The organism is Psychrobacter vallis, from assembly GCF_904846715.1.
Classification (GTDB): Bacteria; Pseudomonadota; Gammaproteobacteria; order Pseudomonadales; family Moraxellaceae; genus Psychrobacter; species Psychrobacter vallis.
This window is the reverse complement of the sequence record NZ_CAJHBU010000023.1, coordinates 1-56,563: the sequence shown is the minus strand read 5'-3', so window position 1 is coordinate 56,563 and position 56,563 is coordinate 1. Positions and strand designations below refer to the sequence as shown.

The window sequence follows — 56,563 nt, the reverse complement described above, 5'->3', positions numbered from 1 at the left end:
GCTGATATGTTAGAGAAAGAAGCGGATGGTATCAGTGCTCAGTGCGACAAAAGCACTTAGTCTCGCCGCCAAGCAATGCTAGATCTATAATTTCTCATAAATGAATAACCTCTCTACTGGTTAGCGTAAAAGGAAAATCATTAAAATATCGATTTCATAAAGTATAAATACTATACTTATTTATCTTGAAATAAGTATAGTATTTATACTTATCAGGTGACCAAAATAAGGGTATTGATTAGCGTAAACTGTATTAAATTATGCTAAACGTCTTAACAAAATAATCTCTATAGCCCTTACTACATAAGTCTTTACAGGTTGACATAGATTAAAGTAATTTAATGAAATATGGTGGGTCTAGCCTGTCACGTCGCGGGTTCGAGTCCCGTCCGCTGCGCCATATTTAGTAAAAAGTTAGAACGAATTTAGACCTTTGAGTTTAAGCAAGTTTCGCCTCAAACATTAGATTGTTTGAGGTTTTTTTGTGTCTGTAGATTTATATCAGGCTTGTCAAATAGTAGCCATATCCATCAAACATTTAAAACCCCTAATCTCACCCTCGTCTTTATACTTTCTTTATATCCCACCTCGTGATCTTGACAACACCTTTATACCCCTCTTGGCATACTGTCTCAATCAATAAACGATCAGTGAATGAACATCTGGTAAGCGATATAGACATATATAAAACCAAGCGAAAGCGACTCGTCAAAGATCAGCGAGCATCATGCTAAGCCTTGCATCATTGTGCCCTATTATCACTGCTAATTAATCATTCATCACAGATCTTCATTATTATTTGGGAGAATGTCATGGAAATTTTTGCAGGGTTTCTCGCCCTCGGTTTATTCATGTATTTGTTGTATGTACTGATTAAACCGGAGGCATTCTGATGACAATGTATGCACTATCACAGCTGGTTATATACCTGCTTATATTGTTTGTTTTAGGATATTTTTTATCAGGCTACATGCTCCAAAGGATGCAAGCGCCTGTCTCTCATCTTGAGTCACGCATCTTTAATGTATTTGGCATGATTGGACGAGATAACAAGGGCAATCGTGCTTTTGGTATGAATTGGAAGCAGTATGCGCTAGCCATCGTTTTATTTAATGTGATTGGATTTGTGGCGTTATTTATTTTGCAGTTGTCTCAAGGGCGCTTACCTCTAAACCCTGCAAACATGACTGGCATTACTTGGGATTTGGCCATGAATACGGCCATTAGTTTCATGACTAATACCAATTGGCAGGCTTATGGCGGTGAAAGTAGCATGAGCTACCTTACGCAAATGATGGGCATGTCTTTGCAAAACTTTTTATCCGCGGCAACGGGTATCGTGGTGGCTTTTGCGTTAATGCGGGGCTTAGTATTCAAAAAAAGCGCTCACTTGGGCAATGCTTGGATAGACTTATGGCGTTGTAATATTTATATCCTACTGCCAATAGCGGTAATTATAGCAGTGATGCTAATGAGTCAAGGTGTTATACAAACGCTATCAACGTATATGGATGTACAAACGCTACAAGGCGACACCCAAACGATTGCATTGGGTCCTGTTGCTTCACAAGAAGCCATCAAGATGCTAGGCACCAACGGTGGTGGGTTTTTTAATACCAACTCCGCTCACCCATTTGAGAACCCTACCCCCTTTTCTAACTTCATCCAGATGTTGGCGATTTTTTTGATTCCAACTGCTCTTTGTTTTTGTCTTGGCAAGATAAGTGGCAATCTAAAACAAGGTTTGGCGATTTTAGGGGCAATGACGGTGCTGTTCGTGGGAATGTATTCCTTAACCGTTAGTAGTGAGCTTGCTGGTAATCCTTGGTTAGCAGCGCAAGTTCAAGGGCTTACTGATGCGAGCGTGAGCGGTAATATGGAAGGTAAAGAAGTGCGTTTCGGTATTGTAGCCTCTTCGTTGTTTGCCACGATTACTACTGCGGCGTCGTGTGGCGCGGTAAATGCGATGCATGATTCATTCACTCCACTTGGCGGTCTCAGCACCATGCTACAGATGCAATTGGGTGAGGTCGTATTTGGCGGTGTTGGCGCAGGTCTTTATGGCATGTTGCTCTTTGCCATATTAGCAGTATTTATATCAGGTCTCATGATTGGCCGTACACCTGAATATCTTGGCAAAAAAATTGAACCTTTTGAGATGAAAATGGTAGTGCTTGGCTTATTAGCAGCGCCCCTTATGGTATTGCTGGGCACCGCAATCAGTGTGATGACGCCTTCTGGTCAAGCTGGTATTTTCAATCCTGGAGCACATGGTTTTAGTGAAGTGCTCTACGCCTTTAGCTCAGCTGCCAATAATAATGGTTCTGCTTTTGCAGGCTTAGGCGCTAACTCTATCTTTTATAACCTCATGCTTGGCCTCTCTATGTTGGTTGGACGTTTTGGCGTGATTATTCCTGTACTGGCTTTGGCTGGGTCGTTGGCCAAAAAACCTAGACTAGAAGTTAATAGTGGGACGTTACCCACCACGACACCTTTGTTTGTAGGACTTCTAGTCGGTACTGTACTCATGATTGGCGCATTGACCTTTGTACCTGCTTTAGCGCTCGGCCCTATCATAGAGCAGATTTGGATGTTGGGAGGCTAACCGCTTTATTGTTGGTTAACACCATGCGAGTCATCTACTTACTTATAGATTAACTCTATCCCTAGCAATGAATCGACCCATTTTATGATTATGTGAGGAACACAAACATGAGCGTGATATCAGATCCTAATATGCAGGCTACAAGCTTACAACCACAGCAAGACCCTGATAATGCAGGCACCCCTAAAAAACCCACTCAAGGAATTTTTGATCCTGCCTTGATTAAACCTGCTTTAAAAGATGCCTTGTTCAAGCTTGATCCGAGAGTTCAATGGCGCAATCCAGTGATGTTCGTCGTTTATGTCGGCGCACTGCTTACCAGTATTTTGGCCATCACTATGTTGGTTCAGTCACAAGCGGGCGTTGGTTTTACCTTAGCGATTACATTTTGGTTGTGGTTTACGCTTTTATTTGCAAACTTTGCTGAAGCCTTGGCGGAAGGTCGCAGCAAAGCCCAAGCTGCAAGTCTAAAACAAGCCCGCCAAGACGTTCAAGCTCGCAGACTTACTAGCGCTGATAGACAGTCAGACCCTACTATGATTCAGGCAACTGACCTTAACCAAGATGACATTGTTCTAGTCAATGCAGGCGAAATAATTCCTGCTGATGGTGAAGTAATAGAAGGTCTGGCCTCCGTTGATGAGTCAGCGATTACAGGTGAATCGGCACCCGTCATTCGCGAAAGCGGTGGCGATTTTAATGCGGTGACTGGCGGTACCAAAGTGTTGTCCGACTGGTTGATGATTCGTATCACTCAAGCTCCAGGGCAAGGGTTTTTGGATCGCATGATTGCCTTGGTAGAAGGCGCAAAACGTACTAAAACACCAAACGAGATAGCGTTGACCATTTTATTAGTGGCACTGACCCTAATATTTTTGATGGTATGTGTCACCTTATTGCCTTTTTCACAATTTGCTGTGCTGTCTTCAGGCAATGGTGAGCCAATATCTATCGTAGTGTTGGTGGCACTATTGGTATGTTTGATACCGACAACCATCGGTGGCCTATTATCAGCCATTGGCGTTGCGGGTATGAGCCGTATGATGCAAGCCAATGTCATTGCTACCTCTGGGCGTGCAGTAGAAGCGGCAGGTGATGTCGATGTTTTGCTACTTGATAAAACTGGCACCATTACTTACGGGAATCGACAAGCGGCGCTGTTCATACCTGCTCAAGGGGTGACAGAAAGCCAGCTGGCTGAAGTGGCGCTCATCAGTTCATTAACGGATGAAACACCAGAAGGTCGCAGTATCGTAAAGCTTGCTCAAAGTCGCTTCGATATGGACGAAAATGTGTGGAAATCACGTCCGTTTGAGACGATTGAGTTTACCGCGCAGACACGTATGAGTGGGACAGATATCGACGAGCGTCGTATTCGTAAAGGGGCTTTTGATGCCATTATAAAATGGGTTGAAACCCAAGGCGGCACGCTTCCTAATAATCTGGCGCAGCAAGTAGAAGAAGTCGCTCGCCGTGGTAGTACGCCGCTGCTTGTTGCTGATAGTGCGCAGTTGCTTGGTATCATAGAACTAAAAGACGTGGTCAAATCAGGCATAAAAGAGCGATTTTCTGAACTGCGTAAGATTGGCATTACCACGGTCATGATTACTGGTGACAACCCTCTAACTGCTGCAGCTATTGCTGCTGAAGCAGGTGTGGATGACTTTATGGCAGAAGCCACGCCTGAACAAAAGCTAGAAAGAATACGCAGTTACCAACGTCAAGGCAAGCTAGTGGCCATGACCGGAGACGGTACCAATGACGCACCTGCCTTGGCACAAGCCGATGTTGCTGTCGCTATGAATAGTGGTACTCAAGCCGCCAAAGAAGCCGCTAATATGGTCGATTTGGATTCAAATCCGACCAAGCTGATCGAAGTGGTACAAACCGGTAAGCAGATGCTGATGACTCGAGGCGCACTGACGACGTTTAGCCTTGCAAATGATATTGCCAAATACTTTGCGATTATTCCAGCCGCATTTGCCAGTACGTATCCTGCCCTTGGTGTGCTCGATATCATGCAACTGGGCAGCCCAAAAAGTGCCATTTTATCAGCCATCATTTTTAATGCTTTGATTATTGTATTTCTTATTCCTTTAGCACTACGCGGTGTCACTTATAGACCTGATTCTGCCATTAATTTATTACGTCGCAACTTGATGATATATGGCTTGGGTGGACTGATTTTACCCTTTGTCGGCATCAAACTTATTGATCTGCTCATTAATGCATTGCACTTGGTATAACAACGATATGGATGATAATGACTATGCAATCTAACAACTCTATGCAACCTACGCCTTCTGTTGATCCAAAACACTCACAAGCTAATAACAAAGGGATTTCTGAATTTGATCATACGGCCACACGTATGCCTATGCTCAAACCCGCTTTGTCATTATTTATAGCGTTGGCTATCATTTTAGGTTTATGCTATCCCTTATTGATGACTGGAGTCGCCCAAGTAACAATGCCTAATAAAGCCAATGGTAGCTTGATAGAACAGGATGGCAACTTGATTGGTTCGACGCTAATCGGTCAACGCTTTGATCAGCCAGAATATCTATGGACTCGCCCATCAGCTGCTGGAGATGGCTATGACGCGGCCCAATCATCGGGCAGTAATTTAGGGCCGTTGAACCCTGAGTTGGCAAACAATGTAGAGGCGCAAATCCAAAGACTTAAAGCGGCTGATCCACAGAATACAGCCCCTATCCCTCTTGATTTGGTCACCATGTCAGGCAGTGGTTTGGATCCTCATATCTCACCAGCAGCAGCCCAGTGGCAAGTCAATAGAGTGGCTCGTATACGAGGAATCAATAGCGAACAAGTACAAAAAGTGGTCGATGATAATACTGAAGGTCGCCAGTTTGGTTGGTTCGGTGAGCCGCGAGTGAACGTATTGGCTGTAAACTTAGCGTTAGATAGGATGTCTGGCATTAAATAGTTTAAACAGTGACATAAGCAGTGAGCATGAATATGAATGATCAGCGACCAAATCCAGAAGATTTATTACAGCAAATAAAGCAGCAAGAAGACACCCTCAATAGAGGCAAACTAAAAATCTTCTTTGGATCTTCAGCAGGCGTTGGAAAGACCTATGACATGCTTTCCGCTGCTCAAAGAGATCAAGCTCATGGACTGGGTGTCTTAGTCGGCATAGTAGAGACGCATGGTCGCAGTGAGACAGCGGCATTGCTAGAGGGATTACCAATACTGCCCTTACGTCAATTTGAGTATCGAGAGCAAATATTAGCAGAGTTCGATATTGATGGTGCTTTAGCGCGTTGTCCAGATATCTTACTGGTAGATGAGCTGGCTCACAGCAATATCCCTGGGTCTCGGCACCCAAAACGTTGGCATGATGTTAATGAGCTATTGAAGGCAGGTATAAGCGTTTATACCACTGTCAATGTCCAGCATTTAGAAAGCCTAAATGATGTGGTCAATCAAATCACAGGCGTCGTTGTTCAAGAAACCATCCCTGACTGGTTCTTTGATCAGGCAAATGAAGTGGTTTTAGTCGACTTGCCCGCCGACGAGCTGCTGGCTAGGCTTCACGATGGCAAGGTATATATTCCCAGTCAAGCAAAGCACGCTATAAAAAACTTTTTTAGAAAAGGCAACCTGATTGCCCTACGAGAGCTGGCCTTGCGCCGAACGGCTGATTTGGTCGATGCGGATATGCGAGACTATCGCAACCAATCTCGTATTTCCTCCATTTGGAATACGACAGATCAGCTATTGGTGGGCATAAGCACGCGAGAACATAGCGAGCGTCTTATTCGTCATGCCGCAAGACTCGCTAGCAGTTTGCACTCTCAGTGGTATGTGATTTACGTAGAGACACCGCGAAGTCCTTATAAACTGTCTCAAAACAAGCAAAACGTGTTAGAAGCCTTACGCTTAGCGGATGAGCTGGGCGCAAAAACAGAAATAATCAGCGCCATTACGGTTGCTGAAGGCTTAGTCAGTTATGCTCATCAATTCAATATTGGACGTATTATTATCGGACAGAACCAAGGCAAATCTTATTACAATGCGTCATTGGTCAAACAAATTTCAGCGCAAGATTTGAATTTAGACTTGATACTGGTCAACCAAACTAAAAAGAAAAAAAAGCTGGCTAGCGAGCGCCAAATACCCTTTTGGAATATTTCTGATTTGTCCTCGACCGACAACCGTACTGGTTATTTGATGGCCGTATTGGGTTGTACCCTCGTCACTGTCAGCCTAGTAGCGCTGACTCGCTGGTTTGATTTGGCGAATGTGGTGATGCTGTATTTGTTGGTTATTGTTTTCATTTCAGTTCGCTTCGGACGAGCGCCCGGTATCTTTGCCGCGCTTTTGAGCGTTACCAGTTTCGATTTGTTTTTTGTAGAGCCCAAGCTGTCTTTTAGTGTGAGCGATGTACAGTATCTCGTCACTTTTGCCGTCATGCTCGTTGTCTCATTAATCATTAATAATTTAGCAGTAGGACTACGCTTTCAGGCTCAGAGTGCGCGCAAACGTGAACAACAAGCGATCTCTATGAGCCATTTGGCTCAAAACTTAAGTGCCGCCCGTAAAAATGACGAGATCATCAGTCAATCTATTGTTTGGTTGACCAAGCATATCGCTAGCAAAGCCGTTATAGCCATGCCCAATGCCGACGGCAAACTGATCATCGTCTCAGAGCCAAGTGTCCCATCAGATTTTAATTGGAATGTGACGCACTGGGTATTTAATCACAACGAAAGCGCGGGATTAGCAACTCACACCTTACCTGCTAACGCCATGCACTATCGGGCGCTTGCTACCTCCAATCACGTCCTTGCCGTATTAGCATTGAGACCCACAGACAGTAACAACTTTAATCAACCTGAACAGCAACGAACGCTCGATGTTGCCATTGCTCAAATCACCTTAGCTTTGGAGCGCGTCCATTACGCAAAAGTCGCTCAAAATGCCCTTATTAGAGTGGAATCAGAGCGTCTGCGTGGCTCATTACTATCGGCATTATCTCATGATATTCGTACACCCATTACCGTACTGTCAGGGCTGGCTACGTCCCTTGCGACACAAAACTTAAAAATCGACGAACAAAAGCAATTGGCAGTTGATATCGAACAGCAAGCCAATGTCATTCAACGGCTAGTCATCAATATTTTAGATTATGTAGCGCTACAGTCTGGCGGTATGAAACTAAACAAGCAGTGGGTAAGTTTGGAGGAAATCATTGGCAGCAACATACGTCAGCTTGAACCTTATCTACAGAATCGACAGATTAAGATAGACATTCCTCATGAGGTAGACTTTATCTATACTGATGAGCTCATCTTATCGCGCATCCTAAACAACCTATTGACCAACGCGATTAATTATACTCCAGACAACGCTACTATCGATATTCAAGCAACCCTTGATAAACAACAAAATTTTCAACGCAATCAAAAATCGCCATGCTATCAAATAACAGTAACCGACAGTGGCAAAGGCTTGCCCATAGGTATGGAAGAGCAAATATTTGAACGTTTTACACGCGGTGAGACTGAAAGTAGTACGACAGGATTGGGTCTGGGGTTGGCATTAAGCCGAGACTTGGTCAAACATTTGGGTGGTACGCTCAGTGCGAACAATGTACAGCCGCATGGTGCACAATTTGTTATAGTACTACCGTGGGAGCCTCTAACAGAAAAAGACATGTTTACTGACAAATTTATATCGAGAACCTCAGAAATAGCTACAAGCTCAGAAAAACTATAAACCAACGCTATTCAACACTTTTAGAAACTTTGGAACCTTGCTTACTGTGCCAATGTTTCGTAATTAGTAGATACCATATCTATGAAGACCATTCTAATTATCGAAGACGAAGCCCATATCACCCGCTTTATAAAATCTGCTATGGAGCAAGAAGGCTATCAAGTCTATGCAGCCGATACCTCAAAAAGAGGGCTGATTGAAGCCGCTTCTCGTCGTCCAGACTTGCTAATATTAGACCTAGGCTTACCTGATGCGGATGGTTGTGATGTCATCTCAGACATAAGAACTTGGTCTTCGCTTCCCATTTTGATATTGTCCGCGCGTAGTGATGAACAAGATAAAATTAAAGCATTGAATTTAGGCGCAGATGATTATTTGGTAAAACCCTTTAGTATGGGCGAGCTGATCGCCAGAGTGAACGCTCATATGCGCCGCTGGCAAGTAGGATATGAGACGCCAGTTGAGTTGGTGCTTGGCAATGTCAGCATTGATTTGGCCCAAAGGCAAGTCAGAAAAAATGGCGAAGATATCCATCTGACACCTATCGAATATCGGCTCCTGACCGTACTGATTAAACATGCCGAAAAAGTTATGACTCATCAGCAACTATTGACCGAGGTATGGGGTAAAGGTCACAATCATCAAGAGCACTATGTGCGCATATTTATGTCAAACTTGAGACAAAAACTAGAAGACAATCCCTCTAGACCAAACTATTTCTTAACTGAAATTGGTGTGGGTTATAAGCTTCATGTCCCTAAGCATTAGCTTGTATCTTTACGCTCTGATATCTAATATTTTATGGTTAAGACCGTAACCAACGCTTAATTCTTAATGATGACTAGAGCTGAACAGTTCAAACATTAGATGGTTTGAGGTTTTTTTGTGTCTGTTGTATCATATAAATTCTCAATCCATGCCTATTTGTTATTTTTACTTCATAAAAAAACACAATTACCTTACTCTTTTCTCACGTATTTAAGATAAATTTGAGCGATACTCTAAAAACTCACTCGTTAGATATTTATAAATCATTTTACCAAAAATAGAAAACAAGGAACAACTATGATTAATGCCTATGCAGCAACAGAAAAAGGTGGCAAGTTCGCGCCTTATCAATACGAGCCTAGCACCTTAGGCGATCACGAAGTAGAAATCGAAGTGCATAGCTGCGGTATCTGCCACAGTGATCTATCCATGTGGCAAAACGAATGGGGCATGACTCAGTACCCGTTTGTCGGTGGACATGAAGTTGCAGGAAAAGTGCTGGCCAAAGGCGAGCATGTCAAACATCTTGAGCTGGGCGATAAAGTCGGACTTGGCTGGCATAAAGGATATTGTAACGTCTGTGACCTCTGTATCGGTGGAGACCAAAACCTATGTCCTGAACAAGAAGGTACAATCATTGGTAATCATGGTGGCTTTGCGGATAAAGTACGTGCAAAGGATACCAGCGTCATAAAAATTCCTGAAGGCCTTGATTTTAATTCTGTAGGGCCGTTACTGTGTGGCGGTGTCACTGTGTTTAACCCGCTTATGCAGTATGATATCAAACCCACCTCTAAAGTGGCGGTTATTGGTATCGGCGGTTTAGGTCATCTTGCGCTGCAGTTTGCTAATGCGTGGGGATGTGAAGTCACTGCTTTTACCAGCAGCTCAAAGATGGAAGAAGCAAAAGAGTTGGGTGCTCACCACTCCTTAAACTCAAGAGAAGATAGCGAAATCGAAAAAGCAGCGGGTTCTTTTGATTTAATCATCTCAACAGTGAACGTCGATATGAACTGGGATCTGGTGATTAAGACCTTGAAGCCAAAAGGCAAACTACACTTTGTTGGTATACTAGAAGCACCACTAGAGATAGCAACGGCACCCATGATTATGTCTCAAAAAAGTCTATCAGGTTCGCCAGTTGGTTCACCGTCAACCCTGCGCAAAATGCTGGATTTTGCTGCTCGACATAATATCCAACCAGTCACTGAAACCTATAAAATGTCTGAGATAAACGAAGCATTTGAAAGATTAGAAAGTGGCAACGCTCGCTACAGAGTGGTGTTAGAAAGAGATTAGATTTGGCTGTCATTGGCTAATCTAAATCATGGTAGTGATAACTCATCTAATAGATGAATTATCACTACCTTTTTTATGCGTTGTAGACCTATAATATGCAGTTGTTTCATCATTAATATGAACTATAATCGATAAAAAATAACATATACACGATATTATCACATGGGCACTGGTACAAATTTTATCTAAGCTAATCACCTTAACATCTTCTTAACAGGCCATTTGTTACTGTAAAAAAATTACAGTTCTTACCACTCTGTTGAGACGTCTACTTATGTCAATCTCTCAAGTACTTATTACCGACACAATAAAAGCCAATGCTAATAAAACTTATATCAGCAAGCTCTATAATCGTGAGATCAATCTTAACTATCTGATCATAATCGTTGCCCTATATTTGGTCAGCACCGCCAATATTGGCTTTTTTGAGCAAGTGCTAAACATATATCCTTTTGGTACTAATATTGGCTTTATACTCTCTCTTACTGGCTTGCTCTTTGGGCTAATGTGGCTGGTATTACAGCTGCTTTGCTATCGGCCAATTGCCAAGCCAGTGCTGATTGCTCTGTTATTGATTGCGGCAATATGTGGCTATTTCACTGACGGCTATGGGACTATTTTCGATCGCAATATGCTCATCAATAGCTTGCAAACGGATCAAGCAGAAGCGATGGGGTTGATGACGACAAGCTTTTTTATTCGCCTGTTTATGCTGGGTATATTACCCGCGTTGGTTATTAGTAAGATTCGTATAAAACATACTATTTGGCGTCGAGCCATACTACAAAAAACAGTCAGTTTGATAATAGCGATTGCACTGATAGCCGTTTGTCTGCTCCCTTTTGGCGACCAATATGCCAGCTTTTTTCGGCAACATAAAATAGTCCGAAGTTATGCCAATCCAATCACACCCGTTTATTCTGTCGTTAAGCTCGGTCTCGACTATGCCGATGCACTGAACCGTCCGGATACTTTACTGCTTCACGCGACAGATGCTAAAAGAATAACGCCCGTCGCTAGCAATAGTAATGCTCAAGCCAAACCCAAGCTCATGGTATTTGTGGTAGGTGAAACGGTACGCGCCGATCATATTAACTTGAATGGTTATTCACGCGATACCATGCCACTACTGGCTAAACAGCCCAATATTTATAGTTTTAAAAATGCGACTGCTTGCGGAACATCAACGGCTTATTCGGTGCCTTGTATGTTCAGTTATGCCAACAGAGAGGATTATGATGTCAATAGTGCTGAATACCATGAAAATGTACTTGATACCTTACACAAACAAGGGGTCAACGTCGTTTGGCGAGACAATAATTCTAGCTCTAAAGGCGTCGCAGATCGAGTGACTTTTGAGGATTATAAAACGCCTGAGCTTAACTCAGTTTGTGATAGCGAATGCCGTGATATTGGTATGCTTAAGGGTTTTGACAAACTCGTTCAATTAGAGGGCACTCCTCAGGATACACTTATTTTATTACACCAAATGGGCAATCATGGCCCTGCTTACTACAAACGTTATCCCAAAGCATTCGAAAATTTCAAACCGGTATGTATGACCAATGAGCTGTCCAAATGCGACAGTCAAGCAATCATCAATGGCTATGACAATGCCATTCGCTATACCGATTATTTTTTAAATAGCGTTATCGATACGCTAAAACCTTATGAGCAAGAGTATGATGTGGTTATGGTATATATGAGCGATCATGGAGAAAGTTTAGGTGAAAACAATATTTACTTGCATGGTTTGCCTTATGGTATTGCCCCCAATGCCCAAAAACACATACCTGTGATTGTCTGGTCGCCTACTGGTAATGGCATTGATGAAAACGATCTTGCTCATCGCATTAATCAGCCAGTATCGCATGACTTTATTACACCAACTTTACTCAGCTTTTTTGGTATTACTACTGATGAGGTCGCCGCCGCGCCCACCTTTTTTAAGCGTGCTACGTAAATCTTTTTTATCATCATCTTACTGGCCTTTATGCGTGAGACATTTATGTACAAGATACTCGTCGTCGAAGACAATCCGGATATTGTCGCCAATATTTATGCTTTTTTTGAGCCTAAAGGCTTCACCCTAGATAATGCTCATAATGGCTATAGTGGTTTGACACTGGCATCGAATAATCATTACGACGTTATATTGTTAGATGTGATGCTGCCGGGTATGGACGGCACTAAGTTATGTAAAAAGCTTAGAGAAGAGCTGCATGATAAAACTCCCGTATTGATGCTGACAGCGCGTGATACTATTTTGGATAAAGTCGCAGGGTTCGATAGTGGCGCTGATGATTATCTCGTAAAACCGTTCTCATTGGTTGAATTAGAATCGCGTATAAAAGCTCTGATACGCCGACATCAAGACGATCACTTTGATCACAGTATAGAGGTTGGCAGATTGTCTTTAAATGTTGAAGAGCATACTGTTATACGTGCAGGACAATCGTTAAAACTGACACCCACTGGATTTAAGATATTGCAAATACTGATGAGTGCGTCACCGCGCATCGTTAGCAAAAATGAGCTAGAAGAAAAGGTATGGGGTGAAGATATTCCGAGTAGTGATGCGCTACGAACCCATATGCATAGTGTGCGGGCACAAGTCGATAAGCCATTTTCTAACGCCATGATAATGACGGTGGCAGGTATCGGTTACCAAATTATTGATTCCGATAGAGTCTGATAGAGTCAATCCAAAATAAAAATAGCACAACCATTGATGATGTTCTACTATATTTAAATCAGTACCATCAAACGATTGAACGCTACTCTGAGCGCTCTTATTGCTATTGACTGCTGCTCTATCTCCCGCCTTTCACCATGAAGTATTTGCTATGTTTAGTGTAGACTCAATTGTCAATAAATTTCGGATTTCATACTTCTTATTTGCCCTGTTACTTTGCACCACTTTCATCAGTATTTTTATGTATGCTGAAGTCAGAATAGAGCAAGAACTGGTCAAATCCCGCTTGCTGCAACAGTTAGAGCTCAGTCAAGGCAAAGAAGGCACGCAGCCTATTTATACGGCAGAGCCAGGTATCAAGATCTACGCTTATGATAGTGCGCCTGAGCGTTTGAAAACGATGGCAACTGAAACAGTCCAAGAAACACCTGTGACTGTGACTACTGAAGCGGGTCAAACCAAAACCAACCTTCATTTTTTTATCTATCATCAAGACAAACAAAGCTATATTTTGACTTACTTAGAAGATAAGGAAATAGTGATGGCAAACTATCCCGTGTTGACCATATTTGAGCAATTAGAAGACATATTTGCCAATGCTTTAAGAGTTGCCGTCATTTTAAGCTTACTCATTGCCGCGATATTCTCTCAGTTATCCTCCAAGCAAATTACCAAGCCTTTACTGGATTTAAAAAACGCCGTCGAAACCAATCATCAAAATTTGACCCAATTGACGCACCTGCCCTCTGAAGTTGGCGTCTTGGCACGTGCCATCGATGAGAAAAACCATAAGCTTGAACAGTACTTAAAACGGGAACAGCTCTTTACAGGAGATGTCAGCCACGAATTACGCACGCCTCTAACCATTATTATGGGCGCATCAGAAGTGTTGGCCTCACAATTACAAAACAATAGCCGTTTGAGCGAATTTACCAATCGTATCAGCAACACCGCAAAAGAGACATCTGAGATTATCACCGCTTTATTATTACTTTCTCGAGCGCCTGAAAAACTGGACGCACCGCAAACATCTATCAATAGCATCGCTTTAGCTGAAGTAGAACGTTTGCAGTATTTACTCCGTCATAAAACCTTGATTTGCACCGTATGCGCTGAAACAGAGTATGTTGCAAACGTGCGACCTGAACTACTAAAAATGGCACTAGGAAATTTAATAAAAAACGCGTTCCAATATACGGACGAGGGTGAAGTCATTGTCCGTATCGATGCCGAAAAAATCACCGTCACTGATACTGGTCTTGGTATTCCCGAAGCCATGATGCCATTGCTCTATGAGAGATTCGAGCGTCTAGATCAACAGCGTCAGCGTGCCGACTTGCCTACAAATTTAAGCTCAGGCTTAGTGTCGGACGATTATGCTGGTTATAAAGTTGAAGGAACAGGTTTGGGTCTGAGCATCGTCCAACGCATCATGGCTCATATGGATTGGCAACTGACCCATCAAGCCAATACGTCAGGCGGTAGTACTTTTAGTATCTACTATAAATGACCTATAAGCCGTGTCCTCATACTGTCTTAACGATTTCTTAATGCTCCCTGTTTTATACTCAAAGCGCGCTACTGCCATAGTTTTCAAATGATGCAAAAGCTACCACGAACTTTGATATTCAATAGACTATTGAGAATGCCATATGGACAAAATCAATCCTATTCATCTTGAAACCCAATCGCATGACCATAACAATAACAATAACAATAACCATGACGCTTTAAGCCAAACCGCCTATAAAACGCTCCTGCCAGCAAATAGTTTTGCGAATAAGGCTAAGGGCAAAACAGGTTTTTCTCGCATCATAAAAGCAGCAGGATATTCTATAGATGGGTTTCGAGCAGCTTATAAGTTCGAGGCGGCTTTTAGACAAGTCCTTTGGCTCAATCTTATATTGTTCACTAGCACTTTATTCCTGCCTTTCGCTATCAGTATAAAAATGCTCCTGATAACCACCTCCTTTTTATCCTTAATCGTTGAGCTAATCAATACTGGTATAGAAGCCAGTGTTGACCATACCTCAACGAAGCAACATCCACTGGCCAAAATAGCAAAAGATGTGGGTTCTGCGGCACAATTTTTGGCATTACTGCTTGTATTTATCTTATGGTCAATGGCGCTCTCAAGCCTTTTGCATTGAGTCATTCTTAGATGTGCGTAACCAAATACATTTTATAAGGCGTCTCAATGCATTTTGACCATTACTCAACCGATTGGCTCTGGCTTAAGCTACTATGTTTAACCGTCATTGCGACACTAACATTTGAGCATAGCCAATTAGATATGCAGATCAGCGAGCTTTTTTATGCGAACGGTCAATGGCTTTTAGAAAAAGGCGCGCAGCCTTATGCACTCATATTTTATGATGCTCCCAAGGCTCTGTTGATCTTATTTGCGATTTACTTAATAGCTGTCTTAGTTATTAAATGCAGAATGCCTTTAAATACTGGCTTTTCATTAAACCATTCAAGACTCAGCAGATATATTTTGCCTTTATCCGTTCGTGAGATCAGTTATCTATTAATCGTGATTATCATCGTACCGACTACTATCGCCATGCTCAAAACTTTCACCCACGTGAGTTGCCCAAACCATTTGATACTTTTTGGTGGTGATTTACCTTATCTCAATCTTTGGCAAAATATAGTCGCCAAAACGTCAGCCAAGTGCTTTCCAGCAGCACATGCCAGTGCAGGATTCTCATTATATGGCTTAGTATTTTTACCAACGCTAAGAAGATACCGCTACCAAATATTTGAAATAGTCACTACTTTGGGATGGACCATGGGACTATATAAAATGCTCTTTGGCGATCATTTTTTTAGTCATACCCTTATCTCAATGTTGATGTCATTGAGCATAGCGAGCGCATTGGCTCATGTTTTTTTCAAAAGAATGGTTATTAAGAGGAAATTGATAAGAAACTAATAACGGATAAAAGTCAGCCGTGATAGTGACTGATCCAAATGAGTACACGTCCTAGTTTGACGAACGCTGACTCATTCGACTCACACTAGCAATCAATGTAACCATGATGACTCCCATGATAATGAGAATGCCAGACATCAGGTGCGCCGCCTCATAATTCAACGCTTCAACTTGCTCGTATATCGCAATCGATACTACCTTCGTCTCCCCTGAAATACTGCCCCCTATCATCAGCACCACACCAAACTCACCAATCGTATGGGCAAAGCTAATCAAGCTACCCAGCACAATCCCAACACGCGCTTGCGGCAAAGCCACACTGATAAAACGCCTGAAAGAACTGGGTTCTAAGAGATGGGCAACCTCTATAACGCTTTGGGGAATGCGCAAAAACTGGGCATATACAGGCTGTATATAAAAAGGCAAAGAGTAAATGATGGAACCGATGACGAGACCTTCAAAAGTAAAAATCAATGGACTGATATTATGCGCGCTCAGCCATTGCCCGATGCCCACGCTCGGACTTAACAATAACAACAGATAGAAACCTATGACCGTAGGAGGCAACACGAGTGGCATCGCAATGATGCCTATAAGCAGAACCTTCAGACGTGCCCCAATTTGCGTACGACTGGGTTTGGCCAACCAATAGGCCAAAGGCGTTGCGAAAAATAATAAGCATAAGGTAGTGACACTGGCGAGCTTGATACTTACCAAAAACGGACTCAGCATATCTGACATAAGAGAATGGTCTATCATAATGTCATTGCTCGTTTCATTGGTTGCGGTGAGGGCGTCGTTGACTATTGAACTGGCAAATATCCTGCTTGCAAGAAATGCTGTTGCCCTGCATTTGAGCGTAGATAATGCGTAAAATCTGTCGCAAGGCTACTATCACTGATTACGATGCCGTCTTGTAAAATTGCAGGATAGGACACTGGCGTTAAAGTAATAAACTGCTCAGGCTTGGCTTTAATCGCTATCAGTTGTGATTGGGCAACCAGACCATAATCGACACTGCCAGTATGCACATATTGAAACGCTTGACCGATATTTTCTGCTTGTATCAAACGTTTTTGTTTGTTCAAAATAGGATAAGCATTTTGCGACTCTAAATATGCCTTTGCCGAGGCACCATAAGGCGCAAGTTCAGGATTGGCAATGGCTATTTTACTGTTAGGGCTACTCGTCAATACGTCGTTTAACCTAGTAGAATTAAATGCTTCTAAAGACTTGGTAACACTGTAAAGCGCCAACTGGCCTTGCGTATAAGTAAATGGCTTGTGTGAGAGGTTGTTTTGGGCAGGAGCATTAGCTGGCCTTTCTGCCGCCAGCTTGGATGGGAACGCCTGATTGGCAGACAAAAACACATCATAAGGCGCACCTGCTTTGATTTGCGCGTATAACTTCCCTGATGACGCATAGGTCACTTCAATGTTCTGCTTAGCAATACTTTTATCAGATTCATAGTCATCAATAATACTTGGCAGTACATCAGATAAATTGGCAGCCGCTGCAATACGCAGCGTTTGGGTTTGCTCAGCTGGCTTGGCAGTCGATTCTTTAGTACTACTCTCTGGCATACACGCGCTTAACGTCAATAATAGACAAGTAGATATAGACGCGACTGTTAATTTACCCATTATTGCTGAGCCATTTAGAGGAATCATCCTCATAATACTCCTGCTTCCACACCGGAATATCTGCTTTAATGGTGTCTAATATCCAGCGGCAAGCATCAAATGCGGGATAACGATGGGCAGAAACCACACCAACCCATATGGCCACATCTCCAATTTCTAACGCACCGATACGATGTATGGCAATGGCATGGGTGATCTCAAAACGCTTTTGGGCTTCTTCTATAATGGCGCGACCTTGATTGAGAGCCAAATCTTCATACCCATAGTAAGTCAAACGATCAACGCTCGTGGCATTATTATGATTGCGTACTCTGCCTTCAAAACACACAAATGCGCCGCAACTGTCGTCGTCCAAAGTGTGTTTAAGGCGACTCTCATCAATGGCAATGTCTAATAGCGCAAAGCCATCACGGGCGGCGATTTCATATACCTCATCAATACTACGCTTGATAGTCATGGCATGGCTATGGACGTTATCTGTCATTTTTTTCTCTATTGATCGTTGATTCGCTTAACATATACCGTGATACTGAGATAAATTTTTTGAAGCCTCTGTCTGCAAAGGCACAGCAAGCGAGAAAAATTTGTCTCAGTAGCATAGAACTATCTATTTAATGATTTTATTGACACTGAGTATATTAAAACTAACCACCCGCGACTGGCGTAATAAACACCACACTATCGCCATCAACAATGGGATCTGTCCATTTTACAAAATAATCATTCACCGCCACTCTTAGCTCTGACTGCGGACGGCTAAAACGATGCTTTTGACAGAGCTGTTCATAAAGGTCAGTTAGTGACGTCGATTGCTGAACTATGACTGTCTCTTGTTGGCATTTGGCTTCATCCGCTAAGCTGGCAAAATATAAGACGTTAATATTCATCGTTGATTTGATTGTTGTGTCTGCTTCCGTAATACTCATAAACCTCTCCGCTTTTTGCAGGCTGTCTAGGGCGTGTCCCCAATTCAAGCGATTGTATCTAAATGGGCTAAAAATGGCTAAATTTTGCCAAACATTGTCAAATAGCTGATTAATATCCCGATATTATTTGCGCTATTTTCCTTGTTTGACGGCAATTTATCTCATTTTTATGACCATTTTTAAAATGAGGACACGCCCTAGCTTGATAGTCATCGTGCTTCTAATTATAAACGAAGCGCCTTGTGTCTTTAAGCATGCTGATAATTTGACTTGCCACCCGTTTTTTTGACTAGGTGGATATCGTCAATAACGATGTCATGGGATAAGGCTTTAGTCATATCATAAATGGTCAAGCAAGCGACACTAACAGCGGTTAATGCTTCCATCTCAACGCCCGTCTTATGCGTGACTTTGACAATAGCACTGACGATAATGCTGTTAAGAGCATCGTCATAAGCAAAAGTCAAACTAATCTTATCTAACGGCAGTGGATGGCAAAGTGGAATCAGCTCATGAGTCCGCTTGGCGGCCATGATACCTGCGATGTGTGCTGTTTGGGTGATGCTGCCCTTTTTTGTCATGCCATCAGTGGCTTTGATTTGCTGATAAATCTCGCTAGGAAAGCGGACTTGTCCGACAGCAGTAGCCTCTCGCGTCGTTGCGGTCTTGCCACTGACATCAACCATGGTGATATCGCCATTACTGTCTAAATGCGATAAAGCTGATTGATTGATTTTCTGACTACTTGTTTCTTGACTATCAATACTCATGTAGAATTTCTCTCGATGACTCTTTTTATAAATCGTTTAAAGACGCACAAGCACGTGCAAAATCTGTGGGCGTATTAAAATTGGTCAAGTCTTGCCAGTGTTTTGCAAATGCTACAGACTGCCCAATAGGCGTGATAAATGACATGACTCTACGCTGACCACTATCAATATATGCCCTTAAATCCGGTTCAATACTGACTCGGTAAATACCTAACAATGGATATAAATTACGATTATCTGTTAGGCAAATGACTTGTTTATCCGCCGCTTGCGTTATGGATGACTGGAGCTTTTGCCACAACTCGGTAGCTGGTATCAAGCTGTCACAGCTAATAACCAACAGCCACGATGATTGCTTATTTTCTGATGCGCCTGAGTCGTGCAATTTAACCAGTGCTTGCAAGGCGGCTTCAATCGCAACCAATGCCCCACCAGTATTAATCTGCTCATCGCTATTAGTAGCACCATAGTCAGAAATATAAGAAACAGGCGACTGTGACTTGTTTAAAATGAGATCTGCATCGACGTCAAAGCCACGCTCATTGTCTGCAATCATAATGGGCACATTCAAATTCAATGAATGCCGCACATGATAATCTAGCAAATGCTCGCCTGTCGGCAAAATAAGCGTCGCTTTGGGTATCCCCATTCGTCTAGACGCGCCGCCAGCTAAGATCACCACTCCTGCCAAACTATCTAGAGATATTGAGCATTCAGTCATGGTCATGGCTAGGATTTTGTGCCATAAAATGTGGTACAAAATTACACGGACGAGTACGGCTATCAAACTGCTCTTTTAAGATTTTTGTCCAACCTGTACGGCAAGCACCAGAGGAACCCGGTAAGCAAAATATACCCGTACCATTCGCCATGCCAGCAACTGCTCTTGATTGCACGGTTGACATGCCAATCTCGTCTTTTGAGATTAACCGAAACATCTCACCAAAGCCATCAATGGACTTATCAAACAAGACTTTCACTGCTTCCGGCATGCTATCCCTGATAAAGAATCCTGTACCACCAGTTGTTATTACCGCATGAACGCTGGGATCTGCAATCCAACCACTGATGACTGCTCTTATTTGGTAAATATCATCGGTAATCAACTTACGATCTGCTAGATGATGCCCTGCTTCCGTTAAGCTATCTGCTAAGTATTGTCCCGAAGTATCCTCTGCGAGCGTGCGACTGTCAGACACGGTCAATACAGCGATATTAAGAGGGATAAATGTTGCAGCGGGCTTGCTCATAAAGTTTCCTTGATAGAGTTCTTATTCAGTAAAAATATGCTGGCTATTGTTTTTTATAGCTAAAAATAAAACATCAGACTGGTCAATCCGCCTAACCACCAATGATGGATAAATTGTGCATGATGCCACTATCAGAATCATGCAAATGATGATGTTCAGGCTTGATCGGCATAAAACTGTGTAAAGTATTGACCAATCCTTCAGTATCATTTTGCTGTAAATACTGACGAATATCATAATTGCCTTGATCGAACAAACACAGATGTACTTTGCCCTGACTGCTCACCCGCAGACGATTACACGTATCGCAGAAGTGCGCGGCATACGGGGCAATCATACCGATGCGGCCTAGGTAATTCGGATGACTATACTCTACTGCCGGACCGTCAGAGCTGCCTCGTTCATGTGGCTGCCAGCCATGTTCTAGTAGATAGTCGATGATACTATCAGACTGAGCATGCTGGGCAAAAAACAACTCACTGTTGTCACTGGTCTGCATAAACTCAATAAACCGATAAGTGACGGGTCTGTCTTTCACGTAGTCGATGGCATCTATCAGGTTTTTAAAGGCGGTTTCTGCCATTAAGATGCTGTTGATTTTGAGTTTGATATCTGTGGTTGCTAATAGAGTGTCCATATCCATCAATAACTGCGGCAACGTATCAAAGCCTGTCATTTTGTGAAAGGTCTCAGCATCAAAGCTGTCCATGCTAATGTTAAGTTGATCCAATCCGGCTGCTTGCCAACTGACCAAATGTTTGCCAAGCTTATAGCCGTTGCTGGTCATGGCCACGGTTTCGATGCCTTTGGTTTGTTTGATGGTTTCAATGATTTCGACGACATCACGGCGAATGGAAGGTTCACCGCCAGTGATTCTGACTTTCTTGGTGCCTACTTGAGCAAACCCACGTATCAAGGTGGCAATTTCAGGAACGCTCAGCTCGTCATCAGGGCGCTTGCCTTGGTAGCCATTTGGGAGGCAGTATTCACAGCGAAAGTTACAGAAATCAGTAATGGATAGACGCAGATACGTCAGACGACGGGCAAATCCGTCGGTCAAAGGCTCATAGTGTTGGACGGCTTGCTCTGTAGGCGCGACTACAGACGACGATCTATAACCATCGAATGTATCAAGCATGGATGTAGGCAAATACCGTTGGGCACTGCCTATTTCAAAGTTGTCATCACTCATATCTTATTGCCATTAGTATCACTTGTTATAATTGGTCCACTTTAAAACTGTTACGGTTCTGCTGTTGTGAATTTTATGAAGAATCTGTCACGCTTGCGAACAGCCAGCGAGGAAAATTTATACCAGTAGAACATAATGAACGCATGTACCATTTTCATTCTAGATTGACTATATCAGCATTACTTTATTATTCAGGTTTAACCTACCATTTTAAGGTTGGTTTTCCGTTTTTCTGTAGTCATCTTATAGTAAATTGGCAAACGATAGATTACGCGTATAACCAAGGAAAAGGTTGTACCGTCACCATACTGTTTGCCGAAACATTGCCACTGTCTTTGTCTAAAACGACAAAGCAATTAGCACGGCTAAGCTGCTTGATTCGATGCGACTGCTGGCCCGAGAAACATTCGACTTGATAACTACCTGCTGCGTTTTGTGACAAAAACCCACGCTGGAAATCTTTACGCCCGACTGATTTTTTAATATTATTAATGAGCGCGGCTTTAAGGCTCAGCTGTATGGGCTGCTCCGCCACTGTCGCACCTGACATCTGCCACAGTGCTGGTATCACAAATTGTAATGCGCCAACTACCGTAGACAGCGGATTGCCCGGTAACCCAAAGTACAACACGGGCTTATCGATTCCTTTATTTAACTCACCGAACACGAAAGGCTTGCCGGGTTTCATCGCCACTTTATAATGATTGATCTGTCCTAGCTGCTCAATGACTGTGGTCAAAAAGTCATAGTCACCGACAGATACTCCAGCCGTTGAAATCAGCACATCGCAATCCTGCATAGCTTCATTCACAGCGATCATCGTCTTCTCTAAATTGTCAGGAATGATGCCGTAGTCGCGGATATTGATCGGTAAGTGTGACAGTAGGCTTTTAAGCGTTGGCGTATTGGAGTTGTATATTTGCGCCAAACTTGTCAGCTCATGACCGATGGCGACGAGCTCATCACCCGTCGCTAATATGCCTACGGTCAGTGGCTCAAACACTTTAACTTGGCTAACGCCTAAATTTGCCAGTAAGCTGATATCCGTAGGATTGAGACGTTTTCCTGCTGACAAAATCGCTTCGCCCGCCTCAATTTCTTCACCTTGTTTACGGATATTGTCATCGATTTGAGCGGCTTGTTTTAAGGTGATTGAATAAGGTTGTGATTTATCAAGCGTGTCTCTAATCTCAGAAAAATTGGTGTTTTCTTGCATGATAACGCTATCGCAGCTATCTGGTACCACTGCGCCGGTAAAGATACGTACGCCCTGCCCCGCTACCATCTTCCCTGTGTAAGCACTACCCGCTTGTGACTCTCCAATGATTTCGATCACACTGTCTTTTGCCAGCTCGCTACCTCGATTAATGGCATAACCATCCATCGCCGATACGTTTTGTCTTGGCACATCAAACGGTGAAGCGATATCTTGAGCCAATATTTGGTTACGGCTTGCTAGCAAATCAAAGGTAGCGACCACTCTCTTTTTTAGCGAAAAATCATTATTATTATAGTCATCTATACGTTGCTTTATTGCAAACTGCAATTCTTCCATGGTAATCATAGGACACTCTTTTAATCGTCTTAGTTATTAGTCGTTTTAATTATTCGTATTCAAAAACACCTTACCTAGAGTTTATCACTCATACTATAAATTTTCTTGTACCAATACCCTATCGTAAAGTTTGACACAGTAAGTTTTCTTTTTTATAGTTTTGGTAAATATTAACAAAGCAAGAATATCATAAAGCAAAAAAGCACCTCGACAAGGTGCTTTTTTGTTGTACTTATTAAGAGGATCGTCTCAATAATAGAAGCTAAAAAACTTACATAAAACGGCTCATTACAAGCATAAATGACCGAACAATAATGCCAAAAATCTATTTCACCACGATGCTAATGATGAGGCACTACGCTGAGTGATAAAACCGTCTGGAGTTTGGCCATTATCTGCTTGCCAGCGCTGAAACGCCATGCGTGTATTAGTCCCCACAATACCATCGGCGCCCTTTGTATCATAACCTGAGCTGGTCAAACGCTGCTGCAAATTGCGCACTTGAGCGGTCGACAATGGACGCTCATAACGCGGCCATGATTTCTGTAACCCACCTTGCCCAGCAAGTGCTTTACCCAATAAACTGACACCTAGCGCATAACTTGAAGAATTGTTATAAACCTTGATGGCATCAAAGTTTGGGCTGAGCAGTAGCACTGGACCGTCCTTGCCAGCAGGCAACCACAACTCCATCTGTGTATTGGCATCCAAGTAGACATCGGCTATCGTATCCACACCCAAAGCGGCCCATCTAGCCGCAGGTTGTTTACTGCCCGCCACTGAATAATCGAATGAAGCAGGCACAGTCACTTCATAAAATGGTGCTAAACCACGAACCCAGCCTGAGTTACTCAGGTAGTTGGCAGTAGATGCCAAAGCATCACCCGTTGCCCACGGATTGCGATGACCGTTACCATCGCCATCTACGCCTTGTTTGAGCCACGTATCAGGGATAAACTGCGTCTGCCCCATGCCGCCCGCCCAAGAGCCATCAAGCTGTGACCAAGACACATCTCCACGCTGTAATAATGTGGCGAGCGATAATAGCTGGGTTTCTGCAAACTCTTGACGACGACCGTCATAAGCCAAACTTGCAAGAGAGCTTGGAATACTGCTATTACCCGTCACCACACCGTATGAAGATTCCATACCCCAAATCGCCGCGATTATTTCTGCATTAACGCCATATTGTGATTCTAACTGTGATAAAAAGGCGCGCTGCTCGGCAAACTTGCGCTTACCGGTGCTTACTCGACCGTCTGATACAGCAGAATCAACATACTCCCAAGGCATTTTAGAAAATTCTGGCTGTCCTGAGTCTAAAGAGATAACCTGCTGATTGAGGTAAGCTGAATCGAGAAGACGGCGAATGGTGGCGGCATCGTAACCTGACGAAATCGCTCGCATAGAAAAGTCTGACTTCCAATCAGAAAAACTGTTATAGCTTGGCTTGGCTACTGGCTGCGGCTTGACTACGGGACGCGGCGTTGGTTTCACTTGGATTGTTTGGGTTTGCGTAATCTCAACGTTGCCTTGACGAACAGGTTTGCTCTGCTTTTGCATGGCCTGTTGGCTCGTACACCCGACCATTACTAGGGCAGGAAAAAGGGCAATATAGTGTTTTTTTAACATCATAAAAAGTCTCAGGTGTGAATAAGTGAAATCGCTCAAACAAAGCAGTTTTGATAAAGCAAAAAAAGCAGCCAAGCAAATAAAAAAATTGCCTCAGGTTTAACGACCCAGTACCGCGCGTGGATCAATAGGATTGCCATTTAAGCGCACTTGAAACTCTAAGCCCACTTGGTCTGTTTGGCCACTGCTGCCCATATTTGCGATACGCTGACCTCGTTGTACCGTGTCGCCTTCTTTGACGAGCAGCTGGCTATTGTGAGCATAGGCCGTGATATAATTATCGCTATGGCGAACCATAATGAGGTTGCCATATTCTGGCAAACCATTGCCTGAGTAAAGCACCGTTCCAGATTGACTGGCAAGCACTGGATCACCCACGTTACCAGCAAACCGCATACCCATCGTGCCAGCAGCGGCATCAAAATTGCGAGTCACTTGGTTGCGGCTTGGGTATTCATAACCTGAAGTTGCATTGGCAGTCACTTCGTATGCAGGGCTTGATGAGCCAGTCACAGGAGGCGTATAGGTTGGCTGTGACACTGTTGGTGAAGCGGTATTATAGCGATTATCATTAGCGCTCGTCGCGGAGGTACCTTGCCATAGCTTCAGCCATTGACCGCTATAAATGGTATATTTACTGTCTAAGCCATTGAGCGCACCAATTTGACGGTAATTGATACGATAGCGCTCAGCAATTTGACTGACCGTATCCCCGCGTTGTACGCGATGATAGTTAGGAATACCTTGAGCATTAGTAATAATCTTTGGCCCAGCTTGATTGGGTGACTGATAAGTAGGTTTCGTTGCACAACCCACTATCGTTAACGTTGCTGCTGTCATAGTGCCAATCAATGCCATTTTTACAAATCGCGATCCAGTCATAAGCTTTTTCATACAAGATTTCCTATTCTCTATGTTACTCACAAACTCCTTGTGTTACTCACAAGCATTTTGCTAACAGTTATATCGTTTAGTATTTGGCAAGTACCATCAAAAAAACTGATAGTAAGTACCGGCTCTCATCGTTGTGACCAGTAATGCAACTCACCTCTAAGGCAGCTAACTTATAACGCTAATTCAGCGAGCTTATCCAGCGAGGCAGCTGGCGTATGATGCAATCGTACAGGTGATAGGCTTACGTAACCTGCCGTTATTGCTTGGTAATCCGTCATTTCTGGCACTGATGCAGTCCCTGCGGCGTCCAGCACTGCCTGTTGTGACAAAAGTGGCTCAGGTGAACTGTCTAACGGCATCTCATGCTGACGCTTGCGCAGCGACAACCAATACGCATCTCGCCCACGTGGATCGACCATATGATGCACAGGACGGGCAATCTGACTGTGCCCCAAAGAGGTTATTTTTCGACCTCTGATATCATTGGCACTATCAACATCAGGAATATTAACGTTTAATACGTGATAGGGCAAATTTTTGCAAATATCCAATACTGGTGTTTCTGTGAATAATTTAACAATCTCATCTGCCGCTATTCGATAATGACTGGCTTGTTCCTGCGCTTTACCTTTGACACCGCCACCCACTAAGGAAGTCGCAATAGCCGGTATACCAAAAAGCTGCGCAGTCAATGCCGCCCCAAAAGTGCCAGAAAACAAAACATCTTGACCGAGATTGGCACCTGAGTTGATCCCCGTAATCACACAGTCAAAACGTGTGTGACGATACAACTCATGTAACGCCAAATAAATACAATCAGCTGGTGACCCATTCACCACCACAAAACCAGAGTCCAATTGATGCATGTATAAGGGCGTTGAGATACTCAAAGCGCTAGCGCAGCCACTCTGCTCGTTATTTGGCGCAACCACCGTCACCTCTCCGATCGTAGACAATGCCTGATACAATGCCAATAAACCGGGCGCATACACTCCATCATCATTACTAATTAAAAATTTCATGTTTGCTCAATATACTTATAAATGACCGTCTATCCACTTATACACTTTATTATCATAAAGTTGCTATAATCAGACCCGAAAATGCTAGCTAAAGTGTAACTATATTTTGGGCGATTATACCTCAATAACATGCTGACACGAACCCAGCTCCTTGCTCAGAATTTGCTCGTTATTTTCTTTGACTCAGTATTTTTTAATGTCATTATCACATCTGTAAAGCAAAAATATAGTGCATCACGTTACAATAGGCAACAATATAAACTTATACTTTTATGCTGGCGTAACTTATGAGTCTATGCTACTGATATGTTGCTAAAAAATAGCTTTGGCTCACAAGAAATCTACACATAAATCAATATTTTATGTGACTTTTGTTTTTTTACCCATTAACATATCACCATTAAATAAAGATAAGCGAGTGTAATGCTGAATGAAAAATCAATCGATATTATCTATAATTTCTGTAATAGCAAAAACCGCATCAAAAGTTGGTTTTGCAGGATTGATAACGTCTGTTGCCATGTTGTCGCAAGCCTCTCTTGCAGCGAACGATTCGGCGACAACCATACCCCTAGACATGTCTGGTATTAATATAACCAAACATGAAATTGCGGTGATGCAAGTGCTATCAGAAATATGTCCACCAATGCTGAATGGCAAACAAAAACAACGCTTTTATAAATCTTATACCGTACAGCTTCATGAGTTGATGCCGTCTTTAGAAGACCCGAAAGCCGCGATTCAATACCTGTCAACTCAGCAAGATTACCGCCAAATACTCCAAAGCATTCGTAGCTGGACGATGGGATTCTCGAAACAAGAAAACAAAGCACTATGCCAAGATTTAGCAGATGCTGAATATTGATGCGATGGTATTATCGGTTTTAAGGTGTTGTGCTTACTTTATAAAAGATAGCTTTATCTGATTTATTGAGTTGCTGTAATAAAAAGCTTGTTGGTGTCCTGTCTTAAATCACAGGATAACAGCAAGCTTTTTTATGGCTGGCACATATGTCGTGAGCGAAATACTGAGTATCTGCCGACATGAGTAAGCATCTGATATATTATTGCTCTTTATTTTTAGTCCCGTCCTTTTTTTTGCATTTATCGATTCCCCATCGGTTGGCATTTTGCTAAGATAAGGCGTTAATTTTATGTCTGTCGCTTGGCTGTCATTGCTTGCATTATCATAGTGTTTGCAAACATGATGTTTGAGATCTGCCGTTTATCATAATGGATGAGATTGAGTACGGCGCACAAGCGATAGATACATTTGGTTCCATGATGCGGTGTAACGATATATGACAGTAAAGCGTGTAAAAAAACAGTTTGTACAGCTGGTAGTTGGTGTGAGTATCTCTATGAGTGCAGTGATGGCAAACGCAGCCATACAGCCGCCAGAGATGGACAATACCGCCTATGTATTGATGGACTATAATACTGGTGAAATTTTGGCTCAAAAGAACGCTAATGAGTCACTACCACCAGCATCTCTCACAAAAATGATGACCAGCTACATCATTGAGCAGCGCTTAGCATCAGGTGACCTCAAAGAAGAAGACCAAGTATTAATGAGTCCAAATGCTTGGTGCCGCGGTAGTAGCAGTCAATCTTGTATGTATGTTCCCGTCAATAAAACGGCCAGCGTCATCGATATGCTACGCGGTATCATCATCCAATCAGGTAATGATGCTTCAAAAGCAATGGCTGAACATATTGCTGGTAGTGAGGCTTCGTTTGCCATCTTGATGAATGAGCAAGCAGAAAAGCTGGGCATGGACAACACGAACTTTGTCAATTCAACCGGTATGCCTGATGAAGGCCATGAAGCCTCTGCCTTGGATTTGGCCAAGCTTGCCCGCGCTATCATAAAAAACAGCGGCGATTATTATGAGCTTTATGCAGAAAAAGAGTTCACTTATAACGGTATTACCCAAGGTAACCGTAACGCTCTACTCGCTACCGACCCTACAGTTGATGGTCTAAAAACAGGCCATACTGACGCCGCTGGCTATTGCTTGGTTGCTTCAAGTGACCGTGACGGTATGCGCTTGATTTCTGTCATTATGGGCACAGACAGCCAGCAAGCTCGTGCAGATCAATCACGCGAACTGCTTAACTGGGGCTTTGGGCATTTCACGACCGTTACCAAAGCACCTGCTGGACAATTCGTTAATAAAATCCCAGTATGGTTTGGGGAAGCAGATGAAATAGAACTCGTAACGGGTGATAATTTGCAAATCCTAACCAGCAAAACGCAAAAAAATAAAATTACGACGGTGGTTGATATTCCTGAAAGCTTAGAAGCGCCTATCAAAAAAGGTCAAGAGATTGGCAAAATGATGGCGGTTATCGATGGGAAAGCTGTCGCGTCAGTGCCGATTATAGCGACTAGTGATATCGAGCAGTCAGGCTTTATGAGCCGCACTTGGCAACGTGTGGTACGCTGGGCACAAAACCTATTTTAAAAAGTAAAAAACTCGTTTCGTAACGAGCTGTCTATCAAGTATGTTATTAAAAAAGACGCCTAAAAATTGGGCGTCTTTTTTGTATGTATTACTCTACATTCTCATTTATACCGTGCTTAGAAAATCATGTTATACCAAACCATCGTTAATGAAATAATCACAGATTACACGTTTAATAGCACTTTTCATAAAAGCTATCACGTCCATACCAGCCAACGCTTTAATAAATCACTTAAACCCTTATCTTTATAAGTAGCACTATAACAATAATCAATACCTGCTGCTTTCAAACCATGCTCAAAACTATTGACATATCGTGCTCGATGGGGTGGATACCAATATACCAATAGCGCACGGTGCTCACTTTCAGATCGACGAATACGCTTGGCCAATGACTCTGCTTTGTTTGGAGACACATCCTCTGCAAACATCACCATATCGATTTTTTCTCTATTTATATCTGCTATTACTGGCTGTTCGTGCTGGTGATAACGAACCGTCGCGCCTAAACGCTCCAACTCATTTGCCAAAAATCCTGTCTCATTATAGTAATAATAAATGACGGTCAGTTTGTCCAATAAATGCGGCTGTCGAGACTGATGTTGGTTCGGCATGGCTATAGTCAACGCGAACTGCGTACCGACGCCTAACGTACTCTCCACGTCTATAGTCGCACCCATGAGCTGAGCAATTTGCTTAACCACGGGTAAGCCAACGCCTGACCCTTCATACTGACGGGTTTGAGATGAATCGACTTGAAAGAACGGATTAAAAATATCCTCGATATGATTATCATCAATACCAATACCTGTGTCTTTCACACTAATTTGCCAGCGATTGCTTTTATCAAAATGGGTCAATTGCGATGTAATAGTTATCTGTCCCGCTGGCGTGAATTTGATCGCGTTACTGAGTAGTATCGACAATATTTGTTGTATTTTTTCTGCATCACCTTCAAGATTATAGTCTATGTGATGAACTTGACTGATTAACACTAGATCTTTTTGTTGCGCGATAGGCTCAAACTTTGCCAAAAGATCGGCAATCAATTGTAGTGGGTTAAACTCACTACAATTGATACTCATCTGACCTTTTTGTATTTGATTCAACTGAATAATCTGCTCAAGCGACAACACCAGCTTATCACTACCGTTGCTAATAATTTGGACAGCGTCTTTTTGCTCTCCATCTAAAGAATCAGGGTCTAACAACTGCAAGCCGCCCACAATCGCATTGAGTGAGGTTTTTAGCTCATGGGTTATCATGCTTTGGAAATTATGCAGTTGCACATCAAGCGATATGTCTTTTTTATGCAGTTGTTGTTCAAAAGCTGCAAGCGCCTCATAATCTTTTTTGACTTTCTGTAAACGATTAAATAAAACGATAAAAGCTCGTTTAATCTGCATCAACTCCTGAAAGTTGAAACGCTGTGGGATGACTGGTAGTTGTTCAAGTTCTGGAGTTTTTATAACTGTGTCACATACTTCAGTCAAAGCCTCTATATCTCTAACTGGCCAATTAAGTTTGCGCAAAACATACATTACCCAAAAAATCGTCAGTACCGTAATCAGCAGCCATAATAATAGGTTGCTTTGGATCCAACGTAAACGTAGCGTATTCACATCCAAAGTGATATTAATATACCCCACTAAAGCGCTATTTTGGATTGTGCTATTCGTAGTTGGTGCTTCAATGATACTGCTTGATAGATCAGCGGCAGAGCGCTGACCTGCATTTAACGCGTCCAGTGTGCTATCAGCATCGATATAATTGCTGGTTACGGGATAGTTAAAGCTGACTGTATTGGTGAATAGAGCATTTTTCCAATCCGCCCTTGATTGATTGATATTATCAAGAGGTTGGGGGGTTGAATAAAAAAAAATACTTTGAATGCTTGGTTCATGCTTTAGCAAAAACCTGACTTGTTCGGCCACTACATCTGCACTATCGGCCTTTGATGCACTGATAGCCAATAATGCAGCCAGCTGTTGAGTATGCCGCCGCTTCTCTTTATAGTGATCTAATAAACTATAAACGAGAGACAAGAAAAAACCTGCCAATACTGCCAAAATAATGGCCTGTATGACAGAGCGCCAGATAAGCGTAGAAATGTTTTTAGAGGAATGGTTGTTCATATCACCCAACCGAATCAAGACAACTTTTATCTATATTACAGATATTTTTGAGGTGTGATAAGGGAAACATTTGGATATTTTTGAGGCGCTCTTTTAGGATTATTACGACACCCATCATAAAAGAGCAACACGAGGCTTGCTTTATCAGGCCCTAATACGGCAGCACGATAAAGCAAGTGATGAGTCCGTGCATCTAGCGATTGCGAGATTTTTTATCTTTGTCTTTAGTCGTGAATTTCTGTGTCCGATTGCGCTCACGTTGACGCAGCTGTTGCGCCTTCGCCTTGGTTGGCGTATCGCTTTTGTTGGCGTACGGATTGTCATTCTGTTTAAAGATGACATTGAGCGGCGTGCCTTCAAGCTTGAATACTTGACGGAATTGGTTTTCGAGATAACGCTGATAGCTCTTAGGCAATGCGCTGGTTTGGTTACCATGAATGACGATCACAGGTGGATTGTGACCACCGATATGGGCATAGCGCAACTTAATACGACGACCAGCAACCGTCGGTGGCGGATTGGCAGCGACCGCATCTTGTAAAATCTGAGTCAAGCGGTTGGTTGATACTTCAAACATTGACGATTTATAAGCACGCAAGATAGAGGGATATAAGTTACCGACACCCGTACCGTGAAGGGCTGATATCAAATGTACTTTCACATAAGGAATAAAGTTGAAGCGGCGATCCATCTCAATTTTGATATAGTCTCTTTGATCTTGGGTCAGACCATCCCATTTGTTAATTGCCACCACCAACGCGCGACCTGCATCAAGTGCATAACCAATCATATGTAAATCTTGATCGACAATGCCTTCGTGCGCATCAATCACAATAACGGTCACGTTAGAATCTTCAATCGCTTGTAAAGTTTTGATGACCGAGAACTTTTCTACTTTTTCATCGATTTTGCCACGACGACGAACACCAGCTGTATCGATCAATACGTAGTCTTTGCCTTCACGCTGATATGGGATATAGATACTGTCACGCGTGGTACCTGGCATATCAAAAACCACCACTCGCTCTTCACCTAATAAGCGATTGACCAGTGTCGACTTGCCGACGTTTGGACGACCAATGATGGCAAGCTTGAGACCTCTTGGCTCTACAATATTCTCTTGCTCAGGCATATCAGCTGTCAACACTTCCAGCAAATTGCCCACACCGCGACCATGACTAGCAGCCATCGGATACGGCTCACCCAATCCTAACGCATAAAACTCAGCAGGTGCAGCATCGTGGGCACCATCGACTTTGTTGGCAACGACATAGACGGGTTTGCCAAGGGTGTGCAAAAACTTACCGATTTCGGCATCAGCGCCAATCATACCAGCACGAGCATCAACGACGAATACAATAATATCCGCTTCATGAATGGCGGTATGTGATTGCTCAGACATATAATCATCAATGTTGCCATTGCCATCATCCGCCTCACCAATACCGCCCGTATCGACCACGATGAAGGATTTGTCTTCATAGGTAGCATCGCCGTATTGACGGTCACGAGTCAGTCCCGACAAATCAGCGACCAATGCCTGCCGACTTTTTGTGAACTGATTAAATAAGGTGGATTTACCGACGTTTGGACGACCAATTAAGGCGACCACAGGCTTGATACTCATGGGTTACTCTCAGTGAAAGGCACAATGACGGACAGTACAGTTACTCTGATAAAACCAGTAGCGAACATGTTGCACTTGGCCGTAAAATAAAATGAATGATAAAACGATAGCGACAATAATAATCAGATATATGACGATTAGCAAATAGGTGGATCAAATTATATATAAGCAGTATGGTCAATCCAAAATAAGCAAGACACATTAAATTGGCATGCTTCTTAAAATGAATGGACTAAATATAACTAATGCTGACAGCGCATCGGTCGCATAGAGTACGCGAAAGCTTATATTTAAACAAGCAGTTTACACCATGCACTAAACGCTGACCAAGCAGCGTTTATATTTTACAGTGGATTGATTATAGGTAACTAGGGCGTGTCATCCATTAGGTTATGAGAATTAAAATGAGATAAATTGCGGCTAAACAAGGAAAAATTCGCAGTGAATATGAACATATTGACAAGAATTTTGACACCGTTTAGCGAAAATTTAGCCATTTTAAGGCCATAAAATGCATCAATGTGCTAATTGATGACACGCCCTAAGATTAATTAATAAAAAACTTAGCGAGCTAACTGCCAAATAGCCACTTGTCCTGAGGTGCTTTGGGTCATCAAACGACTGCCTTGTACTTGCAAGCTGCTTAAAGCACCTTTGGTTTGTACACGGCTGACGATTTTGCCGCTGGCAGGATCAAATAAGTGCACTACACCCTCTAAATCACCGATTGCAATGTAATTACCAATCATCACAGGGTTGGTTAAATGACGATAAGCCAACGCTTCATTTTCCCATAACATCTCACCACTGGTGCGGTTATAAGCAACAACTTTACCATCTAAGCTTGTGGCAATAACTTGTTGGTTGTTTACTGCCAGCGCTTTTAGGCTAGCAAGCTCCTTGACAAACATGACTTGACGCGATGCCAAATCAATCCCTAGCAACTGACCACTATAACTGATGGCAAACAACTGGTTTTTATCCACGATAGGCGTGCCATCGACATCGCTCATACGCTCAACTTCGCTACTACCAGAGCCCACCCCAACGCGTCTTGACCATTGCGGCAAACCGCTATCGGTCGTTACCGCGTGCAATCGGCCATCGGCAGTCGCTAATAGAGCGGTTTTACTATCTAATAACGTTGGTGCCGCACTACCGCGCACGCTGATCGCTGGCACTTGAGTGGCAAACTGCCACACAGACTGACCTGTTTGTAGTGATAAGCCATGCAAAAAACCATCATTCGCTGATAAGATTACGCGGTTATTGGTAATAAGAGCAGGTGTCAAAACAGACCCTGACAACTGTTTCTGCCAACGTTTTGCACCAGTAGCGCTATCAAAGGCCATTATCTGACCACTGCGCGTACTGACAATAGCCGTCTGACTCAAGGCATCTAAGGCAACGCCACCCGTGATTTGATCGTCGACATTGATTGACCATAAACGTTCGCCAGCGCTATTAAAACCGATCAAATCACCACCGCGTGATGCCGTAACGATTTGCCCATTGGCATAACCTACCTGCAAATCTAGCGGATCTTTTTTACTGGCTTTTTTATTACCGACATCGGTACTAAAAACAGGCTGCAACACACTAATAGGCTCAGCAATCTGTACCAGTTTTACCGGCTCATTGACAACTGGTTTGATACCGCGATTACACCCAATCACCGCAGTGCTCATTACTGCCAATACGGCTACATGCATAACCGTTTTTTTGATGGTTTTAGCTTTTAATATTTTGCTAAAGCGAATAGATTGAGTCATTATAGGTTCTCACTACAAATAAATTATGAATAATTAGGTAAAACGCTAGCGCTACTATTAGTCGCTGACGCTTATTACTATACAATTACTGGGCAATCTCGGCGGTAGCATTTTCTGCTGCGTCTGTGACTAATGGCTGCTCAGACACGGTTGATTCTTGAATAAGACCTGCTTGCTCATCAATAGGTTCAGGCATGACACCCAAGCTTTCCATTTTTAATGCCAATACTGCGCGTGTTTCTTGACGGCTACGTAACAGCTCCCAAGCATTATTGTACGATTGAATCGCTGAGTCTTTATTGTCTTGTGCCAAATAAATATCTCCTAGCAATTCTTGCTGGCTGGCTTCAAACGAGCTTGGCATATCATTATTCGCTTGTGCTAATGCAGCATCGGCATCACCTGCGGCCAATAGCGTGGTCGCATAGCGTAGTCTAGTAATCGCCTGCAAACCTGCATCACCCAGATCGATTGCCAGCGCCTTTTTCAACGTCTCACTAGCCTCAGCAAACTCATCACTATCAACTTGTTGACGCGCTTTGATCATCAAAGCCTGCCAAGCGTAAACCGAATCTCCATGTTTACTGACTAGGGCATCAATGTCTTCATTCATTTGTGTCCGACTTTGAGCAAGTGCCTCTTGTGCTTCTGCTTCTAAATCTGGGTTCTGCGAGGCCAAACTGACTTCTTCATTCAACCGCTGAATGTCTGCATAATGATCCGCCGCCACGGTATCTACCCGCGCATGGTTATTCTGCCAATATGTCCAACCAAAGTAAGCGGCCAGCGCCAACAAAATCGCAGTGACAATATAGCTGCCATATTGCTTTAACGCTTGCATTGAATTGTCTGCATTCGGCGAATTGGGTGTCAGAGCCATATGTATTTACCTGATAAAATTGTTATTAAATTGCTGCTACTAGAGTCAAAATCGATGACATATTGGCAGATATTACGGTGCACGCGATTAATTGTCTTGATTAGTCACGTGAAAAGCTATCTTGATGCGAGAGCCAATCTTGCGCCACTGTCTGTTGCGCGCCTGTCTGCATGTCTTTAATGCTAATGGTATTATCATCCAGCTCTTGCTGCGCGATAATAACCGTCAATGCCGCACCCGACTTGTCCGCTTTTTTCATTTGTGCTTTTAGGCTGGTGGCACTTGCCATTTTTACCCGTACATCTGGGCGACTATAACGCAAGCTTTGTGCATAACCAATACCAGCACTATAAACCTCTGGATGAGCAACAACGAAAACATCACAAGCTGGCATATCAGCAATCGGTGCTACCGCTTCCATCAGCAATAATAAACGCTCAAGCCCCATGGCAAAACCAACGGCAGGCTCTGACTTAACTGGTTTATTGCCATCTGCACCGATAGATTTTAATTGCCCGACCAAACCATCATAACGACCGCCAGCACAGACGGTTGCTTGGCTGCCAAGCTTGTCAGTTACCCACTCAAAAACGGTTTTATTATAATAATCAAGCCCGCGCACCAAATGGGGGTTGATCTCAAAATCGATGCCAAGCGCGGTCAAATAAGTTTGCACCTGCTCAAAGTGCGCCACACTCTCTGAACCCAAAAAGTCAGCAAGCTTCGGAGCATCTGCCAGTAGCGCTTGAGTACTCGCCTCTTTACTGTCTAAAATACGTAATGGGTTGGTCGTCAAACGGCGTTTACTATCGTCATCGAGCTGGTCTTTTTTATCGGTTAAATAGGCTACCAGTGCTTCGCGATAAGCATGACGCTCGTCAAGCTCACCTAGGCTGTTCAGCTGTAAGTGCATCTCATCTTTTAGACCCAATTCTTGCCACATCAGATGGGTCATCGCAATCAATTCGGCATCTGCATCGGGTAGCGCACTACCGAAACTCTCCACACCCAATTGATGGAATTGGCGATAACGCCCTTTTTGCGGACGCTCGTAGCGGAACATCGGACCGATATACCATAATTTGGGTGTATCGCCGCGTAATAAATTGTGCTCAATCACCGCGCGCACTGCCCCTGCCGTGCCTTCAGGACGTAATGCCAATGGTGTTGGCGGCTCAGACTTATCGGTGAAACTGTACATCTCTTTTTCGACGATGTCTGTCGCGCCGCCGATTGCACGAGCAAATAAATCCGTTTGCTCAACAATTGGCAAACGAATATGCTCATAGCCGTATCTGCTCAGCACATCTGCCAATATCGCCTCTAAGTGCAGCCATTTTGCAGACTGATTAGGCAAAATATCATTGAACCCTTTAATTGCTTTAATCATGGTACGGTCATATCCTTAAAATTTCTAACAAATGTTTCTATTATTATTGTTTTTGCTCATAATCGAACATTATTTTCAGATGGGTATTAAGTCAGCACTGTATCGCTTACAACCACACGCTATATGATGTTTCGGCTCATTTTACGCGAATAATCTCATTTTCACGGGCTTTTTCTAACACTTCTGCGTGCGCACGAACCATAGTTTCAATTTCATCAACCAAATTATTAGTATCGATAAGATGGCTTTTTTCACCCATTCGATATACTAAAGATCGGCGTGCCGCACCAACGATACCGATATCTGCTTCTTTCGCTTCACCCGGACCATTTACTTTGCAACCAATCACAGACAAGTTCATCGGCTCACGAATGTCTTCTAGACGTGATTCTAGTGCCGTCATGACTCTAATCACATCAAACTCTTGACGTGAGCAACTGGGACAAGCAATAAAGTTGACACCATTAGAGCGAATATTCAGTGACTTTAAAATATCAAAGCCAATTTTTATTTCTTCTTCAGGCTCTGCTGCTAGCGAAATCCGAATGGTATCGCCAATACCGTCCAGTAATAAACCTCCAAGGGCAATGGCAGATTTTACTGCGCCAGTACGATACACACCGGCTTCAGTGACGCCCAAATGCAGTGGATTGTCAATCTGAGCTGATATTAGGCGATAGGCATCCATGGTCAAAAACACATTACTGGCTTTGACAGACACTTTGTATTGATCAAAATTGAGGCGTTCTAAAATATCAATATGGCGCATGGCTGACTCAAGCATTGCAGCGCCCGTTGGCTCTGTATATTTACGCTGGATGTCTTTTTCGAGCGAGCCTGCATTGACGCCAATACGAATAGGGATATTGTGATATTTGGCACAAGCAACCACTTCACGTACTTTGGCATCGCTACCGATATTACCAGGATTGATACGCAAACAGTCTGCGCCTGCCTCGGCAACGGCTAACGCAATTTTATGATCAAAATGCACATCGGCTATCAATGGCACACTCACCAACTTACGAATTTCACCAAACGCTTTTACGGTGTCCATTGTTGGTGTTGATACCCGCATCAGATCCGCGCCTGCTTCGACGCAGCGCTCAATCTGTGCCACAGTCGCGGCCACATCGCAGGTGTCTGTATTGGTCATACTTTGTACACTGATCGGTGCATCGCCACCAATCGCGACATCACCGACGTATATTTTTTTGGTAAAACGACGGTTAATAGGCGCTGACGTTGACATAGACAAACCCTTTAATTAAAGCGAGAAAGACGAACGAAAAAAACATGTTTAGTGGCTGTAAAAAAGTGGCTGTAAAAATTAGCCATAACTTTTAAGAATATTCAATTACTAAGAACGTTCAATGACCGTTTAAAAACTAAGGCGCTAGATCAAAGCTGGCTTGTTTGTCAGTCGCATAAGACTCTAAAGCCACGGCTTCTTGGTTGAGTGTTAAGCGAACGTTATCAATATTATCAATTTGTACATTAAACGGTGGCATACCTGACAATTGATAATTACCTGACGTCTGAGCGCCATTTATAAGACTGTTACCAGACGCATCGGTGATACTAACAACGGCCGTATCCGTGAGTGTCATGTCCAAAGCAGCCATGCTTGTACTAGCACCACCCAAATTCAGTGCAGAACCAGACGCCCCAATCCCGTTCGCATCTTCAATTGCAGCACCTTGCGCTTGTTCTATCGCTGATACATCATCCGCTATAGCAATTGGTTCTTCGTTATTTTCTTTACTGGCATTGCTGACCATGCGAAATAAAAATATCGCTAAGACAATGACACCAATGACTGCCAAAATCAGTAATGGGTTAAAACGAATGCGATTATGCGTATCGCGCTGTAACGTTCCCATTGGACGCAGTGGCGTGTCCGTGTTACTTGATGCTTGCGCTTTAAGTTCATTCGGATAAGCCGCATCAAAACTGCTAGCGACTTTTGTTGCATCCAATCCCAAGTATTTGGCATAGTTAATCGCAAATCCACGAGCAAAGGCGGCTTGTGGCAAATCAGCAAAGTTCTCATTTTCGAGCGCTTGCAAGTGACGCTTTAAAATAAATAGCTCGGCGGCTGCCTCTTCTAAGCTGACTTGCTTGGTTTTCCGGGCTTGCTGCAACATAGCACCAAAGGATCCCTGAGCGTTAGATTGAGTGTTCGATGATGGGGTGGTCATTGCCATGGTGCCTCTGGATTGTTAAGCCAAGTCTTAAGTTGTTTTGCTTCCTCACTTAAAGGATAAGCGGATAAAAGCTGCTGTGCCAATTGCTGGCGTGTTGCTATGTTGTTTTGCACTGCGGCAAGTTTGATACCTTGTAATAACAAACGCGGGCTAATGCCCTGCCCTTGCACCAGCACTAATGTCTCATCGTACAGCCTTTGAGCTTGCGGCACACGTTGCTGCTCGAGCAACAAATCCACCAATTCTATATGGGCAATAATGCTATTACGATTGCCATCGAGCGCCCGCAAAAACGCTTTGGACGCGGCACTGCGGTCACCTAGCTGAAGGTAAGTACGTCCTAAGTTCTCTAACGCACCAATACGGCCTTCATAACCCAATGCTGCACCAGCAATCTCTAACTGCGCAGCTGCCTCACTATAGCGCTTCATCTGTGATAAATAAACGCCATAGTTATTGTGGGCTTGCTCAAAATCTTTATCGAGCGCGATCGCCTTTTTAAAATATTGATCGGCCTTTTCAAGATTAATACGGCTGCCCTCTTGCTGTAGCAAAACGCCCATCATATCATAGGCGGGCGCGTAACGGCTATCGGCAGCAAAGGCTTTTTCGAGCTGACGCTGAGCGGTATCAAGCTCATTTTTGCGGATGTATTGTGCGGCAAGTGATGTACGCACGCGGGCGATTTCTTGTTGATCTAGGTTACGATTGTCACTGGGTCTTGTGGACGTCTGGTAAGAGGTGCTGCCAGTTAAATCGCTGGTCGGCGTGCTTTGGCAACCTGTCAATAACAGTCCTACTAACGCTGCTGACAACAGCATAGGCTTTGACAACACTACTTTTGTAGGCACTACTCTTAACTGCTGACAATCTTGAAAAAAGGGTTTTTGATATTTGAACTGACAAGAATTTTTAAAAGTCATCATAGCCGCCATCATAAAACTGTGATTCAATGCGTTCGATCAAGAAGCCTCAGTTTAATAGATTTAGCCCCCATAAGTACAATTTAGTTGTCATTAATTGCTTCGCTCCTCAATGCCAACCATTATTGCTACATTTTCATTACCATTGCGAAAGATAGAAGAGAGCTAAATAGTAATGTTACGCAAATTTTTGCTATTAGGGCGTGTTTGATATTCACAAATAGGCACTGCTGATCGCTAAAACGGTTCCAGACAAGGCGCAAGTCGATGATAATGTGAATACCTTAGCGAGACTTGCAACACAGTATGGGGCAGTTTTAGTATCAGCCCCAGTAATAAAAGTCGTGGACAGGACTCTAAATACTTTCACGATCTTTAATACTTTGTTGCCAAGCGGCTGAACGACGAGTTCTATCGGCCACTTGTCCCACCAATTGACCACAAGCGGCATCAATGTCATCACCGCGAGTTTGGCGAATGGTACAAACAAAACCTGCCGCGCTTAAAATATTGCTAAACGCATGAATGCGGTTATTGCTTGATTTATCATAATGGGCATGCGGGAACGGATTAAAGGGAATGAGATTGATTTTGCTTGGCAGACCTTCTAATAATGCGACCAGCTGCTCTGCATGTTCATTGCTGTCATTGACACCATCAAGCATCACATACTCAATTGTTACATGTTTTTTATGACGTGGATTGACATCATAAACGTAGTTTTTTGCAGCGGCAATCAGCTCATCTAACGGGTATTTTTTATTAATCGGCACCAATTCATTACGCAACTCATCATTTGGTGCATGCAATGAAATGGCTAATGCTACGTCAATGTCTTGCGACAACTGATACATTTTTGGCACAACGCCTGAGGTTGATAAAGTCACACGGCGTTTTGACAAGCCGTAAGCATGATCGCTCAGCATGATTTCCATTGAACCAACCACAGGTTTATAGTTTAACAGTGGCTCACCCATGCCCATCATGACTACGTTTGTCACATTGTTTTCCCATAAACTGTGGTCAACGTGTTCTAAGCTATCGTTTTCATCGGTCATATAAGAGGCATTGGCCACCCAAAGCTGTCCGATGATTTCAGCGGCACTCAAATCACGCTCAAAGCCCTGCTTGCCTGTACTACAGAAGCTACAGTCCAGCGCACAGCCTACTTGTGAAGACACGCATAAGGTTTTACGACCATTAACTTTGCTGTCATCTGCCGGAATCAATACCGTCTCGACCAATGAGCCGCCTGTGACTTCAAACACCCATTTACGTGTGCCATCATCGCTGTACTGACGATGAATGACCTTTGGCGGAATGACACAAGCATTGAGTGACAATTTATCACGCAAGGATTTGCTCAAATTAGTCATCTGCTCAAAATCAGTCACGCCGTGCTGATATATCCACTTAATGACCTGTGTCGCACGAAACGGCTTTTCGCCAATACTCTTAAAGTAATCGGCCAATTGTGCTTGCGTCATACCTAGTAGATTGGTTTTTGCGTGCGCTTCATCGACTAGCTTGATGCTATCCGCAATCTTAGTCGGTACGTGCTGAGTGGGTATTTGGACAGTTGACATAATAGGTAACCTTTTTGCATGAGCTTAGATAAGCGGTGCAATTATTTATATGAACGTTGCCATACGCGGTGCATGAGCAATCCGTTATAAGCGCAGCTTTTATCTGTTGATAGATTAAAAAATAACATTTGATAAAACAATGCTGATAAGGGATTGATAACGCTGATTAAATACAATAATGAGGGAGAAAATCGATAATTTCAATAAAGACTGGCACTATTATAATCGTTAAAACGGCTTATACCCATAAGATATAAGCCGTCTCACGAAAATAACTATTAATAATCGCTACAATAGAAACTAGAAAATATTAATAATCGCTGCTATTAACGCGTACGTGTACAAACTTCATCATCACTGAAGAAGTAGCTGATTTCGCGTTTGGCTGATTCTGCTGAATCTGAACCATGAACCGCGTTTTCATCGATGCTGCTGGCGAAATCTGCACGAATAGTGCCTTTTTCTGCATCTTTTGGGTTGGTTGCACCCATGATTTCACGATGCTTAGCGATAGCGTTCTCGCCTTCTAGTACTGATACCAATACTGGGCCTGACATCATGAACGATTTTAGATCATTGTAAAATGGACGCTCTGCGTGCTCTGCATAAAAACCGCCTGCTTTTTCATCATCAAGTTGTAGCATTTTGGCTGCGACGATTTTTAGACCCGCTTGTTCAAAACGGTCATAGATAGCGCCGATATGGTTGCCAGCAACGGCGTCAGGTTTGATGATAGATAAAGTACGTTCGTTAGCCATAAAAAGCTCCTAATAAATAAAGTCGAGAAAAATGTAATCGTAAATGCTTTGTTTTATCTTTAGCCACTATGTTGACTTGGGCTGATTTAAATCACTCATGATTTACCAGAATGAAAGCAAGAGAGCCAACTTAGCCAATATAGGATTGCTGCCTATTATAATGATTAAGGCCATAAATGATAGGGTTAATTTATGAACGCACCTTGCATAAAAGTAAATTCAGTCTGTCAAAATTATTAATAAAGACGCAATATCTCACAAAACAAAAACCCCAATGCTCAGCACTGGGGTTTGATTATTTAATCTATCTATCAATAGTGGGACAAATATAAAGCGGATACAAGGAAGACGAGTGAGGATTGTACACCTAGTACATTAAACGCGTCTGACAAAGTAACAGCTTTATTTTTAGTTCACTATACTCATGCGTCGTACGGATCACGCAACACAATGGTTTCTTCGCGGTCAGGACCAGTCGAGATGATATCGACAGGACAGCCAATTAGGTCTTCGATACGTTTGATGTATATTTTAGCGTTTTCTGGTAGGTCATCATAGTTAGTAACACCAACTGTTGACTCGCTCCAGCCTTGTAACGTCTCATACTTTGGGGTCACTGATTCATAGAACTCAGCATCATGTGCACCTGCACACTCAGTCTCAGGTAGATTGTAACCCACACCGATTAATAGCTCTTCTAAACCGTCCAATACATCTAGTTTGGTTAAGCAGATACCAGACAGTGAGTTGAGTACTACAGCACGGCGTAATGCTTCGGCATCAAACCAACCACAGCGACGAGCACGACCCGTCGTTGCGCCAAACTCATGACCGACTTTGGCCAAATGAGCACCAACATCATCAAACAACTCAGTTGGGAACGGACCGCTACCAACACGTGTGGTATAGGCTTTAGTAATACCAAGCACATAATCTAAATACAATGGGCCAATACCAGTACCAGTCGATACGCCACCAGCAGTTACGCTTGAGCTGGTCACAAATGGATACGTACCATGGTCGATATCTAGTAACGTACCTTGAGCACCTTCAAACATCAGGTTTTTGCCAGCCAAACGCAACTGATTAAGGTCTTCAGTGACATCGGTAACCATCCCTTTGATCTCTTCTTTCCATTCTTTACAAAGTCTAAGCGTCTCATCAAAATCAATCGCATCAACTTTATAATACTGCGTCAATTGGAAGTTATGATATTCGATTAAGTTGCGTAGCTTTTCTTCTAAATCATTGCGGAATAAGTCAGCCAGCTTGATTGCACGGCGAGCCACTTTGTCTTCGTACGCAGGGCCAATACCACGACCTGTCGTACCGATCTTACCAGTACCGCGCTTGGCTTCACGAGCTTGGTCGAGGGCGACATGGTATGGCATGATAAGCGGACAATTGGGTGAAATACGCAGACGCTCACGTACGGGTACGTTATTGTCTTCAAGCTCTTTCATCTCTTTTAAAAGCGCATCAGGTGCTAACACCACGCCATTACCGATAAAGCACGTCACGCCTTCACGCAAGATACCTGATGGGATTAAATGCAAGACAGTGGTTTTGCCATCGACAACCAACGTGTGGCCTGCGTTATGGCCACCTTGAAAGCGCGCAACTGCTGAGGCTTTTTCGGTCAGCAAATCGACGATTTTACCCTTACCTTCATCGCCCCATTGGCTACCCAGAACTACGACATTCTTACCCATGATCAATCCTTACCTTTATGTATTGAGGTGTGTGCAATAACGGTTTAAAAACCACGATGGCTTTAATGATAATAATTTTAATAACAATAATTTGATAACGCTAAAATTTATAATATGGCCCATTCTAAATAAAATAGATGCATTATATTGCAACGCTGAACTGGTATAAATTTTTCTGGCTTGCTGTGCCTTCACAGACAGAGGCGGCGAAAAACTCCTTCCAGCTCCGCTATATCGTTTTTATACTGAACTCACTATATTAAAAATCAATGCTTAGTTTTCGGTGTGCATTTGGTCAATCAGCCATTCAATAAATGGTTAATGAGGTCAAGCTAAAACAGTTTGTAACTGCCATTGGTTATTTATAAAGTTCAAATGATGCGTTATATTTGCTGGACGGTCTTCTGCATTTAAAGGCATGGTGACGCGATAGCCTTGTTGGCGCAAACTTTCAACTTGTTGCCATAACGTTTGTCTTTGTTCTTCGTTTGCACTGCTGGACGCCATATAATCTACCAGTACGACAATTGGTGCATCAAGCTGAGTATGAGCCAGCAAACGGCTGACGTCCATACTAAAGCCAGTGGCTTCTCGCAGCTGATGGCCTGTTAATTGACTGCCGCTTTGCATCCCATCGAAACGACCACCGCGTACCAGTGGTTGGGTCTCGCTATTGATATAACCATTGAAGACAATGCCAGTATGATAATGATAGCCTGATAACTCTGTCACATCGATACTGACTGGGCACTGCCACTGCTCTTGTAAATGGGTTTTTAAACGTTGCAACTCATCGACAGCATCTGCAATTTGCGTATCTTGCTGAGCAGTCGCTGATAGCTTGGCCAAGAGGTTTTCGATATCATGACCAAATCGCGCCAATGCATAAAAGTCGCCACCCATCGGCAATGCTTGGCAGACACGTTTAAGCTCTGGCAGGTTTTTATTGGCATATAAATTCATTAAATGTTCAGTGTCACTGTCTGATAGCTCGGCCAATTCGGCCAAACGCTTAAATATGGCTACATGACCCAAATCGATATGCAGGTCGGCACTCATGTCTAGCATATTGACCATGCCGAACAACACATCTATTAGCTCAATATCGGCGGCAAGTGAGGCACAACCAAATATCTCAGCACCCAACTGTAGCGGCGTCCGTGAGCCAAAAAGCCCTGAAGGCAGTGTATGAATCACATCACCTGCATAGCAATACCGTGCAATGCCTGTACCACCATGATGCGCATCGATACGCAAAATCTGCGGAGTGATATCGGCACGCAGACCCATCAATCGACCCGTTAGCTGATCGATAATCTTAAAGGTTTGCCGCTTCAAATCCTCTGACGCATCGCTCAATAACGATTCCGTGAACTCAATCATTGGTGGATTGACCAGCTGATAACCGTGAGCGATAAGCTGCTGAGTCAACTGATATCTAAGCACTTCTTGCTTATGAGCATCTTCAAACAACACGTCCACCACCCCATCAGGCAGTAACCAGCTGTTGGCAACGTCATTCGTAAAGTTGCTAAAAGAAAGTACAGGCTTGGACTCATCCGCACTTTTGACAGGCTGAGTCAGCGCTTTATTGATAGTATTTAACTGAGCGGGTTTTGCAGAATCAGAACGAACAGACACAATAAATCCTTGTTTGGCGTATCGCTTACCAAAAACGCGGTATTGATGCGGTACTTAAAGGTTATATTTACCATTGCATAGACGTAGCGCATTTTTTATTTTTAACGCGCAACATCATGGACCCAATTATTTATAAACAAACGGGTTATAAAAAAATAGGTAACCGCAAAAGGGTGAGTAATCAGTATAATTTAGAATGATAAGACGAGTATTTTTATGCGCTAATAAACGGCGATAGGCTAATAGATCCTAATAAATCACCAAGGCACTTACGCTTTAGTTTAGCATAGCCGTTTAGGTTCGCCTAGTGACAATTACCCCCAATCGCTATCTAATTACCTCTCACCTAGTGTAAAGGTCAAAGGACTATAACCACATTGCATAAACAACTGATGGATTAGAAATGATGCTTCTCATTCTTTATAATAAAGAGCGGCATGAGTCTAGTTAGAACCACGCCTTTGACACAGACTCATGGTACACTAACACATATTTTTATCTCGGAAGCTTTATGTCATCTGATTATCACCCAAACCCAGCCATCAACCAAACCAATGTTTTAGGTACGGCGCTTGCCAGCTGTTGCTTTGATCCTATTACCGGCTATTATCGCAATGGTTTTTGTCATACTGGCAATCATGACGTTGGTCAACATACTGTTTGTGCCAAGATGACCAGTGAGTTTTTAAACTTTTCTGCCAGTCGTGGTAACGACCTTATCACGCCACTGCCTGAGTATAATTTCGCTGGCCTTAAACCAGGTGATTACTGGTGTATCTGCGCCCTACGCTGGGTCGAAGCGCTAGACTTTGATATTGCACCGCAAATAAAACTAGAAGCGTGTCATGAGAGTTTATTGAGCTTGGTTGATATGGACACGTTAAAAAGCTATGCGCTTTAAGACAACCTATTGTGAGTCTTGATTATGGTCAATATTAAATAAAATGGATAAGTAACATTATGATGCGTGACTGGGATGAATTTTTCTTGCTTGCTGTGTCTTCACAGATAGAGTCTACAAAAAATTTATCCCAGTCACGCTAATTCTTTTTTATATTGACCTGACTATATTACCGGTCTTTTATTTTATTGAGGAGGGTGTATGGAAAACAATCACGACCAGTTAATCAAAAAAACAGCACGAATTACACCCAACGCTAACGTCAATCGTATTCATGCCAATATGAGCGATAAGCATCTGTATCTAGACAATGATGATAGCTATATTTATGGTGATGTAGATGCGACGACTGAGGACACGATTGAGACCATGACGGTCTACGATCCAGACTCTGAGCGCTATGAAGACATTGACTTATCCAGTACTGAAGAGGTGGTCAATTGCTACACCTATTCGCGAAAAACGGGTGAAAAACTTGATCAAATTGCCCTAAATGATGTCAGTCGTGCATTGAGTAATAGTGGACAATTTATTTGGTTGGGTCTTTATGACCCAAGTCTAGAAACCATGGTCAAAGTCAAAGAAGCCTTTGGTTTGCACGAGCTTGCGATTGAAGATGCTTTCGCAGATCATCAACGCGCCAAAGTTGAAAACTACGACAATGATATGGTTTTCGTCGTACTTCGTACTGCCAAGCTTGAAGATAATATTATCCGCTATGGCACTACGGCGATATTTATGGGTAAAAACTACCTCATTACTATTCGTAATGGCCCCTCAAATTCTTACGCCCCCGTCCGTGAGCACTGTCACCGTCGTCCTGAAAAGCTACGCATGGGCCCTATCTTTGTCCTACATGCCATTCTCGATTTTATCGTGGATAACTATATGCCGATCACCGATCGCTTGGGTCGCTATTTACGTGAGCAAGAGCGCTATGTCTTTACCTATGAGTTTGACAAAGGCACTTTAAAAAATCTCTATGAGCTAAAATCACAGCTGGTACACATGCGCGCTATTATTTTGCCTGTGCAAGACATCTGTAGCTTTTTTATCAATCATAAAAAAAGCGAGCTGGTTTCTGGTTTTTCTCAAGCGGCCAAACCCTACTTTCGCGATGTGAATGACCATCTTTTGCATTCTCTGGACGCAATCAATGGTCTTAATGAAATGCTTAGCGTGGTGATGAATACCTATATGGCCATGGTCAATATGGGACAGAACGAAGTGGTGCGTAAGCTTGCCGCTTGGGCAGGTATTTTAGCAGTGCCAACGGCCATCGCTGGTATCTATGGCATGAACTTTGACTTTATGCCTGAGTTACATTGGAAGTACTCATATTTTGCCATCATGCTAGTCATTGGTTCGTTGTGTGGCTATTTGTACTACAACTTTAAAAGACTAAAGTGGTTATGATATAAAAATCATGCATAAAAAAAGGGCTACCGATGGTAACCCTTTTTTTTGCTTTGCTCAGTCATCATTCGCGGCGATGCTTTGTAGTACTATTAGGCGCCTGCGCATCATCAGGTAAAAGGGATTTAACCGTTAGATTTGCATGCTGCTGATCGAGATTGTCTTCTGGACGACCAAAGGTTCGAGCCGTCCATGTCAGGACAACGATCGCAGCGCTTAATAACATGATAGCCACCGAAATCGTCGCCAGTAGCCATAAGTGAAAATAATCTGAGACAGCCTGTACATCAACTACCAAATGTCGCGACAAAGCTGTTATGGCAATAAATATCAGAAATTGCACTGGCAGACGATGGGTTTTAAAGTAAATACCTATCATCGCCAGCAGCTCAAGATAAATAAATAACATCAAAATATCTTTTAGATCTGCTGAACCTTTTTGGACAATACCGATAAACTCTTTGCCAGCTGTCCAAACTACCACCACACTAATTAAAAATAAAATAACGTAGTGGCAGATGTCGACAAACTCACGACCGATATACTGTAGACGCTCATGAATATCTGTATTTTTTTTAGCCATTTTAGGTCCTATCAACTGAGATGTGGTTGACTTGGCCTGAGTCTGTATTTTCTCAAGCCTCCTATTTATCGGCGATCAGTACTTCTAATATAGTCAGGTCAACATAAAACAGAGTCAGCGAGACTGGGATGAATTTTCGTAGCTTCTGTCTGCGCAGGCACAGCAAGCAAGAAAAATTGATACCAGTCTCGCGTCATGATGTCGTGTATCCATTTTATCTGGTATCGGATATATTCGTTTCTTAGTTGATATCTAGACCTGCTGACTTTTCAGCGGCATCGACCGTTTGGCGTATGAGTGTGTTGATCGTCATGGGCCCGACACCGCCTGGTACTGGCGTATAAGCACTGGCAATATTCTCTACGCTTTGCAACTCTATATCACCAACGCCGCCATTGTCTGTTGGATGAAAACCTGCATCAATGACGACTGCGCCTTGCTTAATCCATGCGGCTTTGATCAACTCCGGTACACCCACTGCACCGACCACAATATCTGCGCGCTTAATATGAGCGGCTAAATCTTGAGTTTTTGAATGGCAAATGGTCACTGTGCAATTGGCATTCAATAGCATCATCGCCATTGGTTTACCCAAGATGGCACTACGCCCTACTACCACCGCTTCTTTACCTGAAAGCTCGATATTATGATGATCTAACAAATGCATGATGCCTTGCGGTGTGCATGAGCCATAAGCGGACTGCTGCATGGCCATACGACCAAAGCCAAGACAAGTCACACCATCGACATCTTTTGCCAAATCAATCCGCTCAAAGCAGGCACGCTCATCAATGTGCGCAGGCACTGGATGCTGCAGCAAAATACCATGTACATCCGGATTATTGTTTAGCTCATCTATCTTTGCCATGAGCTGTCCGGTCGTTGTATCACTTGCCATCTCAACTCGTATAGAATCCATACCAACCCGCTTACAGGCATTGCCTTTCATACGCACATAAGTCGCTGAAGCTGGATCGTTACCAACCAATATCGTCGCAAGGCTTGGGGTACGTCCCGTCTTATCCTTGATAATATCCACGCGCGTGCGCAGTTGCTGTTCTATTTGTTTGGCAAGTGCTTTGCCGTCCAAAACAATGGCGGGTGCTTGAGCAGTAGACGCAATAGACATATGAACTCCAATATAGGAAGCATTAAAAAAATAAAGACAGCGCTTGCAAGGACTTTGCATGCCTGTCTTATGGTTCGTCAATCTTTGACTATGAGTAATATTGTACCCGTGTACGCTGCAAAATCCTAGCATGTATTCGGCTACAATAAAAAAATGGCCTACTATCGTTTAGCAGACCATTTTTATTTCTCACAAATGCTATTATTTATTAGCGGCTGTACGCGAGGGCTAGTAAGTCTGAAACTCTAACCCCACACCTGCGCCAATATCACTTGATCGATTATCAGAATCAACCGCCCACAGTCTGGTGGTTATTAGCGTCTGAGGCTGCCATTGATGCTCCCATGCCACATCGATACTGGTTAGCTTATCAGTAGTAGGGAATGCTTGATTGATGGCTTCGTCTGCTTGGTTGACTTTTGCATGCTGCAACTTAGCATTAATAAAGTTACGGTTATCCAGCCATAATCGACCACCAACCGCGACGCTTTCAGCATCGCCGCCCAATGCATAACCCAGTGGATAGCCCTGCTGATAATAACCATCCGTATAAGTGCCATGGTCATAAGAGATACCCTGAACTTCGCCACTAGTGCGAGTATCTGTATACTCAGCATAAAGCTGATAAGGCTTGCCGTAAGCTTCAGAAGCGTAATCTGCGCCCGCGAGATACATATTTTTGGCAGGCAGCCCACCTGCTTCGTCCTCTCCCACATACTGACCATAAATACTAGCAGGGACATTTATCAATGAAGCGAGCTTAACCTTGGCATCGAAGCCACCCAGCTGGTTGGCCGGGTCTCCATCTACATCACCATTGTCAGCATTGTCTTTGGTTCCTAAAAGGGCATCACCGAATGAACTAAAACTCTCAGGTCGACCTTCCCCGCCCCACATAAAGGTACGAGAAGCGCCAACTTCTAGCCAAGGTAATGGACTTGCCGCTAGACGTGCGCCAAATAGTTTGGCCTCTGGTATTGCTTCGTAGTCCTCTAACTGACCAGCAAATAGCTGATACTGCCAAGGCCCTACCCATGATAGATATTGAGAAGTCGGTGCACTTTGCTCATCACGTTGCATAGTGATACCTGTAACAGGAATACTGGCATCACCGCGAATGAGGCTACCATCATGTCCAGGACCCCACCACGCCGGAATTTTACCAGCGATTAACCATTGATTGGCGGCTTTACCAGCGAGATATGATCCTTCAAAACTCACATCTGAGTCATCATCGACGAGCTTGTCGTTTTTTACATTGGCTTGTAAATTAAACTCCCAATCCGCCTCACTAAGCGATACACCTACTGTGGCTTGTTGACCAGCGAGCTGATCGTCTGCAAACGTTTGCGGCAGCTGGTCTCGATCGGTTTGCACATATAGGCCTGCAGATCCCTTGACCAATGAATCACGATTTTGATCCAGTCTAGTCTGTACCGACTGTAATACTTGCTGCTGCGCTACTGTTTCAGCATTGGCTGATGCTAATCCACGCTTGATCTCATTGGCAGTCAACGGCCAAGTGCTGGTACTAATCTGTACCACGCCTTGGGTGTTGAGCCAATCCAGATCTGCTTTGAGCTTGAGGTCGTTCATATGTAGGTTTTGTGCCGATGCTAACATCGACATCATGCCAAGACCCAGTAACACACTGAGTTGTTTATATTTTGGTTGCTGATACTTTGGTTGGTGATACATGGTTACCTACTTTTTATAAATGAGACTTATCTCTATCAGATAAGCATAAGCGATAAAGGTAATAAATCTATTATTGAAGCGCAAATATGAATGCGCATGTCATCAATAAATTAGGCTTGGTTTGCCATATCAATAGCTGCCAATACTGTGTCCAATGCTTCAACGGTTTTTGCAATCTCTGCTGCTGTCAGTGTTGGATGCACCAAAAACATCAAACTGGTCTCGCCCAATTGCTTAGCCATCGGCAGCCTAGTCTCTGGTCTTAATCCGGTATTGTCAAAAGCTTTTTCTAAATAGACTTCAGAAGCTGAACCTGAAAAACAAGGCACGCCTTGCTCATTAATCTCTGTGATAATACGATCGCGTGACCAGTTCTCAGGTAAATGCTCAGGCTGCACATAAACATACAATTTATAATAAGCGTGCTTGGCCTCTGCAAATGCTGGTAACGCTTCTAATGTTGATACAGATAAATATCCTTTATCTGCCCATTTAGCACAGGCAGTCAATATCGCGTGCGCATTGGCAGTACGAGCCGCTGTCCAATCACTCATACGCTCAAGCTGAATCCGCCCTATGACGGCTTGCATTTCGGTCATGCGCCAATTGGTACCAAAGCTCTCATGTAGCCAACGATAACCGGGTGCGTGCTCCGTTTCATATACAGCAGCATAGCTCTTACCATGGTCTTTATAAGCCCACATCTTGCGCCATAATTGCTCGTCATTGGTGGTGACCATGCCGCCTTCACCGCCTGTGGTCATGATTTTGTCTTGGCAAAAGCTCCAAGCACCAATATGCCCGATACTACCAACACTACGACCTTTGTAGCGTGCGCCATGCGCTTGTGCACAGTCCTCAATCACATACAGATTGTGCTGCGCTGCCAACGCCATAATACCATCCATGTCACATGGCCAACCTGCCAAATGTACGCACACGATGCCCTTGGTCTTATCAGTCAATACAGCAGCTATCGATTCAGGCGTAATATTGCCTGTGAGCTCATCGACATCAGCAAACACTGGTGTCGCTCCCACATTGACCACCGAGGAAATACTCGCAATAAAGGTGCGCGGCGTTACAATCACTTCATCGCCCGCACCAATACCTAGCGCTTGTAAGGCAACATCTAATGCCAGCGTACCATTGCCCATAGCAACAGCATACTTACTGTCTGACCATTCGGCAAACTCTTGCTCAAATTGACGGCACTCTTGTCCTGTCCAGTAGTTGACTTTATTAGACAACAATACTTGACTAACGGCATCGGCCTCGATTTGAGTAAAGCTTGGCCAAGGTGAAAACGGGGTGTTTAGCATATACGTCTCAGTCACTCTATTGATGGATAACTATTTAATTTACGCTTTGTTTAGTAGACGCGCAGGGTTTCCGACCACTACCGCGCCCGCTGGTACATCTTTGGTGACGACTGCACCCATGCCAACAATCGCGCCTTTACCAATAATCAATGGCTTGTCAGGTGTACCCTGCTTAATCACTGCGCCCGAGCCAATATAAGCATAATCATGGATATGGATATTACCATTACAGCTGACGCGCGGGGCAAAAGTAACATAGTCGCCAATGACACAATCGTGCTCAACATAGCTATATAAATTGGCATGAAAACACTTACCAATAGTCACGTTTGATGCAATCGTTACAAAAGGACTGAGAGCAGCACCATCAGCAATTTTAACACTGTCCATCAGCAGTGTATTAGTACCCGCTACTGACCACAATGATATCCTATCAGCAGACAATTTATCTGCAATTTTCTGGCGAACAGTGCTATTGGCAATCGCTATGAGGACATGCTTGTCACCCTCTAATGCTTTAAAAGCATCATAATTCATAGCAACATGATTATTAATATGGCTCTCTGTATGTAGTGAGTCATCGATAAAAATAATTGAGCTGTCATTGCCCATACGCTGCAACTGTTCGACAGCCACAGGCATCAAACTACGTCCACAACCTGACGCACCATATACAGCAAATACATCACTCATGACTATTAGCCAACGCTGGAGAGCCTGTAAACTTGCTCATCGTTGCTTGACCATCAGCACTGATACCGTCTTTAATCACAACTTTTTTGACTGTCTTAAGCAATATCTTGATATCTAGCCATAATGACTGATTATCGATATACCAAGTGTCTAGCTCAAACTTTTCGCTCCAGCCGATGGCATTACGACCATTCACCTGTGCATAGCCTGTGATGCCAGGACGCACCAAATGACGTCGCTTCTGCGCTTCATTATATAGTGGTAGATATTCCATCAACAAAGGCCGTGGACCGACAAGACTCATGTCACCTTTAATCACATTCCACAGCTCTGGCAGTTCATCGAGACTGCTATTACGTAGTGCTTGACCAAATGGCGTCAAACGCTCACTGTCCGGTAATGAGTTACCATCAGCATCTACCGCGTCTTTCATAGAACGAAATTTAATCATCTCAAATGGTTTACCGTGCAATCCGGGGCGGGTCTGACGGAACAACACGGGTGAACCAAGATTGTTTTTTACTTTATACGCCGTAAGCGCATATACGGGCGATAAAACAACCAGAGCTGTCGTCGCGGCGGTAATGTCGAAGAGTCGTTTTATCATTTATAAGCCCAACATATTTATTAATCGTTTATTGACTTTATCAGCATCAAACTTCTCTTGCGCTAATTTATAACTTTCATCGCCCATGGCTTTGATCTGTTCGGGATGTTCTATAAAATAAATCATTTTATCCGCTAACGCCTTAGGGTTCCATTTTTCCACTAAAAAGCCATTAACGCCATCTATGACTGTTTCTCGGCAACCCGGTACATCAGTGGTGATAACAGCTCGCCCTATTGCCATCGCTTCTTGAGTACTGCGTGGTACACCTTCCCTATATGAAGGTAAGACAAAAACGTGACTCTGTGCAATCCAGTCTTGTACATTATCTACCTGACCAGGATAGTTGATAATGTTTAAAGAGATCAGTTGATCTAGTTCTGACTGTTTTAGTGCACCCGGATTAGAAGTATCTATAGCGCCTAACACTGTAAACTCTACATCAGGGTAACGCTGCTTTACCATTTTTGCTGCCGCTATAAAGTCATGTATCCCTTTTTCTTTTAGCATTCTGCCAATAAACAAAAACTTAATAGGCGACTCAATAGATTTTATCACCTGAAAACTATAATCGTCTAAATCCAGACCTATACCACCCAATACCTCTACCTTTTTTGCTTTTATATTATAAAACGCTAATAAGTCTTTTGGGTCGTCTGGATTTAAAAATATGATTTTATCGAGTTGCGGCAAAGCTATTTTATAAAGAAGCGCTTGAATATTTTTGATCAGTTTGGTTTTATTGTTCAATCCTTCTGGTTGATCAGTGAAGGCATAACCCAAGCCCTCCAACATACCAATTATTTTTGGTACTTTAGCCATCCTCGCTGCCAAAGTGCCAAAAATGACTGGTTTAGAAAAATAGGAAAGAACCAAATCCGGCGCTACTTCTTTAATCTTTTTAGATAATGCATAAGTTGCTTTAGCATCAGCTAGTGGATTCATTCCTCCACGATTCAGCTCATATGTTACTGGTATAACACCTAATGCCTCTATTTTTTTGAGATCATCCATACTATATTCAGAGGTAAAAGCATAAATAACGTACTGCTTCTCTCGTAAAGCTTTAATGAGTCCAGCTCGAAAGCCATAAAAACTAGAAGCTACCGTACCAATAATCGCTATTTTCATCTACTTTATAACCTGTATTTTTTTGAAGATAGGCTTTTTAGCCTTAGCATATAGAAAAAACCAATGTAAACCGCAAAGTAGTTATATAGCCTCAGACGTACCGCTGTACCCAAGTTATCATTACCAATCAGCCAAACACTGGCATATAGTACAAAAAATATAATAAGAAACCTTACAAAACCATCCGCCAATCTAACATTCTTAATAATATAGGTTAGCATAAAGAAAAAAGGGATAGTCTCAACTGCTAATAAAATAACGGCTAAGGGATTGGTAATATACAAACCAAATAACTGCCCTAACATACTCAATATAAAATTAGGGATAAACATAACAGGATTAGAAAAATTCAAACCCAAAGTAGAACCACCAGCACTCTCTTCAAATCCAGTACGATACTCTGTAAGAGCATCTAAGTATCCTGCATAGTTTGCAACAAATAAAACCAAAAAATATAAAACCCCAAAAAATATCAATCTTTTTTTGGTAAACTTGATTTTCCATAGAAGAATAGATACTAAAAAAGCGTATCCTAGATAGGGGCGTAGACCCAATAAAAGCATCCCTATTAAAATTGAAATACTTAAATAAAAGACAAAAGGTAAAAAACTGGTGCTGTTTATAGATTTTTTAATCGTCAAACAACCGATTAAAAAACTAAAAACCATAAATACATCACGGTAAACATCAAACGCATAAAAGAAAAGCGTTGGGTAAATTGAACTCACCAATGTTACATAAAGATAGAATTTTTGGTGGCTCTTAAAAGTCACACCTGAGAGCTTAGTAGTTATTATTGGAATAAACACTAAATTCAATAAGAATATAAAAAAAGTAATAACATCACGAGAATATAACCCAATATCATTAAGATATCTTAATATAACTGGCCAAATATTTACTGCGAGACTGGAGGATCCTAGAGCATAAGAGTCATAATAACTAGCATCACTACCGCCACAAAGAGAAATATTCAAAAAATTAATAATTATTAAAGTATAAATAATAACATTAATAAAAAACATGCTAATAATAACCAAAAAAAGAGTA

Annotated in this window: 48 protein-coding genes; 16 read left to right on the top strand and 32 right to left on the bottom strand. The window is 43.0% G+C overall.

Annotated features, from left to right (window positions below; genetic code table 11):
- The first annotated feature begins 812 nt into the window (after positions 1 to 812).
- The 12 genes from kdpF (at position 813) to JMY02_RS12240 (ending at position 16,050) form a co-directional block, all read left to right on the top strand.
- Positions 813 to 893, top strand: a complete 81-nt coding sequence (gene kdpF, locus JMY02_RS13805; protein WP_227678517.1) for a K(+)-transporting ATPase subunit F — start codon at positions 813 to 815, stop codon at positions 891 to 893.
- Positions 893 to 2,605, top strand: a complete 1,713-nt coding sequence (gene kdpA / locus JMY02_RS12290) for a potassium-transporting ATPase subunit KdpA (protein ID WP_201598732.1) — start codon at positions 893 to 895, stop codon at positions 2,603 to 2,605. The genes kdpF and kdpA overlap by 1 nt, the downstream gene beginning before the upstream one ends.
- A 107-nt stretch (positions 2,606 to 2,712) precedes the next feature.
- Positions 2,713 to 4,851 carry a potassium-transporting ATPase subunit KdpB gene (kdpB, locus tag JMY02_RS12285; protein ID WP_227678514.1) on the top strand — a complete coding sequence of 713 codons (2,139 nt, stop codon included), beginning with the start codon at positions 2,713 to 2,715 and terminating at the stop codon, positions 4,849 to 4,851.
- A gap of 17 nt (positions 4,852 to 4,868) precedes the next feature.
- On the top strand, positions 4,869 to 5,552 hold the full coding sequence (gene kdpC, locus JMY02_RS12280; RefSeq protein ID WP_201598731.1) for a potassium-transporting ATPase subunit KdpC: 684 nt from the start codon (positions 4,869 to 4,871) through the stop codon (positions 5,550 to 5,552).
- Positions 5,553 to 5,578: 26 nt separating this feature from the next.
- Entirely contained in the window at positions 5,579 to 8,350 is a 2,772-nt protein-coding gene (locus JMY02_RS12275) for a DUF4118 domain-containing protein (RefSeq protein ID WP_227678513.1), read from the top strand.
- Between the two features lie 81 nt (positions 8,351 to 8,431).
- Entirely contained in the window at positions 8,432 to 9,118 is a 687-nt protein-coding gene (locus JMY02_RS12270; protein WP_201598730.1) for a response regulator, read from the top strand.
- Between the two features lie 297 nt (positions 9,119 to 9,415).
- On the top strand, positions 9,416 to 10,417 hold the full coding sequence (gene ahr / locus JMY02_RS12265) for an NADPH-dependent aldehyde reductase Ahr (RefSeq protein ID WP_201598725.1): 1,002 nt from the start codon (positions 9,416 to 9,418) through the stop codon (positions 10,415 to 10,417).
- Positions 10,418 to 10,691: 274 nt separating this feature from the next.
- On the top strand, positions 10,692 to 12,380 hold the full coding sequence (locus tag JMY02_RS12260; RefSeq protein ID WP_201598724.1) for a phosphoethanolamine transferase: 1,689 nt from the start codon (positions 10,692 to 10,694) through the stop codon (positions 12,378 to 12,380).
- A gap of 45 nt (positions 12,381 to 12,425) precedes the next feature.
- Complete coding sequence (locus tag JMY02_RS12255; RefSeq protein ID WP_201598723.1) at positions 12,426 to 13,112, top strand: response regulator transcription factor; 687 nt, start codon at positions 12,426 to 12,428, stop codon at positions 13,110 to 13,112.
- Positions 13,113 to 13,263: 151 nt separating this feature from the next.
- Positions 13,264 to 14,622, top strand: a complete 1,359-nt coding sequence (locus JMY02_RS12250) for a sensor histidine kinase (protein ID WP_201598722.1) — start codon at positions 13,264 to 13,266, stop codon at positions 14,620 to 14,622.
- Positions 14,623 to 14,764: 142 nt separating this feature from the next.
- Positions 14,765 to 15,262 (top strand): diacylglycerol kinase, encoded by a 498-nt coding sequence (locus tag JMY02_RS12245; protein ID WP_201598721.1) that lies wholly within the window; start codon positions 14,765 to 14,767, stop codon positions 15,260 to 15,262.
- Between the two features lie 47 nt (positions 15,263 to 15,309).
- Positions 15,310 to 16,050 carry a PAP2 family lipid A phosphatase gene (locus JMY02_RS12240; RefSeq protein WP_201598720.1) on the top strand — a complete coding sequence of 247 codons (741 nt, stop codon included), beginning with the start codon at positions 15,310 to 15,312 and terminating at the stop codon, positions 16,048 to 16,050.
- A 51-nt stretch (positions 16,051 to 16,101) separates the two neighbouring features.
- Here JMY02_RS12240 and modB read toward each other — a convergent pair whose 3' ends face one another.
- The 12 genes from modB to surE all read right to left on the bottom strand — a co-directional run bounded on the left by modB (position 16,102) and on the right by surE (position 26,934).
- Positions 16,102 to 16,809 (bottom strand): molybdate ABC transporter permease subunit, encoded by a 708-nt coding sequence (gene modB, locus JMY02_RS12235; RefSeq protein ID WP_201598712.1) that lies wholly within the window; start codon positions 16,807 to 16,809, stop codon positions 16,102 to 16,104.
- Positions 16,810 to 16,853: 44 nt separating this feature from the next.
- Positions 16,854 to 17,726, bottom strand: a complete 873-nt coding sequence (gene modA / locus JMY02_RS12230; RefSeq protein WP_227678512.1) for a molybdate ABC transporter substrate-binding protein — start codon at positions 17,724 to 17,726, stop codon at positions 16,854 to 16,856.
- A complete protein-coding gene (locus JMY02_RS12225; RefSeq protein ID WP_201598704.1) occupies positions 17,686 to 18,177 on the bottom strand; it encodes a molybdenum cofactor biosynthesis protein MoaE in 492 nt (163 codons plus the stop codon). Before JMY02_RS12225 ends, modA begins: the two co-directional genes overlap by 41 nt.
- Positions 18,178 to 18,337: 160 nt before the next feature.
- Positions 18,338 to 18,619, bottom strand: coding sequence for a MoaD/ThiS family protein (locus tag JMY02_RS12220; RefSeq protein ID WP_201598702.1), 282 nt, complete (start codon positions 18,617 to 18,619; stop codon positions 18,338 to 18,340).
- Positions 18,620 to 18,867: 248 nt separating this feature from the next.
- Positions 18,868 to 19,389, bottom strand: coding sequence for a cyclic pyranopterin monophosphate synthase MoaC (gene moaC / locus JMY02_RS12215; RefSeq protein WP_201598700.1), 522 nt, complete (start codon positions 19,387 to 19,389; stop codon positions 18,868 to 18,870).
- Between the two features lie 25 nt (positions 19,390 to 19,414).
- Positions 19,415 to 20,116 (bottom strand): molybdenum cofactor guanylyltransferase, encoded by a 702-nt coding sequence (gene mobA, locus JMY02_RS12210; RefSeq protein WP_227678511.1) that lies wholly within the window; start codon positions 20,114 to 20,116, stop codon positions 19,415 to 19,417.
- On the bottom strand, positions 20,103 to 20,639 hold the full coding sequence (gene moaB / locus JMY02_RS12205; RefSeq protein ID WP_201598699.1) for a molybdenum cofactor biosynthesis protein B: 537 nt from the start codon (positions 20,637 to 20,639) through the stop codon (positions 20,103 to 20,105). The genes mobA and moaB overlap by 14 nt, the downstream gene beginning before the upstream one ends.
- 91 nt (positions 20,640 to 20,730) lie before the next feature.
- Positions 20,731 to 21,831, bottom strand: coding sequence for a GTP 3',8-cyclase MoaA (moaA, locus tag JMY02_RS12200; protein WP_201598698.1), 1,101 nt, complete (start codon positions 21,829 to 21,831; stop codon positions 20,731 to 20,733).
- Between the two features lie 268 nt (positions 21,832 to 22,099).
- The gene (locus JMY02_RS12195) at positions 22,100 to 23,395 is read right to left on the bottom strand and encodes a molybdopterin molybdotransferase MoeA (protein WP_201598697.1); all 1,296 of its coding nucleotides are present in this window, start codon (positions 23,393 to 23,395) and stop codon (positions 22,100 to 22,102) included.
- A 321-nt stretch (positions 23,396 to 23,716) separates the two neighbouring features.
- Complete coding sequence (locus JMY02_RS12190; protein ID WP_201598696.1) at positions 23,717 to 25,021, bottom strand: lytic murein transglycosylase; 1,305 nt, start codon at positions 25,019 to 25,021, stop codon at positions 23,717 to 23,719.
- Between the two features lie 96 nt (positions 25,022 to 25,117).
- Positions 25,118 to 25,912, bottom strand: coding sequence for a peptidoglycan DD-metalloendopeptidase family protein (locus JMY02_RS12185; protein WP_201598695.1), 795 nt, complete (start codon positions 25,910 to 25,912; stop codon positions 25,118 to 25,120).
- 170 nt (positions 25,913 to 26,082) lie between these two features.
- Positions 26,083 to 26,934: a 5'/3'-nucleotidase SurE gene (gene surE / locus JMY02_RS12180; RefSeq protein ID WP_201598689.1), complete on the bottom strand. Its 852-nt coding sequence runs from the start codon at positions 26,932 to 26,934 to the stop codon at positions 26,083 to 26,085.
- A 430-nt stretch (positions 26,935 to 27,364) separates the two neighbouring features.
- Between surE and JMY02_RS12175 the strand changes: the two genes are divergently transcribed.
- Together JMY02_RS12175 and JMY02_RS12170 are read left to right on the top strand one after the other, a co-directional pair.
- A complete protein-coding gene (locus tag JMY02_RS12175) occupies positions 27,365 to 27,799 on the top strand; it encodes an MCR_0457 family protein (RefSeq protein WP_201598686.1) in 435 nt (144 codons plus the stop codon).
- Between the two features lie 436 nt (positions 27,800 to 28,235).
- A complete protein-coding gene (locus JMY02_RS12170) occupies positions 28,236 to 29,402 on the top strand; it encodes a D-alanyl-D-alanine carboxypeptidase family protein (protein WP_021813566.1) in 1,167 nt (388 codons plus the stop codon).
- Between the two features lie 197 nt (positions 29,403 to 29,599).
- Here the strand turns inward: JMY02_RS12170 and JMY02_RS12165 are convergent, their stop codons facing one another.
- From JMY02_RS12165 to JMY02_RS12110, 12 genes are all read right to left on the bottom strand, one after another.
- Positions 29,600 to 31,537: a sensor histidine kinase gene (locus tag JMY02_RS12165; protein ID WP_201598685.1), complete on the bottom strand. Its 1,938-nt coding sequence runs from the start codon at positions 31,535 to 31,537 to the stop codon at positions 29,600 to 29,602.
- 193 nt (positions 31,538 to 31,730) lie between these two features.
- Positions 31,731 to 33,164, bottom strand: a complete 1,434-nt coding sequence (der, locus tag JMY02_RS12160; protein ID WP_201598683.1) for a ribosome biogenesis GTPase Der — start codon at positions 33,162 to 33,164, stop codon at positions 31,731 to 31,733.
- Positions 33,165 to 33,727: 563 nt separating this feature from the next.
- Positions 33,728 to 34,936, bottom strand: coding sequence for an outer membrane protein assembly factor BamB (gene bamB, locus JMY02_RS12155; RefSeq protein WP_201598681.1), 1,209 nt, complete (start codon positions 34,934 to 34,936; stop codon positions 33,728 to 33,730).
- Between the two features lie 85 nt (positions 34,937 to 35,021).
- Positions 35,022 to 35,816 carry a YfgM family protein gene (locus JMY02_RS12150; protein ID WP_201598680.1) on the bottom strand — a complete coding sequence of 265 codons (795 nt, stop codon included), beginning with the start codon at positions 35,814 to 35,816 and terminating at the stop codon, positions 35,022 to 35,024.
- 100 nt (positions 35,817 to 35,916) lie between these two features.
- Complete coding sequence (gene hisS, locus JMY02_RS12145; RefSeq protein ID WP_201598678.1) at positions 35,917 to 37,206, bottom strand: histidine--tRNA ligase; 1,290 nt, start codon at positions 37,204 to 37,206, stop codon at positions 35,917 to 35,919.
- A gap of 136 nt (positions 37,207 to 37,342) precedes the next feature.
- Complete coding sequence (gene ispG, locus JMY02_RS12140; protein ID WP_201598677.1) at positions 37,343 to 38,458, bottom strand: flavodoxin-dependent (E)-4-hydroxy-3-methylbut-2-enyl-diphosphate synthase; 1,116 nt, start codon at positions 38,456 to 38,458, stop codon at positions 37,343 to 37,345.
- A 136-nt stretch (positions 38,459 to 38,594) separates the two neighbouring features.
- Positions 38,595 to 39,413 carry a helix-turn-helix domain-containing protein gene (locus JMY02_RS12135; protein WP_227678510.1) on the bottom strand — a complete coding sequence of 273 codons (819 nt, stop codon included), beginning with the start codon at positions 39,411 to 39,413 and terminating at the stop codon, positions 38,595 to 38,597.
- A complete protein-coding gene (pilW, locus tag JMY02_RS12130) occupies positions 39,404 to 40,339 on the bottom strand; it encodes a type IV pilus biogenesis/stability protein PilW (protein WP_227678509.1) in 936 nt (311 codons plus the stop codon). The genes JMY02_RS12135 and pilW overlap by 10 nt, the downstream gene beginning before the upstream one ends.
- Before the next feature lie 353 nt (positions 40,340 to 40,692).
- Positions 40,693 to 41,922, bottom strand: coding sequence for a 23S rRNA (adenine(2503)-C(2))-methyltransferase RlmN (gene rlmN / locus JMY02_RS12125; protein ID WP_201598669.1), 1,230 nt, complete (start codon positions 41,920 to 41,922; stop codon positions 40,693 to 40,695).
- A gap of 326 nt (positions 41,923 to 42,248) precedes the next feature.
- Complete coding sequence (ndk, locus tag JMY02_RS12120) at positions 42,249 to 42,680, bottom strand: nucleoside-diphosphate kinase (protein ID WP_201598660.1); 432 nt, start codon at positions 42,678 to 42,680, stop codon at positions 42,249 to 42,251.
- Between the two features lie 422 nt (positions 42,681 to 43,102).
- Positions 43,103 to 44,392 (bottom strand): adenylosuccinate synthase, encoded by a 1,290-nt coding sequence (locus JMY02_RS12115; protein WP_201598659.1) that lies wholly within the window; start codon positions 44,390 to 44,392, stop codon positions 43,103 to 43,105.
- Between the two features lie 327 nt (positions 44,393 to 44,719).
- Positions 44,720 to 46,033, bottom strand: coding sequence for an ATP phosphoribosyltransferase regulatory subunit (locus JMY02_RS12110; RefSeq protein ID WP_201598657.1), 1,314 nt, complete (start codon positions 46,031 to 46,033; stop codon positions 44,720 to 44,722).
- Positions 46,034 to 46,544: 511 nt separating this feature from the next.
- Between JMY02_RS12110 and JMY02_RS12105 the strand changes: the two genes are divergently transcribed.
- Both JMY02_RS12105 and corA read left to right on the top strand, forming a co-directional pair.
- Positions 46,545 to 46,934, top strand: coding sequence for a DUF2237 family protein (locus tag JMY02_RS12105; RefSeq protein ID WP_201598655.1), 390 nt, complete (start codon positions 46,545 to 46,547; stop codon positions 46,932 to 46,934).
- 201 nt (positions 46,935 to 47,135) lie between these two features.
- Positions 47,136 to 48,350, top strand: a complete 1,215-nt coding sequence (gene corA, locus JMY02_RS12100) for a magnesium/cobalt transporter CorA (protein ID WP_201598653.1) — start codon at positions 47,136 to 47,138, stop codon at positions 48,348 to 48,350.
- 64 nt (positions 48,351 to 48,414) lie between these two features.
- Here the strand turns inward: corA and JMY02_RS12095 are convergent, their stop codons facing one another.
- The 8 genes from JMY02_RS12095 to JMY02_RS12060 form a co-directional block, all read right to left on the bottom strand.
- Positions 48,415 to 48,933: a phosphate-starvation-inducible protein PsiE gene (locus JMY02_RS12095; RefSeq protein WP_201598651.1), complete on the bottom strand. Its 519-nt coding sequence runs from the start codon at positions 48,931 to 48,933 to the stop codon at positions 48,415 to 48,417.
- Between the two features lie 241 nt (positions 48,934 to 49,174).
- The gene (gene folD, locus JMY02_RS12090; protein ID WP_201598650.1) at positions 49,175 to 50,062 is read right to left on the bottom strand and encodes a bifunctional methylenetetrahydrofolate dehydrogenase/methenyltetrahydrofolate cyclohydrolase FolD; all 888 of its coding nucleotides are present in this window, start codon (positions 50,060 to 50,062) and stop codon (positions 49,175 to 49,177) included.
- A gap of 228 nt (positions 50,063 to 50,290) precedes the next feature.
- On the bottom strand, positions 50,291 to 51,760 hold the full coding sequence (locus JMY02_RS12085) for a capsule assembly Wzi family protein (RefSeq protein ID WP_201598649.1): 1,470 nt from the start codon (positions 51,758 to 51,760) through the stop codon (positions 50,291 to 50,293).
- Positions 51,761 to 51,870: 110 nt separating this feature from the next.
- On the bottom strand, positions 51,871 to 53,082 hold the full coding sequence (locus tag JMY02_RS12080) for a DegT/DnrJ/EryC1/StrS family aminotransferase (RefSeq protein ID WP_201598648.1): 1,212 nt from the start codon (positions 53,080 to 53,082) through the stop codon (positions 51,871 to 51,873).
- A 39-nt stretch (positions 53,083 to 53,121) separates the two neighbouring features.
- Positions 53,122 to 53,775, bottom strand: a complete 654-nt coding sequence (locus JMY02_RS12075; protein WP_201598647.1) for a NeuD/PglB/VioB family sugar acetyltransferase — start codon at positions 53,773 to 53,775, stop codon at positions 53,122 to 53,124.
- Positions 53,768 to 54,382 carry a sugar transferase gene (locus tag JMY02_RS12070; protein ID WP_201598644.1) on the bottom strand — a complete coding sequence of 205 codons (615 nt, stop codon included), beginning with the start codon at positions 54,380 to 54,382 and terminating at the stop codon, positions 53,768 to 53,770. The genes JMY02_RS12075 and JMY02_RS12070 overlap by 8 nt, the downstream gene beginning before the upstream one ends.
- A complete protein-coding gene (locus tag JMY02_RS12065) occupies positions 54,383 to 55,513 on the bottom strand; it encodes a glycosyltransferase family 4 protein (RefSeq protein ID WP_201598643.1) in 1,131 nt (376 codons plus the stop codon).
- 5 nt (positions 55,514 to 55,518) lie between these two features.
- Positions 55,519 to 56,563 (bottom strand): hypothetical protein (locus JMY02_RS12060; protein ID WP_227678508.1); only part of this gene is annotated, 1,045 nt, incomplete at its 5' end.

What these genes read in the sequence shown, in the direction of transcription:
- JMY02_RS12245 (WP_201598721.1), top strand. Translation starts at nt 14,765, where the DNA reads ATGGACAAAATCAATCCTATTCATCTTGAAACCCAATCGCATGACCAT.
- JMY02_RS12105 (WP_201598655.1), top strand. Translation starts at nt 46,545, where the DNA reads ATGTCATCTGATTATCACCCAAACCCAGCCATCAACCAAACCAATGTT.
- JMY02_RS12190 (WP_201598696.1), bottom strand. Translation starts at nt 25,021, where the DNA reads ATGATGTTAAAAAAACACTATATTGCCCTTTTTCCTGCCCTAGTAATG.
- JMY02_RS12070 (WP_201598644.1), bottom strand. Translation starts at nt 54,382, where the DNA reads ATGATAAAACGACTCTTCGACATTACCGCCGCGACGACAGCTCTGGTT.
- JMY02_RS12085 (WP_201598649.1), bottom strand. Translation starts at nt 51,760, where the DNA reads ATGTATCACCAACCAAAGTATCAGCAACCAAAATATAAACAACTCAGT.
- JMY02_RS12095 (WP_201598651.1), bottom strand. Translation starts at nt 48,933, where the DNA reads ATGGCTAAAAAAAATACAGATATTCATGAGCGTCTACAGTATATCGGT.
- folD (WP_201598650.1), bottom strand. Translation starts at nt 50,062, where the DNA reads ATGTCTATTGCGTCTACTGCTCAAGCACCCGCCATTGTTTTGGACGGC.
- pilW (WP_227678509.1), bottom strand. Translation starts at nt 40,339, where the DNA reads ATGATGACTTTTAAAAATTCTTGTCAGTTCAAATATCAAAAACCCTTT.
- bamB (WP_201598681.1), bottom strand. Translation starts at nt 34,936, where the DNA reads ATGACTCAATCTATTCGCTTTAGCAAAATATTAAAAGCTAAAACCATC.
- modA (WP_227678512.1), bottom strand. Translation starts at nt 17,726, where the DNA reads ATGAGGATGATTCCTCTAAATGGCTCAGCAATAATGGGTAAATTAACA.
- kdpF (WP_227678517.1), top strand. Translation starts at nt 813, where the DNA reads ATGGAAATTTTTGCAGGGTTTCTCGCCCTCGGTTTATTCATGTATTTG.
- kdpB (WP_227678514.1), top strand. Translation starts at nt 2,713, where the DNA reads ATGAGCGTGATATCAGATCCTAATATGCAGGCTACAAGCTTACAACCA.
- JMY02_RS12260 (WP_201598724.1), top strand. Translation starts at nt 10,692, where the DNA reads ATGTCAATCTCTCAAGTACTTATTACCGACACAATAAAAGCCAATGCT.
- corA (WP_201598653.1), top strand. Translation starts at nt 47,136, where the DNA reads ATGGAAAACAATCACGACCAGTTAATCAAAAAAACAGCACGAATTACA.
- JMY02_RS12080 (WP_201598648.1), bottom strand. Translation starts at nt 53,082, where the DNA reads ATGCTAAACACCCCGTTTTCACCTTGGCCAAGCTTTACTCAAATCGAG.
- mobA (WP_227678511.1), bottom strand. Translation starts at nt 20,116, where the DNA reads ATGACCATGACTGAATGCTCAATATCTCTAGATAGTTTGGCAGGAGTG.
- moaC (WP_201598700.1), bottom strand. Translation starts at nt 19,389, where the DNA reads ATGAGTATTGATAGTCAAGAAACAAGTAGTCAGAAAATCAATCAATCA.
- der (WP_201598683.1), bottom strand. Translation starts at nt 33,164, where the DNA reads ATGAGTATCAAGCCTGTGGTCGCCTTAATTGGTCGTCCAAACGTCGGT.
- modB (WP_201598712.1), bottom strand. Translation starts at nt 16,809, where the DNA reads ATGATAGACCATTCTCTTATGTCAGATATGCTGAGTCCGTTTTTGGTA.
- moaA (WP_201598698.1), bottom strand. Translation starts at nt 21,831, where the DNA reads ATGAGTGATGACAACTTTGAAATAGGCAGTGCCCAACGGTATTTGCCT.
- JMY02_RS12075 (WP_201598647.1), bottom strand. Translation starts at nt 53,775, where the DNA reads ATGAGTGATGTATTTGCTGTATATGGTGCGTCAGGTTGTGGACGTAGT.
- JMY02_RS12135 (WP_227678510.1), bottom strand. Translation starts at nt 39,413, where the DNA reads ATGGCAATGACCACCCCATCATCGAACACTCAATCTAACGCTCAGGGA.
- JMY02_RS12065 (WP_201598643.1), bottom strand. Translation starts at nt 55,513, where the DNA reads ATGAAAATAGCGATTATTGGTACGGTAGCTTCTAGTTTTTATGGCTTT.
- rlmN (WP_201598669.1), bottom strand. Translation starts at nt 41,922, where the DNA reads ATGTCAACTGTCCAAATACCCACTCAGCACGTACCGACTAAGATTGCG.
- JMY02_RS12255 (WP_201598723.1), top strand. Translation starts at nt 12,426, where the DNA reads ATGTACAAGATACTCGTCGTCGAAGACAATCCGGATATTGTCGCCAAT.
- JMY02_RS12240 (WP_201598720.1), top strand. Translation starts at nt 15,310, where the DNA reads ATGCATTTTGACCATTACTCAACCGATTGGCTCTGGCTTAAGCTACTA.
- JMY02_RS12225 (WP_201598704.1), bottom strand. Translation starts at nt 18,177, where the DNA reads ATGACAGATAACGTCCATAGCCATGCCATGACTATCAAGCGTAGTATT.
- ndk (WP_201598660.1), bottom strand. Translation starts at nt 42,680, where the DNA reads ATGGCTAACGAACGTACTTTATCTATCATCAAACCTGACGCCGTTGCT.
- JMY02_RS12185 (WP_201598695.1), bottom strand. Translation starts at nt 25,912, where the DNA reads ATGAAAAAGCTTATGACTGGATCGCGATTTGTAAAAATGGCATTGATT.
- JMY02_RS12275 (WP_227678513.1), top strand. Translation starts at nt 5,579, where the DNA reads ATGAATATGAATGATCAGCGACCAAATCCAGAAGATTTATTACAGCAA.
- JMY02_RS12115 (WP_201598659.1), bottom strand. Translation starts at nt 44,392, where the DNA reads ATGGGTAAGAATGTCGTAGTTCTGGGTAGCCAATGGGGCGATGAAGGT.
- JMY02_RS12220 (WP_201598702.1), bottom strand. Translation starts at nt 18,619, where the DNA reads ATGAGTATTACGGAAGCAGACACAACAATCAAATCAACGATGAATATT.
- JMY02_RS12165 (WP_201598685.1), bottom strand. Translation starts at nt 31,537, where the DNA reads ATGAACAACCATTCCTCTAAAAACATTTCTACGCTTATCTGGCGCTCT.
- kdpA (WP_201598732.1), top strand. Translation starts at nt 893, where the DNA reads ATGACAATGTATGCACTATCACAGCTGGTTATATACCTGCTTATATTG.
- kdpC (WP_201598731.1), top strand. Translation starts at nt 4,869, where the DNA reads ATGACTATGCAATCTAACAACTCTATGCAACCTACGCCTTCTGTTGAT.
- JMY02_RS12170 (WP_021813566.1), top strand. Translation starts at nt 28,236, where the DNA reads ATGACAGTAAAGCGTGTAAAAAAACAGTTTGTACAGCTGGTAGTTGGT.
- surE (WP_201598689.1), bottom strand. Translation starts at nt 26,934, where the DNA reads ATGAAATTTTTAATTAGTAATGATGATGGAGTGTATGCGCCCGGTTTA.
- JMY02_RS12175 (WP_201598686.1), top strand. Translation starts at nt 27,365, where the DNA reads ATGAAAAATCAATCGATATTATCTATAATTTCTGTAATAGCAAAAACC.
- JMY02_RS12250 (WP_201598722.1), top strand. Translation starts at nt 13,264, where the DNA reads ATGTTTAGTGTAGACTCAATTGTCAATAAATTTCGGATTTCATACTTC.
- JMY02_RS12150 (WP_201598680.1), bottom strand. Translation starts at nt 35,816, where the DNA reads ATGGCTCTGACACCCAATTCGCCGAATGCAGACAATTCAATGCAAGCG.
- JMY02_RS12270 (WP_201598730.1), top strand. Translation starts at nt 8,432, where the DNA reads ATGAAGACCATTCTAATTATCGAAGACGAAGCCCATATCACCCGCTTT.
- moaB (WP_201598699.1), bottom strand. Translation starts at nt 20,639, where the DNA reads ATGAGCAAGCCCGCTGCAACATTTATCCCTCTTAATATCGCTGTATTG.
- ispG (WP_201598677.1), bottom strand. Translation starts at nt 38,458, where the DNA reads ATGTCAACGTCAGCGCCTATTAACCGTCGTTTTACCAAAAAAATATAC.
- JMY02_RS12195 (WP_201598697.1), bottom strand. Translation starts at nt 23,395, where the DNA reads ATGATTACCATGGAAGAATTGCAGTTTGCAATAAAGCAACGTATAGAT.
- ahr (WP_201598725.1), top strand. Translation starts at nt 9,416, where the DNA reads ATGATTAATGCCTATGCAGCAACAGAAAAAGGTGGCAAGTTCGCGCCT.
- hisS (WP_201598678.1), bottom strand. Translation starts at nt 37,206, where the DNA reads ATGATTAAAGCAATTAAAGGGTTCAATGATATTTTGCCTAATCAGTCT.